At 38.1% G+C, this 41,310-nt stretch carries 33 protein-coding genes; 17 read left to right on the top strand and 16 right to left on the bottom strand.

The features are described 5' to 3' along the window. Positions 1-195: 195 nt before the first annotated feature. The 3 genes from K5G00_RS25580 (at position 196) to K5G00_RS25570 (ending at position 5,822) form a co-directional block, all read left to right on the top strand. Positions 196-1,884: a dipeptidase gene (locus K5G00_RS25580; protein ID WP_238769352.1), complete on the top strand. Its 1,689-nt coding sequence runs from the start codon at positions 196-198 to the stop codon at positions 1,882-1,884. 157 nt (positions 1,885-2,041) lie between these two features. Beyond that, complete coding sequence (gene rplS, locus K5G00_RS25575; RefSeq protein WP_238769351.1) at positions 2,042-2,389, top strand: 50S ribosomal protein L19; 348 nt, start codon at positions 2,042-2,044, stop codon at positions 2,387-2,389. A gap of 154 nt (positions 2,390-2,543) precedes the next feature. Beyond that, entirely contained in the window at positions 2,544-5,822 is a 3,279-nt protein-coding gene (locus K5G00_RS25570) for a S41 family peptidase (protein WP_238769350.1), read from the top strand. A 59-nt stretch (positions 5,823-5,881) separates the two neighbouring features. Here K5G00_RS25570 and K5G00_RS25565 read toward each other — a convergent pair whose 3' ends face one another. The 3 genes from K5G00_RS25565 to K5G00_RS25555 all read right to left on the bottom strand — a co-directional run bounded on the left by K5G00_RS25565 (position 5,882) and on the right by K5G00_RS25555 (position 9,895). After that, positions 5,882-7,450 (bottom strand): sensor histidine kinase, encoded by a 1,569-nt coding sequence (locus K5G00_RS25565; protein WP_238769349.1) that lies wholly within the window; start codon positions 7,448-7,450, stop codon positions 5,882-5,884. A gap of 31 nt (positions 7,451-7,481) precedes the next feature. Next, positions 7,482-8,306, bottom strand: a complete 825-nt coding sequence (locus K5G00_RS25560; RefSeq protein WP_238769348.1) for a transporter — start codon at positions 8,304-8,306, stop codon at positions 7,482-7,484. A 638-nt stretch (positions 8,307-8,944) separates the two neighbouring features. Then, positions 8,945-9,895, bottom strand: a complete 951-nt coding sequence (locus tag K5G00_RS25555; RefSeq protein ID WP_238769347.1) for a CPBP family intramembrane glutamic endopeptidase — start codon at positions 9,893-9,895, stop codon at positions 8,945-8,947. A 153-nt stretch (positions 9,896-10,048) separates the two neighbouring features. Here K5G00_RS25555 and ilvA point away from each other — a divergent pair, with 153 nt between their 5' ends. From ilvA to creD, 6 genes are all read left to right on the top strand, one after another. Next, on the top strand, positions 10,049-11,311 hold the full coding sequence (gene ilvA / locus K5G00_RS25550; protein ID WP_238769346.1) for a threonine ammonia-lyase: 1,263 nt from the start codon (positions 10,049-10,051) through the stop codon (positions 11,309-11,311). Positions 11,312-11,325: 14 nt separating this feature from the next. Continuing rightward, positions 11,326-12,459 carry an aminotransferase class I/II-fold pyridoxal phosphate-dependent enzyme gene (locus K5G00_RS25545; protein WP_238769345.1) on the top strand — a complete coding sequence of 378 codons (1,134 nt, stop codon included), beginning with the start codon at positions 11,326-11,328 and terminating at the stop codon, positions 12,457-12,459. 35 nt (positions 12,460-12,494) lie between these two features. Beyond that, positions 12,495-14,054 carry a PKD domain-containing protein gene (locus tag K5G00_RS25540; RefSeq protein ID WP_238769344.1) on the top strand — a complete coding sequence of 520 codons (1,560 nt, stop codon included), beginning with the start codon at positions 12,495-12,497 and terminating at the stop codon, positions 14,052-14,054. A gap of 182 nt (positions 14,055-14,236) precedes the next feature. Then, complete coding sequence (locus tag K5G00_RS25535) at positions 14,237-14,854, top strand: hypothetical protein (protein WP_238769343.1); 618 nt, start codon at positions 14,237-14,239, stop codon at positions 14,852-14,854. 4 nt (positions 14,855-14,858) lie between these two features. Next, a complete protein-coding gene (locus K5G00_RS25530; RefSeq protein ID WP_217447615.1) occupies positions 14,859-15,155 on the top strand; it encodes a winged helix-turn-helix domain-containing protein in 297 nt (98 codons plus the stop codon). Positions 15,156-15,216: 61 nt separating this feature from the next. After that, on the top strand, positions 15,217-16,539 hold the full coding sequence (gene creD / locus K5G00_RS25525) for a cell envelope integrity protein CreD (RefSeq protein WP_238769342.1): 1,323 nt from the start codon (positions 15,217-15,219) through the stop codon (positions 16,537-16,539). Positions 16,540-16,619: 80 nt separating this feature from the next. Here the strand turns inward: creD and K5G00_RS25520 are convergent, their stop codons facing one another. Then, positions 16,620-19,085: a TonB-dependent receptor domain-containing protein gene (locus K5G00_RS25520; protein WP_238769341.1), complete on the bottom strand. Its 2,466-nt coding sequence runs from the start codon at positions 19,083-19,085 to the stop codon at positions 16,620-16,622. A 187-nt stretch (positions 19,086-19,272) separates the two neighbouring features. On the opposite strand from K5G00_RS25520, the gene K5G00_RS25515 reads away from it, so the two are divergent. Next, the gene (locus K5G00_RS25515) at positions 19,273-20,865 is read left to right on the top strand and encodes an arylsulfatase (RefSeq protein WP_238769340.1); all 1,593 of its coding nucleotides are present in this window, start codon (positions 19,273-19,275) and stop codon (positions 20,863-20,865) included. A 23-nt stretch (positions 20,866-20,888) separates the two neighbouring features. On the opposite strand, the gene K5G00_RS25510 is transcribed toward K5G00_RS25515, so the two are convergent. From K5G00_RS25510 to K5G00_RS25500, 3 genes are all read right to left on the bottom strand, one after another. Beyond that, positions 20,889-22,946 (bottom strand): tetratricopeptide repeat-containing sensor histidine kinase, encoded by a 2,058-nt coding sequence (locus K5G00_RS25510; protein ID WP_238769339.1) that lies wholly within the window; start codon positions 22,944-22,946, stop codon positions 20,889-20,891. Between the two features lie 134 nt (positions 22,947-23,080). Beyond that, the gene (locus tag K5G00_RS25505) at positions 23,081-23,635 is read right to left on the bottom strand and encodes a 1-acyl-sn-glycerol-3-phosphate acyltransferase (protein WP_238769338.1); all 555 of its coding nucleotides are present in this window, start codon (positions 23,633-23,635) and stop codon (positions 23,081-23,083) included. Beyond that, on the bottom strand, positions 23,635-24,297 hold the full coding sequence (locus K5G00_RS25500; protein ID WP_238769337.1) for a B3/B4 domain-containing protein: 663 nt from the start codon (positions 24,295-24,297) through the stop codon (positions 23,635-23,637). The genes K5G00_RS25505 and K5G00_RS25500 overlap by 1 nt, the downstream gene beginning before the upstream one ends. Before the next feature lie 111 nt (positions 24,298-24,408). Here K5G00_RS25500 and K5G00_RS25495 point away from each other — a divergent pair, with 111 nt between their 5' ends. Then, positions 24,409-25,998: a beta-N-acetylhexosaminidase gene (locus K5G00_RS25495; protein ID WP_238769336.1), complete on the top strand. Its 1,590-nt coding sequence runs from the start codon at positions 24,409-24,411 to the stop codon at positions 25,996-25,998. A gap of 12 nt (positions 25,999-26,010) precedes the next feature. Beyond that, the gene (locus K5G00_RS25490; protein ID WP_238769335.1) at positions 26,011-26,907 is read left to right on the top strand and encodes a sialate O-acetylesterase; all 897 of its coding nucleotides are present in this window, start codon (positions 26,011-26,013) and stop codon (positions 26,905-26,907) included. 66 nt (positions 26,908-26,973) lie between these two features. Here K5G00_RS25490 and K5G00_RS25485 read toward each other — a convergent pair whose 3' ends face one another. Both K5G00_RS25485 and K5G00_RS25480 read right to left on the bottom strand, forming a co-directional pair. Continuing rightward, positions 26,974-27,120: a cold-shock protein gene (locus K5G00_RS25485; RefSeq protein WP_343033408.1), complete on the bottom strand. Its 147-nt coding sequence runs from the start codon at positions 27,118-27,120 to the stop codon at positions 26,974-26,976. 53 nt (positions 27,121-27,173) lie between these two features. Then, positions 27,174-27,482, bottom strand: a complete 309-nt coding sequence (locus tag K5G00_RS25480) for an RNA recognition motif domain-containing protein (protein WP_158871142.1) — start codon at positions 27,480-27,482, stop codon at positions 27,174-27,176. 437 nt (positions 27,483-27,919) lie between these two features. On the opposite strand from K5G00_RS25480, the gene K5G00_RS25475 reads away from it, so the two are divergent. After that, entirely contained in the window at positions 27,920-28,825 is a 906-nt protein-coding gene (locus K5G00_RS25475; protein WP_238769334.1) for a hypothetical protein, read from the top strand. A gap of 17 nt (positions 28,826-28,842) precedes the next feature. Continuing rightward, positions 28,843-30,537 (top strand): BACON domain-containing protein, encoded by a 1,695-nt coding sequence (locus tag K5G00_RS25470; protein WP_238769333.1) that lies wholly within the window; start codon positions 28,843-28,845, stop codon positions 30,535-30,537. Between the two features lie 96 nt (positions 30,538-30,633). Here K5G00_RS25470 and K5G00_RS25465 read toward each other — a convergent pair whose 3' ends face one another. From K5G00_RS25465 to K5G00_RS25440, 6 genes are all read right to left on the bottom strand, one after another. Then, a complete protein-coding gene (locus K5G00_RS25465; RefSeq protein ID WP_238769332.1) occupies positions 30,634-31,344 on the bottom strand; it encodes a tRNA threonylcarbamoyladenosine dehydratase in 711 nt (236 codons plus the stop codon). An 11-nt stretch (positions 31,345-31,355) separates the two neighbouring features. Further along, positions 31,356-32,042 carry a TatD family hydrolase gene (locus tag K5G00_RS25460; RefSeq protein WP_238769331.1) on the bottom strand — a complete coding sequence of 229 codons (687 nt, stop codon included), beginning with the start codon at positions 32,040-32,042 and terminating at the stop codon, positions 31,356-31,358. A gap of 18 nt (positions 32,043-32,060) precedes the next feature. After that, a complete protein-coding gene (gene elbB / locus K5G00_RS25455) occupies positions 32,061-32,708 on the bottom strand; it encodes an isoprenoid biosynthesis glyoxalase ElbB (protein WP_238769330.1) in 648 nt (215 codons plus the stop codon). Positions 32,709-32,789: 81 nt separating this feature from the next. Next, a complete protein-coding gene (gene metA / locus K5G00_RS25450) occupies positions 32,790-33,707 on the bottom strand; it encodes a homoserine O-acetyltransferase MetA (protein WP_238769329.1) in 918 nt (305 codons plus the stop codon). Positions 33,708-33,851: 144 nt separating this feature from the next. Then, positions 33,852-35,156, bottom strand: coding sequence for an O-acetylhomoserine aminocarboxypropyltransferase/cysteine synthase family protein (locus tag K5G00_RS25445; protein WP_238769328.1), 1,305 nt, complete (start codon positions 35,154-35,156; stop codon positions 33,852-33,854). Positions 35,157-35,185: 29 nt separating this feature from the next. Further along, the gene (locus tag K5G00_RS25440) at positions 35,186-36,505 is read right to left on the bottom strand and encodes an aspartate kinase (RefSeq protein ID WP_238769327.1); all 1,320 of its coding nucleotides are present in this window, start codon (positions 36,503-36,505) and stop codon (positions 35,186-35,188) included. Positions 36,506-36,948: 443 nt separating this feature from the next. Between K5G00_RS25440 and K5G00_RS25435 the strand changes: the two genes are divergently transcribed. Both K5G00_RS25435 and K5G00_RS25430 read left to right on the top strand, forming a co-directional pair. Further along, positions 36,949-37,785, top strand: coding sequence for a LytR/AlgR family response regulator transcription factor (locus K5G00_RS25435; RefSeq protein WP_238769326.1), 837 nt, complete (start codon positions 36,949-36,951; stop codon positions 37,783-37,785). Between the two features lie 95 nt (positions 37,786-37,880). Beyond that, a complete protein-coding gene (locus K5G00_RS25430; protein ID WP_238769325.1) occupies positions 37,881-38,252 on the top strand; it encodes a DUF2147 domain-containing protein in 372 nt (123 codons plus the stop codon). 51 nt (positions 38,253-38,303) lie between these two features. Here K5G00_RS25430 and K5G00_RS25425 read toward each other — a convergent pair whose 3' ends face one another. After that, positions 38,304-39,674 (bottom strand): M20/M25/M40 family metallo-hydrolase, encoded by a 1,371-nt coding sequence (locus K5G00_RS25425; RefSeq protein WP_238769324.1) that lies wholly within the window; start codon positions 39,672-39,674, stop codon positions 38,304-38,306. Positions 39,675-40,008: 334 nt separating this feature from the next. Between K5G00_RS25425 and K5G00_RS25420 the strand changes: the two genes are divergently transcribed. Further along, entirely contained in the window at positions 40,009-40,875 is an 867-nt protein-coding gene (locus K5G00_RS25420) for an enoyl-ACP reductase FabI (protein ID WP_238769323.1), read from the top strand. The last annotated feature ends 435 nt before the right edge of the window (positions 40,876-41,310 follow it).

Genomic DNA, 41,310 nt, shown 5'->3' with positions numbered 1-41,310 from the left:
AGAGAGAGAGAGAGAGAGAGAGAGAGAGAGAGAGAGAGAGAGAGAGAGGAAAAGAAGGAAAAAAAGGAAGTATGTTATATAACAAATAAAAACAGGGTTACCTATCTGATATCTCACGTGCTAACATAAATCATAAACCCGCAACCGGAATTCATTATATTTGTTCCCACCGAAAAATAATAACAACATAATATCATGAAAAAAATTTCACTAGCAGGATTAATTTTATTTGTTTTCATCCTGGCAAATTACCGGATTTCAAATGGCTGCACTAATTTTTTAATCACAAAAGGAGCCTCGGTAACGGGTTCAACAATGATAACTTACGCCGCTGATTCACACACTTTGTACGGCGAATTGTATTTCCAACCGGCACAGGACCACCCGGCAGGCGCAATGCGCGACATTTATGAATGGGATACCGGAAAATTCCTGGGACAAATACCACAGCCCGCACACACCTACAGTGTTATCGGAAACATGAATGAATTCCAGTTGGCTATCGGCGAAACCACCTTTGGCGGACGAAGTGAATTAAGTAGTCAGACCGGAGCAATTATGGACTACGGAAGTTTGATTTATGTAACATTGCAACGTGCCAAAACGGCGCGCGAAGCCATTGAAGTGATGACAAATCTTGTGGATGAATTTGGATACTACAGTTCAGGTGAATCATTTTCGATTGCAGATCCGGAAGAAGTTTGGATTTTGGAATTAATCGGGAAAGGAGAAGGTGAAAAAGGTGCTGTGTGGGTGGCGGTGAAAGTTCCCGAAGGATACATAAGCGGACATGCCAACCAGGCACGTATTACAACTTTTCCGTTGAACGACAAAGAAAACTGTGTATATTCTGATGATGTTATCTCCTTTGCACGTGAAAAAGGATGGTATAACGGAACCAACAAAGATTTTAGCTTTTCAGATGTGTACGCTCCGGTTGATTTTGGGGCGGCACGTTTTTGTGAAGCAAGAGTTTGGGCAGGATTTAACAAAGTTGCCAACGGTATGGAAGAATATGCCGACTATGCCAAAGGAATTATCGAACACAAGGATAATAACTTTGCGGCCAACCGAATGCCGTTATGGATAAAACCAGATAATAAACTTACTGTTCAGGATGTGATGGAAATGATGCGTGACCATTTTGAAGGAACCGAACTGGATATGACACAAGACATTGGCGCCGGCCCTTATCAACTTCCTTATCGTTGGAGAGGTTTAACATGGGAAGTTGACTCAACCGAATATTGTAACGAAAGAGCAATATCAACCCAACAAACCGGTTTTTCGTTTGTAGCTGAATGCAGAAGCTGGCTCCCCGACCCTATCGGTGGAATACTCTGGTTTGGTGTTGATGATACTTACAGCACGTGTTACGTTCCAATGTATTGTGGAATTACAGAAATTCCTGAATGTTTTGCAGTCGGCAACGGTGACATGCTTACTTACAGCGAATCCTCTGCGTTTTGGGCATTTAACTGGGTTACAAACTTTGCTTATTTACGTTACGATGATATGATTAAAGACATTCAAAAGGTTCAAACCAAACTTGAAAATAAATTTGTGTCTTTTGTCCCAGCAGTTGATAAAGCTGCAACTGATTTGTTCAATACTGGTGGCGAAGATCAGGCGCGAAAATTTATCACCGAATATTCAGTAAACGAAGCAAACAATATGACACAACGTTGGAAAGAATTAGGACAATACTTGCTTATAAAATACATGGATGGCAATATTAAGCGAGAGAAGGACGGAAAATTCGAACGTACTGAAACAGGTCTTCCTCCCGGCCCATTGCATCCCGGGTATCCGGAATGGTGGTACAAAGCCATTGTAAATGCCACCGGCGAACATTTTAAGGTTATTGGAGGCGCCGGGCATTAATTCCGATTTATTCTGTAAATCAATAAACTAATTTATATATTGATGTTCAAAACTGTTTGGAGAACAGATTTTTTTATTATTTTTGCGCCGGCTTTAAGCAATCTCTTTTCTGTCAGCGGACGGAATACATTGCCAACATTAATAAAATTTATCAGAAATGGATTTAATTAAAGTAATTGAAAACGAATTTGCTGTTGAAAACGAAATACCAAAATTTGGTGCAGGTGATACAGTAACAGTGAGTTACAAAATTAGAGAGGGAAACAAAGAAAGGATTCAGAATTTCCGTGGTGTTGTTATCCAATTACGTGGATCTGGTTCCACCAAAACCTTCACCGTTCGAAAAATGTCAGGGAACATTGGCGTTGAACGTATTTTCCCGGTTTACTCTCCTTTTATTGACAGTATTGAAGTAAACAAACACGGTAGTGTACGTAGAAAAAGAATATTTTATCTGCGTGAACGTACAGGTAAAAAAGCCCGTATCAAAGAAAAAAGATTCTAAAAAAGAAGTTTTATATATAAAGGTCTCTGCAAAGAGGCCTTTTTTTGTGCCCTTTGGCGGACACCTCCGAACCTTTTTGTAATAAATTCCTTATTATTTTTACTTATTATTATTGTAAATTGCATCAATACATTATTTCTAAAATTGACATCTCATGAAGCGTTTATACATTCTTGTTTTTATCTGCACAACTTTGGTTTTAAATGGATTTACACAAGGTACGCAATTGTTGCGGCAACCAACAATATCGGAGAACAGTATTGTTTTTGTTTATGCCAATGATATTTGGAAAGCACCAATCAACGGAGGTGACGCAATTCGTTTAACAACAAATGAAGGAGAAGAATCTTTTCCTCATTTTTCGCCTGATGAAAAATGGATTGCTTTTACTGGGGAATACGGCGGGAATACCGATGTTTATGTTATTCCGGCCGAAGGTGGTTCTCCCCAACGATTGACGTGGCATCCCGGTGGCGACTATGTGCAGGGATGGACTCCTGAAGGAGAAGTAGTTTTTCGCTCATCAAGAGAAAGCCATCCTACTCAAACCAACAAACTGTATAAAGTTCCGTTAACAGGGGGACTACCTGTTGCACTCGAAATTCCGAGAGCTGCTTATGGAGAGATCTCACCGGATGGAAGATATATCGCCTATGTTCCTATAACATTTTGGGACCCGGAATGGAGAAACTACCGTGGCGGACAAGCTATGCCCATTTGGATTGTAAACAGAGAGACAAAAGAACTGATACGCACACCGCAGCCTACCAAAGAAAGACATCTCGACCCTGTTTGGTTTGACGATGAAGTATTTTATCTCTCTGAAAGAGATTATGCCAGCAATATTTGGTCTTTTAATCCCGAAACAAAAGAGGAAAAACAATACACATTCCATCAACAGTTTGATGTAAAAAGCCTGGATGCCGGGAAAAACCAGATTGTTTACGAACAGGGTGGTTATCTGCATCTTCTGAATTCAAAAACAGGTGAAACCAGAAAACTGGAAATTCACGTCAGCGGCGACATGAATTTTGCGCGTGAGCGATGGGAAAATGTAAGTGGAAACAGTCTTGGTAATCCCAACATTTCGCCGAACGGCAAACGCGCCATTTTTGAATACCGCGGTGAAATATTTACCGTTCCAAAAGAAAACGGCTCCTGGCGAAATATAACCAACACCCCCGGTGTAGCTGATCGTTACCCGGTATGGTCACCCAAAGGAGATAAAATTGCCTGGTTCTCGGATGAAAGCGGGGAATATCAGTTGGTGGTTTCCGATCAGTTTGGGCAAAATCAAAAAAGTTACGAATTAAAAAACCCAACGTTCTTTTTCAGGCCTGATTGGTCGCCCGATGGGAAAAAAATTGCTTACACCGACACCGATTACAATATTTGGTTTATCGATTTGGAAACGGAATACATTACACTTGTGGCAACAGATGTATTTGCGCACCCCAATCGCGAAATGAACCCGGTTTGGTCGCCCGACAGCAAATGGATTGCCTACTCAAGCCAGTTAAACAGCAGCTTTAAAGCAATTTTTGTATATAATACGGAAAACCCGCAAACCCTTCAACTTACCGATGGAATGGCTGACGTTGTTTCTCCTGCCTGGGATCAGAGTGGAAAATACATGTACATTCTGGCAAGCACAAACTACGGATTAAATACCGGATGGCTCGACATGAGTTCTTACGACCCGCAGGTTACACGTTCACTTTATTGTATTGTTCTTTCCAAAGACGGAAAATCGCCTCTACTTCCCAAAAGCGATGATGAAGAGACAAAAAAAGAAACGGAGAAGAAGGCAGATGTTGCAGAAAAAGGAAAGAAAAAAAATGAAGAATCAGCTGAAGAGGAGAAAGATTCCAAAGATGTGGTAATTGATACTGACGGCATAGAAAACAGAACTATCGCCCTTAATATGCCGGAACGTAACTACCCCGGATTACTTGCGGGACCTGAAAATACCGTTTTGGTTGCAGAGTCAGTTCCGAACCAGAGAGGACTTACAATCCAAAAATTTGATTTAAAAGAGCAAAAAGCAGAAGAATTTTTAAGCGGGATTCAAAATATTGTTAGTTCTTCTGACGGGAAGAATATTTTATACAACAAGGGGGGCTCGTGGTTTATTGCCGGCAGTGCATCTGCGCAAAAAAATGGCGATGGCAAGCTAAATACTTCACTAAAAATAAAAATCGATCCGCAACAGGAATATCATCAAATCTTTAAAGAAGCCTGGCGTTACATGCGCGATTTTCTTTATGTTGACAATGTACACGGTGCTCCCTGGGATAAAATCTACGAATGGTATTCGCCGTGGATTAACGATGTGCGGCATCGAACTGATTTGAACTATGTTGTTGATATTTTAAGCGGAGAAGTTTCTATTGGTCACTCCTACGTAAGCGGAGGAGATATGCCCGATATCAATGAGGTTCCTGTAGGCTTGCTGGGCTGCGATTTTACCGAAGAAAACGGATACTATAAAATTTCAAAAATATATACCGGTGAAAACTGGAATCCAAATACCAAAGCTCCTTTAACTATGCCCGGAATGGAAGTACATGAAGGTGATTATTTACTCGCTGTTAATGGAAAAGAACTAAAAGCACCTGTAAATCCTTACAGTTTATTTGAGCAAACCGCCGGCAGAACTACTACAATAACAGTAAATTCATCTCCTTCTCCGGAGAATGCAAAAAAAATTACCGTAGAGCCTGTCTCAAATGAAAGACAGTTAAGGACCATGCATTGGGTAGAAAGTAACCGAAAAAAAGTAGATGAACTTTCAGGTGGAAAGTTGGCCTATGTTTACCTTCCCAACACCGGACAAGGTGGGTTTACTTTTTTTAACCGTTACTATTTTGCACAACAGGATAAAAAAGGTGTGGTACTCGACGAACGAAACAACGGAGGCGGTTCTGCAGCAGATTATATGATCGATGTTCTGGATCGTACATTGCTGGGATATTTCAACAGCAAAGCAAATAATCATCGTCCGTGGACTACACCAATGGCCGGAATTTGGGGGCCAAAGATTATGCTGATAAACGAACGTGCCGGTTCCGGCGGCGATCTGCTTCCGTACATGTTTAAATTTAAAAACCTTGGGCCGCTGGTTGGCACCAGAACATGGGGCGGGCTGGTTGGCACCTGGGATACGCCTCGTTTTATCGATGGTGGACGGATGGTTGCTCCACGTGGCGGTTTTTTTGATGTAGACGGGAACTGGGCTGTTGAAGGAGAAGGAGTTGAACCCGATATTGAGGTTATTCAGGAACCCAAACTGGTGCTGCAAGGTAAAGATCCGCAGTTGGAAAAAGCGGTTCAAGTTGCGCTCGATTTGCTGAAGGATAACGAATTTCAACTGAAACCGGAACCTCCAGCGCCGGTTCGATGGAAACGACCACAAGGATTTGAATCAAAATAAAACAATTCTGTACCTTTCTATTTGGAAAGTATCATTTCTGAAATCGCAGTTTAAATGTTTTAAGATTGTAAAACGGGTTTTGCTGCCGGAAGCAATAACCTGAACTCTGTCCCTTTCTCCGGTTCACTTATAATCGAAAGACTACCTTTGTTTTTTTCCGTAAAATCTTTTATCAGAATTAAGCCAAGACCAGTGCCTTGTTCTCGCCGCGTACCGGGAGTGGATGTCACTTTTTTCGACCGGAATAGATTTTCAATAATTTCACTTTTCATACCGATGCCTGTATCTTTTATCCTTAACTCTGCTATGTCTCTGCTTTTAATTGCTGAAATAACTATTAATCCCTTGTCAGGTGTAAATTTAACCGCGTTATTCAAAATGTTGTTAATAGCTACTGTAATTGTAAATTCATCAGCATAAATGTTTACCTCTTCCGAAATATTATTCAGAATCGTAATCTGCTTTTGTTTGGCAACTCCAGAATAAGAATTAACACTGTTGTTTATTATTGAGATCAAAGACAGGTTCTCCGGATATAATTCTATTTTCCCGCTTTGCGAACGTGACCAGGTCAACAAATTTTCGAGTAAATCGTATATAACTTTTGACGATTTATTTAACTCCCGGATAATCCTCTGTCGTTTTTCCTCATCAAAATCTTTATAATTCTCGACCAATAAATCAGTAAACCCAAGAATGACATTAAAAGGATTTTTTAGATCGTGGGCAATAATGGAAAAATATTTATCCTTGGTTTGATTTGATTCTTCCAGTTCCTCATTAAGTTTATCAATTGCCTCAATTCTGGCTTTTAACTCCCTGACCATATCATTAAACGAATTGGCCAGTAGTTGCAACTCTCCCTTTGTATCCAGGGTAACTTCAACTTCCAGATTACCCTGTCCAATCTCCCGCGTTCCTGAAATAAGCTTATACAATGGTTTTGAAATTGATTTTGAGATATAAAACCCAATAGCTAACGATAAAAGAATACTTAATGTAGTTAGATAAATTCCCAATTTTATGGTTTTATCTACTTTCAAATTAAGCTGATTAATTGCCCAGACAACCTCCTCTTCCGCATCCACAACAAGTATTGATATTAGATCCTGCATTCTTCTGGAAACCGGTTCTATATTGTGTTCAAAAATATCTTCAGCAGCGTCTGTCTCGTTTTTTCCCAACATATCCAAAATTTCATTTACTCCCGCAACAAAGTCAAAAGTTAATACATTGAGGGAATCAATAATTGCAAGTTCTTCCTGTTCACCAGCCAATTCATCTTCTTCTTCAGAAAGGAGATAACCTGTATTTGTAGCATTATGTAAGATCTTTAACGACGACTGTAAATCAGAGATATGTATTTTGACCTCTTCCTTGGCGTAGGCTATTTCATGAGGTCTTTCGTCACTTTCTATTTCCAAAAACAATTCTCTTAAATTCGATTTTATCCGTTGGATAATATAAGCCACTTTATTGGATTGGGTTAACTCAATCCGCTTTGAACTTTCCAGATCATCAACCCGATTAATGATCTCAATGTTATTCATCAAAGCACTAACATCAACAACTATCATAATAATAATTACCGAAATAAAGCCCAATATTATTCTTTCCCAAATCTTCATATCTAAAGCTTAATATTCATTAAAAATCAGTTCAGTCACCTTCTTTCATCAGGTTGAATTCAAACGTTAGTATCGCCAGTACTAAATATTTATCCGATTCTTTATTTAATCCGATGGAAGTACCTAATCCTGTTTCCCATGCTCCAGGCAAATTTAAAATAATTCCGGGTGTAAGATAGAGTTGATTCTCATTTCCGTTTTCCCACAAATTGATAATACTGGTTAATTCAATGTCAAAAATTACTTTTTTCACCGGCACAAACAAACCTCCGCTTAAAAACAATTCGTTTCCTTCCTCTTCATCATTTTCTGTTTTGTTTTGAGAAAAACTGAAGCCAGCCTGCGTAAAAAACTGAATGTTGTTTAGGGAGGGAAAATCAACTGCAAACAACGAGTAAGGCATATACTCATAGCGTCCTTCACCAATTCCCCTCTCCTCTCTGCTCAACGGTATTTCCAGCTCAAAACCAAGCGCTGCGTGAAAGTTAGTTTCACCAATATTCATAAAGCTATACTGCGTATCAAATTCGATATCACCAATCCCGCTAACAGACATATTATTTCCGCCAAAATTATTTTGAAAAGAGTTCCAGCTAAATCCAAGCTGCCAATTGTCAGTTATACCATATTCCGCAAGGACGGGAAAGCTAATATGATTCAAATCCCTCGTTCTCCCGTATTCAGGATTTAGAGTAAGCTGAATCTCACCTTTTTCCTGCGGATATACCAATTCCGTTTGAAAAACATCCTGCAACGGCTGGTAATAAGTTTTAGCTGTGTTATCCTGAGCATTTACACCATTTGAATAAAACAACAAAACGTTAAGCAAAGTAAAAAGATATAAATGCAGTCTCATTATAGATTTGTATATCATGAATTGCCACTACGAAATATAGAAATAAATTAGTAATAAAAAGAATCTACCAACAGAATTAATTTTTGAAGATGAAGCCGGAGGCTCCTCCCCAAAAATTGCACAATCCTTCTTCTGTGGCAATCCAAATATTTGATTTGTTATCAATTTGCAAATCTCTAATTGAAGTAAAGTTTTGTTTAATGGGAACTATTTTGTCTTTGTAAGTAATACAAATTCTCCGAGGTCTTAACCACTAAGGGACTATTTTCAGATATTGGAACAGCCTTAAAATACCTGTTCCTAAATAGATTTTATATCAGAAGTTCAAATTTACCTTTTGTCAATTTGTAGATTGCCCCGTCGCCGGTAATTCCACAAGTATGCTCCTTATTTTAAACGGAAACAAAAAGGGTATAATTACAAGCAAAACTCTATCGGTTACACTAATGCTGGTTTTTCATAAAAAAATTAATCATTAATCCTTTAAATCCACTTAATTTAAAATTTGAAGCTTTTATTCGCGATAAATATAAGCCATAAACAAGAAGTTGTAAAAAAGACGATAAAATTATTCGTTGAATTTACATCTGATTTAAGCATCGTTTAGCAAGAATTTAGAACAGCCCCAATTTTTTTCACTAAGCCTCTTCCAAATCGCCCTCATTTCTCTGCTGAATACCTGAAAACAAAATTTGATAATTCCAGCCGCTTTTGTACGATACAACCAAAATAAAAACAATTGATACAACAAGCAATCCCCAAAACTCACCCGACGGATCAACTTCTTTTTGAATAAACATCGCCGGAGTTTGTAATACGGAAGATTTGCTGGTTACAAAAATAGAAGAAAAAATATTGTTTACAGAATGTACGCCAATGGCCAACTCAATTCCATCATCCAAAATTGAAATAACTCCAAATACAATTCCAAACAAAATATAACTGGGTATCATTGTCCAGAAACCAAACTCTTTAATTTCCGGATTCATTCCATGTAACAATGCAAAAAAGACAGATGGCACGAGTACCGCCAGCCATCGCTTTTTGGTCCACGAGCCAACACCCTGTGCCAGATAGCCCCGAAAAAAAAACTCTTCAGTACCAGCCTGAAATGGAATCAACAACAAAGAAATAATAACCAGCGGAACAAATTTTGAAAGCTGAAAATTCAATTCATAATTCTCACGATCAAATAAGAGACTTGCAACCAAAAGAATAACCGCAAATACTCCCCACACCAAAAAACCTTTCCAAAACCTTCTCCATCTAAAAGCGCCTCCGCCATTAATCACTTCTATAAAACTTCGTTTGTGAAAAGCTTTAATTAAAAGAACAGATATAAAAAGCATTACCAGAAACGGGAATACCATCAATACCAATCCCAGATTCGGGTCAATTCCGTAGGCCGAAAAATCCATCGGATTATCAGGAGTCACTATATTCCCACCATTTCGTGCTGCTCCGATTCCCATTGCAACAACCAGTGGAATGGCTCCGATAATTTGCCCGCCTAAAAAACCAATAAGCAAAACCAGCAAATATTTCCACCACTGATTTTCCTGTTTTAATGCGCTTTCAAGATGTTTCATTTTAATAAGTATTGTCTGAGAATATTCTGCCTGAAAATAAATAAAATCTCTAGCATCTCATTTTTAATCATCCAATTTTATCATAATTTTAAGTCAGTATAAATAGAGTTCTCTACTCTCATTTAATCGCTATCTTTGCTGAAAATATTTGAAATGAACAGCGCAAAATCATATTTTCCACAACTAAAAGACATCACTAAAGCGAAGATCAATCTAAATGACGTCATATTAAAAACTCCGCTTCAAAAGAATTTGAATCTGTCAGAAGAATTCAATGCGAACATCCTGCTCAAGCGTGAAGACTTACAGATTGTTCGCTCTTATAAATTAAGAGGAGCCTTTAACAAAATCGTTCAGCTTTCAAAAGAAGAATTCAAAAAAGGAGTTGTTTGTGCGAGCGCGGGAAACCATGCACAGGGAGTAGCTTATTCGTGCCGAAAGCTTGGAATCAAAGGTAAAATTTACATGCCGGCCACCACTCCTAAACAAAAAATAAGACAAGTTGAAATGTTTGGGAAAGACAACGTGGAAGTTGTGCTGATTGGAGACACCTACGATGCTGCTCACAATGCTGCAATGGAAGACTGTAAAAAAACAGGGATGGCTTTTATTCACCCCTTCGATGATCCTCAGATTATTGAGGGGCAGGCGACGGTTGGACTGGAAATTTTACAGGATTCAGTTGAGCAGATTGATTATATTTTTATTCCTGTTGGTGGTGGCGGATTGGCTGCCGGAATTGGCGCATATTTTAAACAAACCAACCCGCAAACAAAAATTATTGGGGTTGAACCCGCTGGTGCACCATCAATGAAACATTCTTTTGATACAGGAAAAGTTACCGAGCTGGAAAACATCGATAAATTTGTTGACGGAGCTGCAGTTCAGCGCGTTGGAGAATATACATTTGAAATTTGCCAAAAAGTAATCGACGATCTGGTAGCTGTTCCCGAAGGACGGATTTGCACGAAAATTCTGGAACTGTACAACCGCGATGCCATTGTTGTTGAACCTGCAGGGGCGCTTTCCATTGCTGCGCTTGATTTTTACCGAGAAGAAATAAAAGGAAAAAATGTAGTTTGTATTGTCAGTGGCAGCAACAATGATATTACCCGAACGGAAGAAATAAAAGAGCGCTCGCTGCTTTACGAAGGATTAAAACATTATTTTATTGTCCGTTTTCCACAGCGTGCAGGTGCATTGCGAACTTTTGTTGATGTAGTTTTGGGACCTACCGACGATGTTACCCATTTTGAATATTCAAAAAAGACCAACCGTGAAAAAGGACCTGCAGTTATCGGAGTTGAAGTACAGAAAAAAGAAGACTATTTGGGCCTGATTCAACGTATGGAAAAGAATGGCTTTATTTATGAATATTTAAATGAAAAGCAGGATTTATTTCAGTTTCTGATTTAAAAACAGTTAATATCATGAAAATCAACCCATTCGAACTCGAACGTTATTTTGCAAAGTATGAATTCACTTCAAAATATTTATTAAGCAGTTCCGATTGCGAATCATTGTCATTGCATGAACTGATGCAGATGGCTGATGCAGAAACCCATTATTTGTGGGAAAATTTAAAACTAGGTTACACCGAATCAAGCGGTCACCCAAAGTTAAAGGCTGAGATCGTAAAATTATATCACAGCATTTCAGCCGATGAAATAAACGTAATGGTCCCTGAAGAAGGTATTTTTGTAGCGATGAATTGTATGCTGGAAAGAGGAGATCATGTTATCTCTACCTTCCCCGGTTACCAATCGTTGTTTGAAATAGCAAATTCAATGGGCTGTGAGGTTTCAAAATGGGCACCCCAATACCAAAAAGGTTGGCAGTTCAATATCGCTGAGCTGGAGTCGCTGATTCAGAAAAACACAAAGTTAATTGTCATCAATTTTCCGCATAATCCAACCGGCGCAACCATTTCAAAAGAAAATTTGCTCGAAATCATAAGTCTTTGCAAACAAAGTAACATCCTTCTTTTTTCCGACGAAATGTACCGTTTTCTGGAATACACGCCCAAAGACCAGCTGCCTTCCGCTTCTGATTTATACGAAAATGCAATTTCGCTTTTCGGACTATCAAAAAGTTTTGCTCTGCCTGGATTACGAATCGGATGGCTTACATCAAAAAACAAAAGACTGATGCAGGAAATTGCATCGTTTAAAGATTATACCACCATTTGCAACAATGCCCCTAGTGAAATTCTCTCCATCATTGCTTTACGAAATAAAGACAAAATTTTCAAAAGAAATCTCAAAATTATTTTAGAAAATCTGGAGACATTAAATCTATTTTTTAGAAAACATAAAACCATGTTTGAATGGTGTCCTCCCAAAGCAGGGCCAATCGCTTTTCCCGGATTAAAAACCGAGTTAAGCGTTCAACAGTTTTGTATCGATTTGGTAGAACAAAAAAGTGTAATGCTTCTCCCCTCCTCTGTTTACAAGTTTGCCGGAAACTATTTCAGAATTGGATTTGCACGAAAAAATATGAAAGAAGCACTCGTAAACCTGGAAAATTATATTCTTGAGAAACAAAAAATTACAGGATTAAATTAAAATATTTTCTACATTCGTTTTTTTGAAATACACAGATGAAAAAATTTATTGAAAACAACAAAATACTTATTTCAATTTCCTTTTTTGCATTTGTATATTTTAATGCTTTTTCACAACCTTTCCGATATACAGAAACCATATTTGAAGAAGTTGATACACTAAAAAACGTGGAATACGCAAACGGCGAATGGCTAAATAATCCAATATCTTTTCTTTCTGCATATAACATCCATGATGGCGAAAATACAACAGAAACCCGACCATTGTATATAGACATTTTTATGCCCAAAACCGACACAATTACCAAACGCCCGGCAATTATATTTTCACATAGCGGAGCATTTTTAATCGGCTCGAGACACAACGAAGATATGGTTGCAATGTGCGATTCATTCGCCCGTAAAGGATTTGTTACAACAACGATCGATTACCGGCTTGGGATGGGGGCAGTAGTTTCAAGAGTGTTAGGTATAATCGTAAGGTTAAGTGTTAACGAAGAAAATGCATACAGAGCTGCTTACCGATGTATACAAGATAGCAGGGCAGCTATCCGTTTTTTGAAACACAATGCAGATGAATTTGGAATTGATTCTTCAAAAATCTTTTTGGTTGGGAGTAGTGCCGGTGGCATTCAAACTTTATCCACGTTATATATCAATAAAGAGAGTGAAATACCTGAAGGTGTATTTGCCTCCCCCTCGCTTGGAGGATTAGACATGGTTGGCATTGAAGGGAGTAATTCAATGCCTGCAGCGGCAGTTTCATTATGGGGAGCTGTGTTGGATACCGAAGCGATTGAAGACAATAATACGCCGCTGCTTTTAATTCATGGCGAAGACGATGAAATTGTTCCGTTCCGAAAAGGAATTCCGCTGGAAGGAAATATCCCCGAAAATCCAATTGCCAGTTTCAATATGCCCGAAACATATGGAAGTTTTTGCATAGATACTGCCTTGAACAATCGCGGAGTTATACCTGAAACTTATTTCGTGGAAAACAAAAATCACGAATTTTACGGCGTCGATACCGGCGAGTTTCCACCGGAAGGACCGAATGAATACTGGGATACCATCCAACACAAAATAACAGATTTTTTGTTCGACCAGATTTGCCCGGCTGTTGACTTTGATTATGAGATAAATGGAAGAACTCTTATTGCCAGCAATAAATCAACTTCTGACCATTCAGTTTTTTGGGATTTTGGTGACGGGAATACAAGTACGGAGATACAAACAGAACATAGTTACGAAATGGACGGCGAATATACTGTGAGCCTGACTGTTTGCAACGAAAACCTGGCCTGTGACACAACCAGTAAAACGATTAATATTATCACCGTCCACAATTCTCCTGATTTAAAAATAAGTGATGTAAGAATCTATCCAACTCCAGCCTCAAATAAAATTAATGTTACGGGAGTTCCTGTTCCTTTTGACATAAACATCTATAATTTGACCGGCCAACTTCAATTGAGCAAAACAAATATTTCCACAGGGCAGGTAGACATTACCTCGTTAACACCGGGAATTTATATCACAGAGATAAAAAATAAGAACACTTCAACCGTGTGTAAATTTACCAAACAACGACCATAAAAAATTATAAACAAATTTATTTGGTTTATATGGATTCTTGTACGCTTTAAAAAGTGCGTAAAAGGCTATTTTGCCTTTATTACACTTAAATTTCAAGATTCTTTTTGAATATGCAATCTTCAAAAAATAAATTTTGAAATTTTATATAAAATCACTTACTTTGAATTTCAAAGTACTTTAAAATGAAAACTACAGAAAATTATCTGGCTGAAATAAAAGAAATCAGAAAAATGATGGAAGAATCAAGTCGTTTTCTTTCATTAAGCGGCTTATCGGGAATTCTGATTGGTATTTATGCATTGCTTGGTGCTTTTGCCGCATATCAATTGATTTATACCTCCCGAAATTTTGATATATACAGCAGTAATCTTATACCGAAGTTAATTTTTATTGCTTTAACTGTATTGGCTATTTCTTTGGTTACCGTTGTTTTACTCACATACAAAAGGGCAAAAAAATCAGGTAAAAAAATATGGAACCCCGGTTCGCGGCTCATGTTGTTAAACCTTGCAATACCCCTGATTAGCGGAGGTATTCTGATTTTTATATTTGTATTTCGGGGAATTTATGAAATCATTTCACCAGCTTGTCTTATTTTTTACGGCCTGGCCTTGGTTAACGCTGCCAAATTCACACGTCAGGAAATATTTTATATTGGTTTAATCCAGGTCTTTCTGGGGATTCTTGCAGCGCTCTTCCCTAGGTTTGCACTGTTACTATGGGCACTTGGGTTTGGAATTATTCATGTAATTTATGGGGCAGTTATGTATTTCAGATACGAACATCAAACAAAAGCCTAAAGTTGTGAAAAACAGTTTTCAAAATTTAAATAAAGCCTTTGATAACAAGATCCGGCTTGGCATAATGTCGGTCCTTTCGGTAAATTCGCGTGCATCGTTTAATCATTTAAAAGAAGTACTTGAGGTTACCGATGGTAATCTTGCCAGTCATCTTAAGTCGCTTGAAAACACAGGATATATCACGGTTAACAAAACATTCAAAAACAGAAAGCCTAACACTACCTACAAAATAACAACTACAGGAAGTAATGCATTTGCACAACATTTACAGGCTTTGGAAGAAATACTAAAACAACTCTAATTTTTTTTAAATATGAACTTTGAAAAACAAAGTTCTTTGCAAACATTAAATAATAAAAAACATGGAAACAAAAGATTTTTTTCAGGACAAACAAAAGTCAATTAACTGGCAAATTACATTAAAGGTATTTATTATCGGAATAATTGCCATTGTTTTACTTGTACCAAAATTTATGATTCTGGGGCTTATACAGGAGCGCCAAACGACTGCCGAAATAACAAACAAAGAGGTAATGCAAAAGTGGTCGCTCGCTCAAACGGTGAGAGGTCCTGTTCTTTCCATTCCCTATATTGAAAGAAGTTTCGACAGCGAGGGAAAAGAAACGAGGGAAGAAATCCGCGAGTGTTATATTTTGCCCAAAACGTTAAATATAGGAGGCGAGATTTTCCCGGAGAAAAGAAAAAGAAGTATTTATGAAACGGTAGTGTACGAGTCGGGAATTGAAATTGGCGGCCATTTTGACGCCACAGATTTTGACCAGCTAAATATTCCAGCTAATGATGTTTTATGGAAAAAAGCAAAAATTCTGGTTGCCATTAGCGATTTAAGAGGCATTAGCGACAAAATTTCTTTTAACTGGAACGATTCCACTTTTTCTTTTCTGCCCGGAATGGAAAACCGTTTGATTGGAAACAATGGAATTTCGCTGCCACTTTCCCATTTTTCGTATGAAGATCTCCCCGGAGAATTTCAATTTACACTTCGCCTAAAAGGTTCTGAATCGCTCAATTTTGCTCCCCTGGGCGAAACAACCGAAGTGGCCTTATTGTCCAAATGGAATGATCCTGGATTTGAAGGCACTTTTCTTCCGGCTGAACACAACATTGACAACAACGGTTTTACGGCCCGCTGGAAAATTCTGAATTTTAACAGAAACTTTCCCCAGCAGTGGAAAAATGACGAGTACCGTGTTACCAACGCCGACTTTGGAGTTAAACTGGTTACAGTTGCCGACCATTATCAAAAGAGCTCACGCTCAGCAAAATATGCCATAATGGTTATTTTATTTGTGTTTCTCTCATTCTTTCTGAGTGAAATTATTGCCAAACAAAAAATACATCCGTTTCAGTATATTCTTGTGGGATTTGCTGTTTTGATTTTTTATCTTTTGTTACTATCCATTTCAGAACAACTCGGATTTAACCTGGCTTACCTGATTTCAGCAGTTGCAGTAATAATCATGGTATTATTTTATTCCAGAACCTTCCTAAAAACCTGGATGAATTCGCTGATACAAACCTTAATCCTGACTTTCTCTTTTGGATTCATTTTTGTTCTGATGCAATTGGAAACTTATGCACTTCTGGTTGGAAGCATCGGTTTGTTTGCAGTGCTTGGACTAACGATGTTTTTTACCAGGAAAATCAACTGGTATAATGAGTAATCACTTAAATTCCGGACCAGTAAGCCTTAAGTTGTTTAGAATTAAAATCCACCTTTGGGCTTCCTGGCTCTGTTTACAAGCTAAAACTCTTTTTCGCCAAACTCGCTGGAAGGAAGTTTTAGTTTACCATTTTTCCAGTTAAAGTTGTAACTCAGATTTAATACTACAAAATCAGTTTCGTAAATATAATTTGTTGTCGTATAAAAATCCTCACCCCATGTTGAAATACGCTGCCGGTGAGACTGTTCCATACCCAAATCGATATTTTGCCACTGAACAGTAGCTGTTAAACGATTATCAAGAAATGTTTTTTTGAGTGACATATTGGGAATCAGATAACGCGAATCCTCACCCTGCGCAGTCGGGCGTTTAGACAAATAATTTACGTTAGCCTGCAAACTCCACGTTGGCGCAAAACGAAACGTAGTATTTCCGTTTACTGAATGAACCCAACCGGAGTTGTCGATATCAATTGGTGCGGCTCCCAAAATTACCAGGCTCCCCTTATACGACTGATAATAGAGATTACCACCGACATAAAAATCCCACCATTTTGTAATATGTAAATCAGCCCCCAGTTCTCCCCCAACAGACCTCCCGTTTTCAATGTTGGTATAAACCCGGTTTAATATGGTATCGGCATAAACGCTGTTTACCCGCTGAACCGGATTTTTACTATCCTGTATATAAGCAGTAAAAAAAACAGAACTGCCCCCCTCAAACAACTTTGTTATACCAATTTCGCCCAAATAAATAAATTCAGGCTGCAAGTCAGGATCTCCCATCTCCAGCGTTTCAGAATGTTCGCGCTCAGGAATCGGATTTAACTGGTTATTGGTAGAACGTTGAATACGTCGGCTAACCCCGGCCTTTAACTGAAAATCAGGTGTAATTTTATACAGCAAATTTGCAGATGGAAAAAAATTTGAAAGCTCCAATATATGAACATTGGGGTCAAACGATAAGTCAACTGTTCTTTTTGAGTATTCATACCGTAATCCAACAATATATTCTACCTTTTCTGTATTTGATGAAAACTGTCCATAACCGGAATGAATCAAATTTTCCGAAAATGCAGTTCCGCGAAAGCGGTCCAAATCCGGTTGGCTACTATCTTCCGGAGTGACTATATAATCAAACACACCATCCTGAGAATCATTTCTATACTGGTAACCGGTTTCCAATTTTCCATTTCCAATTTCAACAGAGTAATCCAGCTTTGCCCGGTATCCTTCTATCGGTTTTTCATAAGGATTCTGGACATATTGAATATTTTCACCTCCCGGTCCGGTAAGATTCCGGTTGTGTGTGGTCCCGTGCAAATCGTCGTATTCGTATAAGAAAGAAGCAGTTACCGATGAATTATTTCCAAAAATATGTGTATAATCAAAATTTCCCAACGTAAACGTCCCTTGCTTTATTTGTTTATTTGCATTGTAATACTGAACCGCATAATTTTGAGTATTCTGATTAATAACCCTTTGCGAGTTACTGTAAAATAAATCGGCATCACGCTCCTGGTATCTTTTCCCCGCAAAAGCTCCCAGTGTAAAAATATTCCTGCTATTGGCTGAAAACTGAACATTTGCTCGCCCGGCATAATTGTATCGGTTAAAGCTTCGTTCTCCTTCCGATGGAAAATAATTTATGGTATTGTTTTCAACATTCTCAATCCAGACGTTTCCAACCCGGTAGCCATTTAAATCATTTCTGGTATAATTTCCTCCAATTGAAATATCCCACTTATTGTTTTGAAAATTATAGGTTATATCCCCTCCAAAGCGTTCTGATGTTCGCTTGTTTCCAAAATCAGTTGTGCTGGGTAAACCATAATTTGCATTTACAATTAAGCCCGAACCGTTGGTTGTTCCCTTTTTTGTGGTAATATTTATAATCCCGGCTTTGCCGTCCGGATCGTACTTTGCTGATGGAGAAGTTATCAATTCAATATTATCGACTGCATTTGCGGGCAACTGTCCCAAGGCTGTTTGCGCATCAGAAAGAACCGGCTTACCATCAATTAACACCAAAAACCCGGTTGAGCCTCTAACCGATATTTCTCCCTGACCGTTCACCGCAATCGATGGCATATTTTTTAAAACATCAACCGCTGAACCTCCCTTGGCTGATTCAAACTGCGCTGCCCGGTATGTTTGTTTGTCAACTCTGTTCATCGCATTAATACGATTCCCTGTCACATTTATTTCGTCAACCAACTGACGCGATGGAGCAAGTCTTATTGTACCCAACAATAAATTTTCGCCTACCTGCAGGTCGAATGAATCAATGACTGCACTTTCGTATCCTAAAAAATGAGCCTGGATATAATACCGACCGGAACTTAAATTTCCAATTTTAAAATTTCCGTCCTGACTGGTAATTCCCCCGTTGACAAGCGAAGAATCGCTAACATTATAAATTGCAACACTTGCATATTCCAGCGGCTGTTGGTCAATCTCATCAACGATCTTTCCCGATATAGTCGCATTTTGAGCAAAGGAATTCATCGCTAACAAACTAAACAGCAACAATAATAGTTGTCTCATTCTCTTTTATTTTAACCGGATTTATTTCCAGACATTATGCGTTTTTCCAAAAATCAATATTTATTATCGAATTTGTTGTTGAAACAATGTCAAAGTTTAAAATGTTCAACAATAATTCTTCAATTGGTTGCCGATTTCCTAGCTGAAAATAAATGATTTCGTATTTTTATAAGATAAATTATATCTGATGAAAAAAATCTGGATTTACGTTGTAATAATTGCCGTCGCTATTGCCGGCATTTTCTTTTTAGCTTCTTCCCTGAAAATAAAAACAAATAACAAAAAACTTTTGGATTCAAAACCAAATATTATCCTCATATTGGGTGACGATATCGGCTACTCTGACATTGGCCCGTTTGGTTCCGAAATAAAAACGCCAAACCTCGATCGACTGGCAAGTGAAGGAATCCGTTTTGCAAATTTTTACAACATGTCGAAATGTGAACCTTCGCGTTCTTCCTTGTTTTCCGGATTATATGAAGGAGGAAAAAACTCAGTAAACTTTGCTCAAATTCTAAAAAATGAAGGATATTATGTTATTCATTCGGGAAAAGAACACTGGATGAACTGGGCTCCCGACCACGTTTTTGCAAAAAATATTTTTGATCAATCCTTGACCTTCCGGGCTATGAGCGAGTTTTTTGTCCCGCCATCAGGAGATTTTGTGAATCCGTTTATTTTGAACGGAGACACCGTAACTTACGACCAGATTTATTATGAAAAGAAGCCATTTTTTAAAACAGATGTTTTAACGGATAACGCCCTTCGATGGTTAGAAAAACCGGTAAAAGAAGAAAAACCATTTTTTCTGTTTTTAGGGTACGGTGCCGCCCACTACCCGCTTCAAGCGAGACCAGAAGATATTTCAAAATACCGAGGCACGTACAAATCAGGTTGGGATAAAATAAGGCTCGAAAGATTTGAAAGGTTAAAAAAAGCTGGTTTGATTTCTGAAAATACCAGACTTAGTCCACCCAGTTCCAATATCAACAAGTTCAGAGGTCATCCGGCCGGAGATGAAGAACGAAGGGCTGAAATTCCTATGTACCGCCCATGGAACTCGTTGAACGAAGACGAAAAGGATAAACTGGATTTGGAGATGGCTGTTTTTGCAGCTATGGTTGACAGGATGGATCAAAATATCGGGCGTGTTTTAAGCTACCTCGATGAAAAAGGAATAGCTGAAAATACCATTGTTATTTATCTTTCCGACAATGGTTCCTGTCCATACGACAGCAATCGGGATTTTGATTACCCTCCCGGAGTTGCCGAAGGATTTCGTACGCTTTGCGCTGCCTGGGCAAATGCCGGAAATACTCCTTTTAAATATTTCAAACAATACGGGCATGAAGGCGGAGCACATACGCACTTTATTATGCGCTGGCCCAAAAATATTAAAGCTGGAACCATTACGCATCAAACCGGCCATATAGTGGATGTTGCGCCAACTTTACTTGAAGCAGCGGGCATTAGTTTCCCGAACAAAATAGGCGAAATAAGTCCGCAACCTTTTCACGGAACATCGCTTATCCCCATTCTTTCAGGAAAAGAAACAGCAGAACCGGATTTCTATATTTCCGGATGGACTGAGCGTTTTAAAATGTATCGTGAAAAAGATTGGAAAATTGTAAAATTAAATGGTAACGACTGGGAATTGTACAATATAAAACAAGATCCAACAGAAATTGATGATCTCGCGGATTCATTACCGGAAAAGGTAAACCAATTAAGGGATAATTACCAGGCCAGGGAGGCGGAGTTAAAAGCAAGTACCAAATAATAATCAAAAAAATATAGGTCTGATTAAAATTCAACGGGAATAAAAAAAGTAAAGCGGCTTCCTTTATTTAATTCACTTTCACACCATATTTCTCCGCCATGGATTTTTACCAAATCTTTACATAACATTAAACCAAGTCCGGTGCCCTTTTCGTCATTTGTACCGGCAATTGATTCTACAGGCTCAGAGCTAAAGAGATTTTGAAGTCTTTCTGGAGCAATACCAAGCCCGTCATCGGTAATTGAAAAAAAAAACACTTTACTGTTTTCCCTCTTTTCAAAAGATGTATCTAACGTAATCCGACCATTTTGATTAGTATATTTTATTGCATTGGAAATTAAATTTCGAACTACTGTTTTAAACATATTTAAATCAGCATAAATTTCCGTGTTTGAGTCAACGTTTATTACAATTTCAATTTCTTTTTCTTTAGCTGCTTCTCTATACAATGAAATACTTTCATCTACTACCTTTTCTACTGGAATTCTTTCTGGTGAAAATTTAATTTTTTGAGTTTGTGTACCTGCCCAGAACAAAAGATTCTCCAGTAAATCGTACACCTGATGAGTACTCTCATCCAAATACTTAATATATTCTTCTCTCTCTGGTTCACCTGCAGAACGATGCTCTTTTTTTAACAAATTAACAAAGCCAAGAATTGAATTAAAAGGTCCTTTTAAGTCGTGAGCAATTATGGAAAAAAAACGTGATTTGGTTTGATTACTTTCCAACAAGCCCTTTTCAGATATTTTCAATGCAACTAAAACTTCATTTTTTTTCCTAATTTCTTTGTTTAGTTTGTTATTTGATTTTTCAAGTTGATAAGTTAACTTCCTGGCTGTATGATATCTCCAGTACAGAATAAGGCCAACACAGGCCAGTAAAAATGTTACAATATAAAAAAACTTTCTTTCTTTTTGCTGGTGGGTCAATTCGGTTTTTAATTGTTCAAGGCTTCGGGCAATCTCTATTCGTTGTTCATCATTTAACAACTTCTCTCGCTCATATTCTGCATAAAGTGAATCGTATACAACAAAAAGGTTCCCAAATATGTCTTTAGGATTTCCTGAATACCCCGGATAACTGTAAAACTCCGAATAGGCTTTATAAATATCAAATATCTTTTGGGGTAAGCCTAACTTCCTGGCAACCTCGTATGCCATATTTAGTTGTTCTTCTCCTTCATTCATTTTTCCGAGTTTCCCTAAAATAAGTGCTTTTTTTATCCGGCTTTCAATTAAACCAAAATAGTCATTCTTTGTCTTATTTATATCCAATGCGACATCAAGCTTTTCAAGCGCTTCCCGGTAATTTTGATTATAAAAGAAAACATCTGCAACGCCTTTTAAACCTTCTGCTATATATTTGTCATTTCCAGCTTTTGTTGCAACTTCAATCTGTTTTTCAAACTCTTTCTGGGCAGCTTCATTATTTCTCAAATCAAGATACGCATTTCCCCGGCAAAAATGAACAGCAGCCTGCCCGGCCAAATTTTCCATTGCAACATGCTTTTTAAGAGCAATATCGAAGTAGTCAAGTGCCTCCTGATGCTCTTTTTGTTCATTTAAAATTAAACCAACAGTTGTATTAACATATGCCATGCCTCTTTGCTCTCCGAGCGATTCGAAAATTCCTAAAGCTTCCTTTGCATATTCCATCGCACTTGGAAGATTTCGGTGTAAGTAGTACATATAACCTATATTGTCATAGGCATATGCTACTATACTCGAATCATTCGACATAATTCCGAAATCCAGAGCCTGTCGGAAATATATCCATGCTTTTTTTATGTCGTATTGATAGTACAACATAGCAACACCGAGATAATTGCTAATCCTGGCTATTTCGTTGTAGAAATGAAGACTGTCGGCAATATGAAGAGCGTACTGTCCATAACGAACTGCTTCGTCATTCGACTTCTCGTTTAATGCCCAGCAGAGATCACCCAGATATTGTACTTTTTCAAGAGCGGACATTCCATCCGTTTGCCTTTCAATATTTTCCGGAAAATTCTGACCAAAAACGAGATTATTAAGAAGGGAAGTTAAAACGAAAACCAAAACAAATTTAATCTTATCCATAACAATTCCGCACCACCAACCAAATATCGTTAAAGATTACATAAATACATTGCTAAAATATAAAATTTATAATTGTGGTTATTAAAATCCGTTTTTCACCTATGGCTATATTCAAAAATACCGATCAAAAGGTATTAATAATCTGTAGTAAATTGATCAGGATATTTTCCCCGGATACCTTTTTTTTGGTAATAGTCCTTTATTCTTTTTATGTCTTCCCGGTAGTCATCACTCAGTTCAAACAAATCGCCCGATGTCATGTATTTTTGTCCCCAATCGAAACTTGAGAGGTAAACAGGAACTTTCGCCTGTTTTGCAATTGAATGAAAACCAGCTTTCCAATTTTCAGTTCTTTTTCGTGTCCCTTCGGGAGTGATAGCCAAATGCAAATTCTCGCGCTCTTCAAACAGTTTAATTGATTGCCTTATAACATTTGCTCCCTTTGACCTGTCAATTGGGATTCCGCCCATTTTTCGAACAAAAAAACCGACAGGCCAAAAGAAAAATTCCTTTTTTATAAGAAAGCTCATTTTCCCACCTATAGAAGTGTAGTAAATCCAAGCCCAGACAAAATCCCAGGCACTGGTATGCGGGGCTCCTACTATAATGCACTTTTTTTGAGGCGGAACAAAATTTTTTCCTTTCCATCCACCGATGCGCATTAAAATTTTACAGATTTTTTTCAACATCAAACAATGGTTTTTATTTCAAATCGGGCTGCCCCGGCAAAAGTTTTAAGAAGATCAACCGCCATTTTTGTAGCTTTTTCCAACTTTTCAGAAGCTCCGTAGTCAATAACAATCATTAAGAATCGTTTTGTATTTAACGATACTGAGGTTCTTACTGAATCACTTGTGGGTGTGCCAAAAGCACCGGTATCATCTCTGAAAACCGGCATAAATTCGATATTTAATTCACCACGCCCGATTCCTTCATAGGGTTCATCCCTCTTTCCAATCCCAAACATAGCGCCCCCGTTAATCTTGTCAGCATCGTATCCTCCAATGGAAAAACCGGTTGAAATAGAAACAAGGTTTAACAAATCAACAACATTGTTTACCTGATACAACTCTTTTCGTTTTACAACACGGCGTAACAGAGCCTCCGCTGAAAGCCTGTAACGAGCCGGATCTTTCCCACACATTTTGTAGGCTTTTCTGGAATCAGCTATTGCCTCAATTTTGCTGATATTTTCAACCTCCAGTAGATTAGACAATTCTATTATTTTATTTTCAATCTTCTCCCAGAGGATTTTGTTCTTTTCCCCGACTTGCACATCACATTCTATACAAGAAAGCCGGATACCGGTAACTTTTTCTCTCAACTCCGGCGAAATGCTAATTTCCTTCATCTTCGAACTAAATCAAATTATAAATTATTTAAAACCATTTTTCAGCTTTTTAATTTTTTTCTATCAGAAGATATTAATTTAGCTTTTCAAAATTCATCAAAACTATACAAAATGAAAAAAAAACATTGTTTGTTCATATCTATTTTATTCTTTGTTATGAACATTTCAGCCCAGAATATTTCTGTAATTCCCCAACCGGCAGAAGTATCAATAAGGCAGGGCAGCTTTATCTTAGACAAGACAGTCGGTCTTCGGTACGATAAAAACAACACTGAAGTGGCGACAATTGCAGGTTTTTTTAATGAATATCTCCACACCATGTATGGTTTTACATTAGATGAAAATTCAACAGAAAGACCGGTTCAGTTCAAAATTATCAGTCAGCTACAATTGGGCAAAGAAGGATACCTTTTAAAGGTGAACCCCAATTCTGTTATCATTACAGCATCGGCTCCCAACGGGCTTTTTTACGGATTACAAACACTAAAACAAATGCTTCCACTTGAGGCCGAAAAAGGCCTACTCACAATTCCTTCGGTTGACATAAAAGATCAGCCCCGATTTGCCTGGCGCGGGAATATGCTGGATGTTGGAAGACATTTTTTTCCGGTGAGTTTCTTAAAGAAATACATTGATATTTTGGCGATGTATAAAATCAACACCTTTCATTGGCATTTAACTGAAGACCAGGGATGGCGAATGGAAATAAAAAAGTATCCGCTATTGACTGAAATTTCTCACTGGCGCGATTCAACTATTGTTGGTCATGCCGGCCGCTCTAACAAATACGACGGAGTGGGATATGGCGGATTTTACACTCAGGACCAGGCCAGAGAAATTGTAAGATACGCAGCAGAAAGATATATAACGGTTGTTCCGGAAATTGAAATGCCGGGACACTCCAGCGCAGCCCTGGCAGCGTATCCTAATCTTGGATGCACAGGAGGACCATACAAAGTACAGGGAACGTGGGGCGTACACAAAGATGTATATTGTGCCGGAAAAGATGAAACATTTGTTTTTCTTAAAGATGTTCTCGACGAAATTTTAGATATTTTCCCATCGGAATTTATTCACATAGGAGGCGATGAGTGCCCCAAAGAGGCCTGGGAAAAATGTCCTGATTGCCAAAAAAGAATAAAAGATGAAGGTCTGGAAAATGAACATGAACTTCAAAGTTGGTTCATAACCCAAATTGATCACTATCTTACATCTAAAGGTCGTCGCTTAATTGGTTGGGATGAAATTCTGGAAGGTGGTCTTGCGCCCCAGGCAACTGTGATGAGCTGGCGTGGAATAAAAGGAGGAATTGAAGCAGCAAAACAACATCACGACGTGGTAATGAGCCCGACAACTCATATGTATATTGACTATTATCAATCAGAAGATAAGGTTAACGAACCTCTGGCAATAGGCGGATTTCTTCCGGTTGAAAAAGTATACAGCTATGAACCGATTCCAGAAGAATTATCTGCTGAAGAGGCTAAATTTATTTTAGGTGTTCAGACCAACCTTTGGACTGAGTATGTTCCAAGCACAAAACTTGCAGAATATATGTTACTTCCCCGTTTGGAAGCACAGGCCGAAGTAGCATGGACCAAAAAGGAATTAAAGGACTTTGAAGATTTTGAAGATAGACTAAACATCGAATATAAAAGACTGGACAAACTTGGCGTCAATTACAGAAACCATAATAGATAGACTAAAAACATTGTGAAAACCAAATTAACAATTCTTTTTATTCTTTTTGGTCTTGGCACGCTTCAAGCTAAAAAGTACAAAGTTTTCTATCTCGGCGGACAATCAAATATGGATGGTTACGGCTATGTAAATGAATTGCCCGTTGAATTAAACAAACCCGTTGAAGGCGTATACATTTTTCATGGAAACACAGCAAGTGACGGAGAAGAGGTGGATGGCAGAGGTATTTGGGAGATTTTAAAACCCGGACACGGTGTTGGTCATAAATCAGATTTTCAGGGAAACCAACTCTCTGAACGTTTTGGAATCGAACTTACATTTGCAAGCGAATTAAAAAAACTGCTACCCGGCGAAAATATTGCCATAGTTAAATACAGCAAAGGAGGGACATCGATACATATTGATGCTGCAGAAGACTTTGGCTGCTGGGAGCCTGATTATACAAAGGGAAACGGGATAAATCAATACGACCATTTTCTGGCAACAGTTTTAAACGCATATTTAGTTGAAGATATCGACGGAGACGGGGAGCGTGACGAACTTATCCCGGCCGGAATAGTATGGATGCAGGGAGAAAGTGACGCCCATGTAAAGAAAATTGCGGAAAACTACCAGACCAATTTAAAACGGCTTATCGATTTAATGCGGGCAGCCTTTTTAAAGGATGATCTCCCCGTTGTTATCGGGAGAATTTCTGACTCGGGGAATGATACGGATGGGAAGGTTTGGGACTATGGAAACATTCTTCGCTGGCAGCAAGCCAGGTTTGTAAACCAGGATTCAAATGCTGCATTGGTAGTCTCAACCGACAATTATGGTTACTCCGACAAATGGCATTATAACACCGAAGGCTATATCGATTTTGGCAAGCAATGTGCGAAAGAAATGGCTAAGTTAATAAAACATTAGGCAAAAATCTATAATCATAAAAAAGGGATTCTGATAAATCAGAATCCCTTTTTTTATAGCTTTTACCTAAATTTCTTTAACATTGAAGGCCACCGGCCCACGATCACTTTCTTTTATCTCGAACTCAACTTTCATATCAGGTTCAAGACTTAGAAAGCTATCCAAAATCCCTGTACGATGTACAAAGTAATCCTTATTATCTTCGGATTGGATAAAACCGAAGCCTTTAGTGGAATCGTACCACTTTACAGTACCAGTCATACAAATTAGTAACGGTTTCTGCTGCGGTTGTATCCACCGCCACCGCCGCCTCTGCGGTCGTTACCATAGCTAGGACGTGGTTTAGATTCATTAACTTTAATGTTTCTTCCACCTACCTCAGCGTTGTTTAATTCTTCGATGGCAGTATTGGCTTCATCGTCGCTATCCATTTCAACAAAACCAAAACCTTTGCCTCTTCCTGTAAATTTATCAGTGATAATTTTTGCAGAAGAAACTTCACCATACTCTTCAAAAATTTTTCTCAAATCTTCCTCACCCAAATTAAACGGAAGATTTCCAACATAAATGTTCATTTGTTATTTTTTAAAAAATTAATAATTTCTTTTTTCTATTTCATGCACACAGTAAATCAAACTAACATTTTTACTACTTGGATTTACCGAAAAATAAAATTGGAGAAATTATAAATTACGAATAAAAGCCGTGGAGAAAACAAGAGAGGAATACTGTGTCCAGATTGTTTAAAAATCAATAAAAAAAAGACCAACTTGCTAAATTTCAGACAATTAATTCAAACTAACAATTAAAATCATCTTAAAAGTAACATTACAAAGGTAACTTAAAAAAGCATTTTACAAACTGAATGTCAAAAAATCTTTAATTTGAGTCGTAAGCGCATCACTAAAACAGAATTTAAAATATGTTGTAGATTATCTATTTTTCCCCGGCACGCCTCATTTTCAAACCAATTAATTTGCTACGTTTACACACTCGTCAAAAAAACAATTCAATGTCAAAAATCGGGATAGTTACGCTAACCTTTTTATGCTTTTTCGTTATTCTGAGAGGCGTAAAAGCACAGGATAAAATCATCACAAATTCGAATGATACAATCAATTGTAAAATAACCCGCGTTACAGGAAAGGCGATTTTTTATGCAGAAAACGCCAATAGCCTAAGCTCAGGGAAAAGAATCCAGAGAAGTGAAATAAAAACCTGGACGATTCATGAAACCCAAGCGCCAGAACCAAATCAAATCATAAATGAATACCAAAACGGAAAATGGCGCCTTTCGATTGACGGGGGTGTCGGATACCGAATTGCAAGTACAAAGGAATCAAAACAGAACTATGAAGCTCAGGGACTTCCTTCCAATGAAGTAGATTCCTATTTCCGTCAAATTAAAACAGGGTTAAAAGCATCCGGACAGATTCACTATATGTTTTGGGAAAAGTTTGGCCTCGGAATCGACTACCAGATTCACCACTCGTCGGGGAAAATAACCGGTACTTTTAATCCTCATGATAGCTACACGCTTCTTTACGGCGATTTAAACGACGATGTTTATACCAACTACGGAGGTTTGTCTTTGTATTATCAGGAATGGCTGAATCCCAGATATAAAATATATTATCAGGTTTCAATGGGAGTTACTTTTTTCAGACAGGAAAACATAACCCTTTACTCGCCAAGCTTAATAACAGGCAAAGCATTTGGAGGAAATACAGAAGTAGGTTTTGAATATTTTTTAAAAAGAAATGTCGCTGTTTCAGTAAATGCAGGCTTCTTCCAATCAACGGTTTCTAAAATAAAAGTTGATAACGGCCACCGCACGAATGAATATGACCTTGAAAAAGAACAAAGAGAAGGCCTTTCGAGAATCGATCTTGGTGTGGGACTAAAATTCTATTTATAGATATAAGAACTTTAACTATGAAAACATTTTATACAAAAAGAAATATATCTGCATTACGGAATCTTGTTCTTTTTTCAATTTTATCGTTTGTGGTTATCTCCTGCGGCAACGAATTTTTAGATACTCAGATGCCCTCAAATTATATTGACGGTGATTCGATTGTGGTAATGAGCGACGTCGGTTCATTTGAATACGAATTCGACATGCTATCTGCAGGCCCGGGTGATTGGAAATTGTTTCAGTTTCCCATTTGGTTGGATATCTCTCCCAAAGACGGTATGTTAAACGGTAATTCCAGGGTAAATTTTCAATTTACGGTAAACAAACAGGAAATGTATGTTGATCTCGGATTATATGCTTTTCCGTTAATATTTGACGTGGAGAATGTAGGTCTTGTTGAAAACACTGTTGTACTTGCCAATGTTGGCGAACCTGAAATAAACGAAACTCCCTCAGAAATAAATGCTGACTATACATTTAAAGGACAATACCAGATAGTTAACAGTGGGCATGGAATTTTAATGTGGCAGGTGGTTCACAAACCCAACTGGCTGCAACTCAATGTTACAGAAGGAATACTTAACTCACACGAATACGGAATATGGGATTATTCAATTGATCCCTCGGGGTTTGAAGCCGGTGAATATTCCGGACAAGTTGAAATACAAAGCAATGCGAGCGAACAAAATTTCATCATCAATTTTAATTTTACAATCCAGGAAACAGGGTATTACGGAGGTTATTTAAGCGGGGAGTATCTAGACGCCAGGTTTAGTAAAAGTCTCAACCAGGTTATTGTTTTAACCCGAGAACCCAATAATTTACTTTTTTTCAAAGCCGGCTCTTCTGATGCAGACACTGTTAAATTGAATAAGGTTCCCAAGTGTCTGGCTTTATCAGAAGACGAACAAACACTGGCGGTGGGATTTTCTGATGCTTCCATTTCTACATTTGAAACGCAAAGTCGCACATTGCTGATGAATTACGCTCTAAACGCTGTAGCAGATCAAATTGAATTTGGATCTGAAAACAGACTTTACTTTTTGGCCAGGAATGACTATACAACTTTTCTTTACACCCTCGACCTCCAAAATAGCTTAATAAAAAAATCTATCAGTTCAAACAATGGGCTTTCAACGCTAAAAAAAGTTCCGGGAAAGAACCTAATGATTTCAACGCGAAAAGGCTGGAGCCCTGACGGACTATTTGTGTTTGATATCACAAATGGAGCATTAGATTCATTAAACGAATACTGGTCGAGCCTGAATGGCTTCTGGCTGTCAGAAAACGGAGAACATCTATTTACAGGAAGTCAGAACGTTTATCAGATTCCGGAGTACCTCCCCGGTCAGGTATGGATAGTGAACTCCCCGCCTGCTGCAGGGGAATTTAATATTGGAGATGGATTGAAAATAAATGATATGGTTCATCAAAGTTCTGCCGGAAAACTATTTATCGCGTATGAAGAAGGGTATTACAGAAGTACAACATATATTAAACAACTCAACGACCAAAAATATACAATACAAAAAACCTACGAGGCATCTCCTACTCCACCCGACTTTTACCCTGCGGGAAATACTTGGTGGGTTGAAACTTTAAAGTTGTTTCCTGCTCCCAACGGCGAAGAATTATGGATAATCAGGAAATATCCGGCGGATGATTATGAGTTACCCGATATGTGGACAATAGAACGGATTGATATCAATTAAAAAGTTCCTATTCTTCTCCTCTGGCACACAATTGTATGGTATCTCCCCTAAATTAAGTGAATGTCACAAGGAAACATGTGTCAAGCCCCCGGGGAATTATTTGATTAAATCCAGGATGACAACACTACTGATAAAACAACCAAATACCGGCGGCATATATGAAATTGTTCCAACTGTTGATTTTTTATTTTGTCCGTCTTCCAATCTCACTGCTTTCTGAGAAATTTCTTCAGGAGAGAATACAACCTTCACTCCTTTTTTTATTCCAAGTTTTGAAAGCCGTTTTCGGAGCATACGCGCTAATTTACAGTTGTATGATTTTGAAATGTCAGAAACCTGTACTTTTTGCGGGTCAGTTTTCCCCCCCGCTCCCATCGAACTAACTATATTCAACCCAAGTTGAACTGCATTATAAATCAAAAAAACTTTAGGAGAAAGCGTATCAATTGCATCAACAACATAGTCAAAAGATTCACTTTTTAGAAGCTCGATGGTTTTTTCCTCCTGTACAAAATCGTTTACTACTTTTAATTTAATGTCCGGATTTATATCTCTAAAACGCTCCGCAAGTATTTCAGCTTTAGGCAGGCCTGTTGTACTGATTAAAGCAGGCAGTTGTCTGTTTCTGTTTGACGTCTCAACCACATCTCCGTCGACAATAGTCATTTTACCTATCCCTGCTCTGCAAAGCTCCTCTGCTGCATAGGCTCCGACTCCTCCCAATCCCACAACCAGAACATTTGAATTCTTCAACACATGAAGCTTCTCCTTGCCAAAAAGTAACTCTGTTCTTTCCAACCAATCCATAAAATGTTAAACTAAAACCGGCTCATTAATTTATTTTCAATTCGGTTAAAATTATCCCAAACGGCCATCGTAATTTCTTCTTCAGGAATTTTTTTTAATCTGGCACCTTGTTTATACATATATTCGACTTCTCCATCATACTCATCGGTTTCAAAAAATATTTTGTTTAACGGAAGAATTCTAAAAGATTCAATGGCCTTTGTTCCCGGCAAAAAAAGAATTTCACCAAATGAAAAAAGGAAATTCTGTTTTGCCAGTTGCTGAGTCATTTGGACGCTTCCGTTATAACCATGAAAAATCCATGTCATTCCGGGTTCCATCTTTTTATGAATCTCCAAAACTTCATTATATGCTTTTACACAATGAATAATCAGCGGCTTTTGATATTCTTCGGCCATAAAAGCCTGTGCTTCAAAAACCCTTTTTTGCTCTTCAAAATTTGTTTCTGATCTTTTATCCAATCCAGTTTCACCAACAAAAATGACGTGATCAAATTCAAGCGCCTCCTCGACCTGCACAAGCAGTTGATTATTTTCTTCCGGAGTTTTTATATGCCACGGGTGAAGTCCGACGGAATAAAAATTTCTTCCTGAAAAAGCAGCAAATCCCTCGCCCGGAAAAATATTCTGAACTGTTATTGTTTCTTTTTCGGGCCTGAACAAATGTGTGTGAATATCAACATAAGGTATCGGATTCATTATATTTTCAAAATAAATCTATAACATCTTCATTATTTGTTTCACTACATTTTCCGCACCTTCGGCAATCTGGACGATAGATGCATCAAGCATATAACATGGTGTTGTTACAACTTTATATCTCTCATCAACAACAATTTCACCGTGTGTGGTTTTTACATGCGTGCCTCCAATTTGTTCGATTGCTTTAAAAGTCCCCTCATCTTCTCCAATGGTAACTTTAACATCACCCAGTACCTTGGTTACCAGAACAGGCGCTATACAAAGCGCACCAATTGGTTTACCGGCAGCAACCGTATCTTTAATAGCCTTTTCAGCTTCCGGAGTTACCGTAAGGTCTGTTCCGTCGAAAGCAAAAGTGCAAAGATTTTTTGCTGCTCCAAATCCTCCTGGAAACACAATAGCGTCATATTCTGCAGCATTGTATTCTGTCAGGGATTTTATATTTCCACGCGCAATACGTGCTGCCTCAACCATCACATTTCTAATCTCAGGCATTTCTTCTCCGGTGATGTGATTTACAACATGTGCCTGATTGATATCGGGTGCAAAACACTGATATGCAGCACCACTTTTTGCAATGGCCAGTAAAGTTAATGTTGCTTCGTGAATTTCTGCCCCGTCAAAAACACCGTTTCCGGCTAAAACTACTGCTATTTTCTTCATATCCGATTACTTTTATTTCTTTTCCAAAATTAAGCTTAAATAGCGAATTATTAAAAATAGCCGGATACAACTGTATTAATTTTATTGAATTTCCTCAAGGTTATACGGTGTTTCCTGGTATACGTAATAATTCAGCCAGTTGGAAAAAAACAGGTTTGCGGTAGATTGCCAACTCATGATGGGCTTTTCATCGGGATTGTTATTGGGGTAATAATTTTTCGGAATTTCAATCGGAAGATTTTTGGCTTTATCCCTGTGATATTCTCCATCCAGAGTGTGGCGCGAATATTCTGCGTGTCCTGTGATAAAAAGCTGCCGGCCATTTTTTGCTTTCACAATGGTTACACCTGCTTCCTCTGAGTAGGCGACAACCTGCAATTCATCCACTTTTTTTATGTCCTCCGCGCGAATTTCTGTATAACGGGAATGCGGAATCGAAAAAACATCATCAAATCCTCTAAAAATGGGCAATTTATCGTCAACATGCCGATGTTTAAACACACCAAACATTTTTTTATCAAGAGGATATTTGGGAACTCCGTAGTAGTGGTACAAGCCCGCCTGAGCCGCCCAGCATATAAACAAAGTAGACGTTACATTGTGTTCCGCCCAATCCAGAATCTGTTTCATTTCGTCCCAATAGGTAACTTCTTCAAACGGAAGCTGTTCTACGGGAGCACCGGTAATGATCATTCCATCATATTTGTTGCCATTTAACGCATCAAAATTTTTGTAAAACGCTTCCATGTGAGAGGAAGGCGTATTTTTAGGTTGATGTCCTTTTATCTTCAAAAAATCGATTTCAATTTGCAGAGGAGAATTTGACAATAGTCTTAACAAATCGGTTTCGGTTGTAATTTTTAAAGGCATCAAATTAAGAATAATTATTCGCAGCGGACGAATATCCTGGTGCGACGCACGCGATTCATCCATCACAAAAATATTTTCCTCTTCTAAAATTTTTACGGCCGGTAATCTATCCGGAATGTTTAATGGCATTTTATTTAAAATTTGCTCCCTCTAAATCTCCCCCAAAGGGGGAGAAATTAAAGAAAGTGATTAAAATTATTAAGATCTAAATATATCCAACAAATAACTCGGTCTGTTATAATTCCTCCCATTCGGAGAGGTTGGAGGGGCTCTCTAGCCCACTTTGTTCAATGCCTGTTCAAAGTCGGCAATTATATCATCAATATGTTCCAAACCAACGCTTACACGCAACTGAGCTGGATAAACTCCTGCTGCTATTTGTGCATCTTCAGGCAACTGCTGGTGTGTTGTTGCAGCCGGCTGAATAATTAAGGTTTTGGCATCGCCAACATTTGCCAGATGACTCACCAATTCCAAATTATTCACTACCTGATTGGCTGTTTCCTTGTCGCCTTTTACATTAAACGACAACACACCACCTGCGCCTTTGGGAAGATATTTTTTTGCATTCTCATATGAATGATTTCCTTCCAGTCCCGGATAATTTACACTTTCCACTTTCGGATGACTTTGCAACCATTTGGCCAGCGCCAAAGTATTTTCAACATGTCGATCCATGCGTAACGACAGTGTTTCCAGGCCCTGTAGCAACAGGAAAGAATTAAACGGACTAATGGCCGGGCCAAAATCGCGTAACCCTTCAACGCGGGCTTTAATCGCAAAAGCGATATTTCCAAACGGGCCATCAAAATTAAAAATATCCCAAAACTTTAAACCATGATAACTTGCTGAGGGTTCTGTAAATCCGGGAAATTTGCCATTTCCCCAGTTGTAGGTCCCGGCATCAACTATTACTCCGCCAATGCTGGTTCCATGGCCTCCAATCCATTTTGTAGCCGACTCCACCACGATATTCGCCCCATACTCAATCGGTTTTACCAAATATCCCGCTCCTGCAAATGTATTATCCACGATAAACGGAATATCGTATTTTTTTGCCAACGCGCCGAAAGCTTCAAAATCGGGAATGTTAAATCCAGGATTTCCAATCGATTCAAGATAAATGACTTTTGTTTTTTCATCGATTAATTTTTCAAAAGATTCAACATTCAAATCCTCAGCAAATCGCGCATCAATTCCGAGACGCCGAAGCGAAACATTAAACTGGTTGTACGACCCGCCATATAAATAAGGTGACGAGACAATGTTGTCGCCAATGTCTAAAATAGTTGAAAGCGCCAAAAACTGTGCTGCGTGACCGGATGCCACAGCCAGAGCTGCTGCTCCTCCTTCCAAAGCAGCTATACGCTGTTCAAATACATCAGAAGTTGGATTCATAATTCGGGTGTAAATGTTCCCGAATTCTTTTAGCGCAAATAAGTTGGCTGCATGATCGGCATCGTTAAAAACATACGAAGATGTTTGGTAAATAGGAACCGCCCGCGAATTTGTTGTCTGGTCTGGTTGGTGACCTGCATGAAGTTGCAGGGTTTCAAAATTCAATTTTTTTGCTGTCATAATTTATCGTTTTTTTGAGTTGAAGAAACTTAATTTGTAAAAAATGCGTTATAAATCTCACGCACACTTTTTTCTTTGTCTGAGCTTTTTACTACAAGGTAGCTTACCAAATCGGAAGCACCCGAGCCGCTTAAAACCACATTTATTTTATGTTGAGCCACCGCATTAAAAATCCGGGCTGAAACTCCGTAATTCTGCTGCATGCCGTGCCCTATTATCCCAATCAATGAAACATCTTTTACCAGGGTAGTTTCCTGAACAGAATTAAAACCAAGATGTTCAATCAGCGAAAGGGCTTTTTCCCCGGTTTTTCTTTCCAGTATTAAATTGATTGAAATTTGAGAGGTAATTACCGATTTGATATTAATACCTGCTTCATTCAGGCAGGTGGTAACTTTTGCCAGAATCCCGGGTTTTAATCCCACACCGGGACCGTCGAGTTTTAGCAGAGAAATATCATCGGTACAAGCTACACTCTTTACTATTTTATCATCAACAAAGGTTTCTGTATTAATTTTTGTTTCCACCCAAGCTTCGTCGGAAGAAGAATTCAAGACATAAATGGGAATACGCAAATCTTCCAGCGGTTCAACAGTACGCGGATGAAAAGAATAATGTTGAAAATAAGCCAGTTCACTGGCTTCAGAATAGGTTAACCGGGCAATTTTAGGCGGGTTCGGTACTATATTCGGATCAGCTTTCTGAAAATCATTGTCCAAACTCCAAAGCTCCAGTTTTTCAACACCTAAATAAGCGGTTAAAAATGCGGCTGTGTAATCTGCGGCAGTTTTGCCCGTTCTTGCAGTTTTGCCATTTTCAGTTATTCCGTAAGAACCGGGAATTACATATACTCCATCCTGTAAATTAAAAAAGAATGGTTTATCTACAGAAATAAAAGTTGCATTTCCAAAATCAGGTGAAGTTAACAACGCTATTTCTTCGGGATAAACGACTTTAACTTCTTTCCATTGGTTTTGGAGAATCTCCACCGACAATTTTTCGGCATAACTAATTACCTGATCTTTTAACGCCCTTGAGTAATCGCCAATCAAAGCAATCCCTTTCAGTAGACTGAGCAATTGCTCCGAAAGGTTTTTATATCCGGCAGACGGTTCTGAATTCAGACGCGAAGAATATACCTCGTTTAAATAAGTTATTATGCCGGTCGTATCCAACTCCCGGCTAAAAACATTTTCAATGTTCCCTCTTACAAATTGCAGTAACTCCGGAATTGCAGAAACAACAACCAGTTTTACTCCTCCTGAACGACCAAGATAAGCGGACAAGTTATTTACAGATTGTATATCACCTATATTACTACCACCCAACCGAATAACGCGATTCGACATGATAAAAATTTTAAAAAATTAATAATTGATTTAAAACGCTCAGAATAAATATGCCTTCAGTCAATGTTCTGTTCTGCCACCGAATGAAGGCTAGCGCATACACATAGAAAACGACGACATAATGAATCCGCAAAAACCTCTCTTCAAAGTTTTAACGAAATTGTTATTTTCAAACATTATATTCATTTTCCTGTCGATTTGTTTGAGGCAAATATAAATCGAATTTTTGAAACACCAAATTTATTTAGAATGAGTTTAGATAGAATTAATATATGGATAATTAGCTTGCTCTATAAATCCCAATTTTAAAATTTGGCGGTGTTTGAATAAGTTCCTCCAGGTAAAATAATTTGAGTTCTGCATCTTACTGCTTAATTTATATCATTGATATTTATGGCGAAAAATAATTTATACATTACTTTTGAAAAAATTGACTGTAAAACGTGAAACTGCAAACGCTGTTAAATAAAGAATTTACGCTTCTCGATAAAAAATATGACAGGTATTTTCTTATTGTAACCATCCTCATATTTAGCATTCTGTTTCTGAATATTTTTGAGCCTTTTAACATAAACAGATGGTATTCCGACTCCCGGATTATCAGCTTCCTGCGTCTTTCGAGTTATGGTGTTGTGGTGGCTCTTGTTTATCTTTTCACGCAATTTCCTCTTCGTAAGATTTTCCGGCAAAAAACGTTTCAAATCAAAAGTTTTATACTGTGGTTTGTGATTGAAATTGTAATAATAAGCCTTGTTTATATCTTTTTATACGGCAATCCTCTGGGAAATTTTATCAACGACTTTATTTTTTCGCTAAAGTATACTTTACTTGGTATTTGTCTTCCGTACTCATTTGCAATTCTGATCATCTATTACCAAAAACACCGCACCGAAATAAAAACGCTTCAACAAAAAATATCCCGTCCTTCAAATTCGCAATTACTTGGTTTTAAAGACGAGCGGAACAAGGTAAAATTTTCTGTCAGGCAGTCGGATGTATTATATATAGAATCAACCGACAATTATGTTTCAGTTTATTATTCTGCTGAAAACAAAGTCCAACGGAAGCTTTTAAGAAATACCTTAAAAAACCTTGAAAATATGTTTGAAAATTCAACGATAGTCAGATGCCACCGATCGTTTATGATAAACCGGGAAAAAATTGAAATGATTCAAAACGAAGGGAAAAAACTATCTGTAAAACTCTCACATATCGAAAAAATCATCCCCGTATCCGGAAAATTTATCCCACATTTTTCTGAATATCTCCCGGGAAAATAGATCTTTAACCCCAAATACGCCGAACTAGCCCATTTTTTTTGTACTCTCTTTTTTTCAACTCAAATTTGAACATGTTCAATTAAAAATTTCAAATAATGAAAAAACTAATTATTCTTACACTGGTAGCCATTTTTATGTTCGGAACGGCTCAAACAATTGGTGCAAAAAACAATAAAAGCATTGTTGGCGAGTGGAAATTTAGCAGTCCGAGTGCACCTTATGGCTACGACAAAGGATCCATAATTATTTCTGAAAAAGAAGGAAATCTTGCCGGTGAAATAAAATTTGCCGATGGCTACAAAATGGATTTAAAAAAGGTAAATTTTGAGGAAAATACATTTACCTGTAGTTTATATGTAGATTATGAACTCGTTGAAATTAAGGCCGAAATAAAGGGAACAAAAATGAGCGGAAATGCCAACTCGTCAGGGGGAAAAATGCCGTTCACTGCCGACAAAACAAAATAGCAGATTTGAATTTTTAAGAGAAGCTGCCGATTCCAACGGCGGCTTTTTTGTTTATAAATCAAATTTGTCTATTAAATAGATAAAAGAAGCGATTGCTGCACTTCCCATCTGGAACTCCCTGAAATTAACCTGTTCAAAGGTATCATTTCCACAATGGTGCATATCGAAGTACCGTTGCATTTCGGGAATATAAGAAGAGAGTGGCGTTCCGAACTGCCCGAGCGGACTAATATCCACTCCCCCTCCGCCCTGTGTAAAGCGGGTAATTCCGTAAGGTGCAAAATATTCTTTTAAATCCAGTATTTTTTCAAGCCGTTCGGTCGGCGCAGAAACACCAAAACCAAGTGGCTGAAATGCTCCGCGATCAGCTTCCAGCGCGAAATAGTGATTTTCATTTTTAAGTTCTGCCTGCCGGGCATATTCTTGTCCTCCACGTTGTGCGATTTCCTCATCCATAAACATTACAGCCCGGATTGTTCTTTTGGGGCGAATGTTTAATTCCTTCATTATCCGCAACATTTCGATACTTTGCATACAACCTGCTCCATCATCGTGAGCTCCCTCTCCGGGTTCCCAGGCATCGATATGGCCTCCGACAGTTATTATCTCGTCCGGATATTCAGAACCACTGATCTCCCCAATCACATTATATGAAATTGTTTCGGGAAGTGTTTCACAATAGTTTTCAAAATAAAACGTTAAATCGGGTTCCTTTTTCAGCCACGAACTTAACAGCTCTGCTCCGTTGGTACTAATGGCAACAGCAGGAATTTTCCGACCGCCTTCATCGTATAGCATAACTCCCGTATGTGGAAAATCGTCAAGCGAATTGGTTAATGAACGAACAAGCGCCCCAACAGCACCGTATTTCGCTGCTTCGGCAGCACCTTGTGTGCGTTGATTTCCAGCTCCTCCATAAGCCCCAAAAGTATTTATCATTGTCGGATCCATTGGTCGATTAAAAAAGACTATCTTCCCCTTTACTTTCTCAACGCCCAGTTTTTCCAATTCTTCAAAACTATGAACTTCAACAATCGAAGCGGTTAATCCCTTCTTTCCAGTTCCAACCGACATTCCCAAAGAAATTACAGGAAGCTCTTTTTTTCCGTTTCTTTTTGAGAGAATAAAAGCTTTTTCCGCATCGCCTCTTATCCAGTGCGGCACTTGTACCTCTTGTTTAAAAACCGTATCGAGTTGCATGGCTTTCATCAGTTTAAAGGTATATTCTACTGCTCCGGCCACTTCTTCCGACCCTGTGATTCGCCCGGGATAGTTTTTACATAAATACTCCAAATTTCGGTACGAAGTGTAATCCGTAAGTGCTTCATCAAAAATTGATTGAATAACTTTATCTTCACTTGTCTGCGCATTTCCCTGAAATAACAAACCAAAAGCAAAAAGCAACGTAAATATCCGGTTCATAATTTTTATTTTATACGATGAATGTACAAACTAATTTATTGTAAGTAAGCTCTTATCAGGTTCTTTTTGAAAACGATTAAAAGTTTCTTAATAAAACGTTATCAGGGATAAAGCATTTCTTTTCACCTTGTTTTATGAATATTAAGTTCGGGATTTTGTTCTAAAAATTAGATTCCTGTAATGAATTTATGTTTTTAACTTTTAAACCTTTTATGAACAATATTCGATTTCAAAGGTTAAAATTGCGAAGTTTTCAATTGAAATCTATACGATGATTTTAGTTTTATTTAAACTCAATTAACTTTGCACATCAAATATTTCATAAAAACATATTATGAGTTTTAATTTACTTAAAGGAAAAAGAGGGATAATTTTTGGTGCTTTAAATCCCGATTCTATTGCCTGGAAAGTTGCAGAGCGTGCTTTTGAAGAAGGTGCGACAGTGACGTTGACAAACACACCGGTTGCCCTGAGAATGGGAGAAACAAAAAAACTTGCTGAAAAACTGAACACAGAAGTTATTGGTGCTGATGCAACCAATGTTGAAGACCTGAATAACCTTTTTACTCAATCGATGGAAGTATTGGGAGGAAAAATCGACTTTGTTCTCCATTCCATCGGAATGTCTCCCAATGTAAGAAAAGAAAGACACTACAGTGATTTGGATTATAATTACCTTGATAAAACATTGGATGTTTCAGCGGTATCATTTCACAAAGTATTGCAAACAGCCCGTAAACTTGATGCGATAAATGAATGGGGTTCGGTTGTTGCACTGTCGTATGTTGCTGCACAACGAACATTTTACGGATACAACGATATGGCAGATGCAAAAGCGCTGCTGGAGTCGATAGCGCGTAGTTTTGGCTACATCTATGGCCGTGAACGTAATGTCAGAATCAACACTGTTTCGCAATCTCCAACTGTTACAACGGCCGGTAGCGGAGTAAAAGGTTTTGACCGCTTGCTTGACTTTGCCGAACGTATGTCTCCACTGGGAAATGCAACCGCCGATGAATGTGCTGATTACTGTATTACTCTATTTTCAGATCTTACCAAAAAAGTTACAATGCAGAATTTATTTAATGACGGCGGATTCTCAAATATGGGGATGAGTTTACGCGCATTGCAGCAATATGAAAAAGGATTACATCAGGACTGTAATTGCGGCCCTGATCCCGACGACCACATGTTTGACTAATTGACTAATTACTTGGTTTTGATATTTCAAAGAGGCTGTCTCAAGAGGGCAGCCTTTTTATACTGAAATCTTTATTTTATTGAATTTTAAGGGTTCAGAGTCAGACTTTATTCTGATTTCAATTTGTTTTAAAAAAATAAAAGCCAAATGCAAAACTGTTTTATTCATGCTCAATCACAATTTCAGCTATTTCATTCATATTGTGATATTTAACAATCATTTTAAATTTCACGTCTACATTTAACAACCCTCATTGAAATCCAGCTAAAAATCATTATCCCATTTTACGTAGCCAGATAGCTCTTCAGATTCTGCCGAACGTACATTTCAATGAAAATACAGCACTATCTCATAAACTGTGTAAATAGGAATACCGGGGGTTGCAACCCCCGGTATTTTTTGTTTAATTTTAAACTTTATGCAGTAATGAAAAAA

The sequence above is a fragment of the Maribellus maritimus genome (assembly GCF_022267315.1).
GTDB lineage: Bacteria > Bacteroidota > Bacteroidia > Bacteroidales > Prolixibacteraceae > Draconibacterium > Draconibacterium maritimum.
The sequence above is the reverse complement of the archived record's forward strand: the minus strand, read 5'-3'. Positions and strand labels throughout refer to the sequence as shown.

Excerpts from the sequence above, each read along its gene's own strand:
- K5G00_RS25580 (WP_238769352.1), top strand. The coding sequence starts at position 196 with ATGAAAAAAATTTCACTAGCAGGATTAATTTTATTTGTTTTCATCCTG.
- rplS (WP_238769351.1), top strand. The coding sequence starts at position 2,042 with ATGGATTTAATTAAAGTAATTGAAAACGAATTTGCTGTTGAAAACGAA.
- K5G00_RS25495 (WP_238769336.1), top strand. The coding sequence starts at position 24,409 with ATGAAAAAAAAACATTGTTTGTTCATATCTATTTTATTCTTTGTTATG.
- metA (WP_238769329.1), bottom strand. The coding sequence starts at position 33,707 with ATGCCATTAAACATTCCGGATAGATTACCGGCCGTAAAAATTTTAGAA.
- creD (WP_238769342.1), top strand. The coding sequence starts at position 15,217 with ATGGAAACAAAAGATTTTTTTCAGGACAAACAAAAGTCAATTAACTGG.
- K5G00_RS25560 (WP_238769348.1), bottom strand. The coding sequence starts at position 8,306 with ATGAGACTGCATTTATATCTTTTTACTTTGCTTAACGTTTTGTTGTTT.
- K5G00_RS25445 (WP_238769328.1), bottom strand. The coding sequence starts at position 35,156 with ATGACAGCAAAAAAATTGAATTTTGAAACCCTGCAACTTCATGCAGGT.
- ilvA (WP_238769346.1), top strand. The coding sequence starts at position 10,049 with ATGAACAGCGCAAAATCATATTTTCCACAACTAAAAGACATCACTAAA.
- K5G00_RS25535 (WP_238769343.1), top strand. The coding sequence starts at position 14,237 with ATGAAAACTACAGAAAATTATCTGGCTGAAATAAAAGAAATCAGAAAA.
- K5G00_RS25505 (WP_238769338.1), bottom strand. The coding sequence starts at position 23,635 with ATGTTGAAAAAAATCTGTAAAATTTTAATGCGCATCGGTGGATGGAAA.
- K5G00_RS25460 (WP_238769331.1), bottom strand. The coding sequence starts at position 32,042 with ATGAATCCGATACCTTATGTTGATATTCACACACATTTGTTCAGGCCC.
- K5G00_RS25555 (WP_238769347.1), bottom strand. The coding sequence starts at position 9,895 with ATGAAACATCTTGAAAGCGCATTAAAACAGGAAAATCAGTGGTGGAAA.
- K5G00_RS25515 (WP_238769340.1), top strand. The coding sequence starts at position 19,273 with ATGAAAAAAATCTGGATTTACGTTGTAATAATTGCCGTCGCTATTGCC.
- K5G00_RS25475 (WP_238769334.1), top strand. The coding sequence starts at position 27,920 with ATGTCAAAAATCGGGATAGTTACGCTAACCTTTTTATGCTTTTTCGTT.
- K5G00_RS25440 (WP_238769327.1), bottom strand. The coding sequence starts at position 36,505 with ATGTCGAATCGCGTTATTCGGTTGGGTGGTAGTAATATAGGTGATATA.
- K5G00_RS25510 (WP_238769339.1), bottom strand. The coding sequence starts at position 22,946 with ATGGATAAGATTAAATTTGTTTTGGTTTTCGTTTTAACTTCCCTTCTT.
- K5G00_RS25565 (WP_238769349.1), bottom strand. The coding sequence starts at position 7,450 with ATGAAGATTTGGGAAAGAATAATATTGGGCTTTATTTCGGTAATTATT.
- K5G00_RS25500 (WP_238769337.1), bottom strand. The coding sequence starts at position 24,297 with ATGAAGGAAATTAGCATTTCGCCGGAGTTGAGAGAAAAAGTTACCGGT.
- K5G00_RS25545 (WP_238769345.1), top strand. The coding sequence starts at position 11,326 with ATGAAAATCAACCCATTCGAACTCGAACGTTATTTTGCAAAGTATGAA.
- K5G00_RS25540 (WP_238769344.1), top strand. The coding sequence starts at position 12,495 with ATGAAAAAATTTATTGAAAACAACAAAATACTTATTTCAATTTCCTTT.
- K5G00_RS25520 (WP_238769341.1), bottom strand. The coding sequence starts at position 19,085 with ATGAGACAACTATTATTGTTGCTGTTTAGTTTGTTAGCGATGAATTCC.
- K5G00_RS25480 (WP_158871142.1), bottom strand. The coding sequence starts at position 27,482 with ATGAACATTTATGTTGGAAATCTTCCGTTTAATTTGGGTGAGGAAGAT.
- K5G00_RS25465 (WP_238769332.1), bottom strand. The coding sequence starts at position 31,344 with ATGGATTGGTTGGAAAGAACAGAGTTACTTTTTGGCAAGGAGAAGCTT.
- K5G00_RS25425 (WP_238769324.1), bottom strand. The coding sequence starts at position 39,674 with ATGAACCGGATATTTACGTTGCTTTTTGCTTTTGGTTTGTTATTTCAG.
- K5G00_RS25430 (WP_238769325.1), top strand. The coding sequence starts at position 37,881 with ATGAAAAAACTAATTATTCTTACACTGGTAGCCATTTTTATGTTCGGA.
- K5G00_RS25570 (WP_238769350.1), top strand. The coding sequence starts at position 2,544 with ATGAAGCGTTTATACATTCTTGTTTTTATCTGCACAACTTTGGTTTTA.
- elbB (WP_238769330.1), bottom strand. The coding sequence starts at position 32,708 with ATGAAGAAAATAGCAGTAGTTTTAGCCGGAAACGGTGTTTTTGACGGG.
- K5G00_RS25420 (WP_238769323.1), top strand. The coding sequence starts at position 40,009 with ATGAGTTTTAATTTACTTAAAGGAAAAAGAGGGATAATTTTTGGTGCT.
- K5G00_RS25470 (WP_238769333.1), top strand. The coding sequence starts at position 28,843 with ATGAAAACATTTTATACAAAAAGAAATATATCTGCATTACGGAATCTT.